This is a genomic window from Amycolatopsis sp. H20-H5, assembly GCF_035828755.1.
Taxonomy (GTDB): domain Bacteria; phylum Actinomycetota; class Actinomycetes; order Mycobacteriales; family Pseudonocardiaceae; genus Amycolatopsis.
Window position 1 is genome coordinate 38,697 of record NZ_JAYMZS010000025.1, and the last position, 53,068, is coordinate 91,764.

Genomic DNA, 53,068 nt, shown 5'->3' on the forward strand with positions numbered 1-53,068 from the left:
ACCCGCGCCCAGGGCGGGCGGCTCGTCTGCCGCCGCTCGGTGCTGCTGCGCCGGGTGGCCGGGCGGGGCGCCATGGCGATGGTGAACCTGCCGCCCGCCGAGGCCGAAGCCCGTCTCGGCGACAGCACGACCGTCGCGCTGGCCGTTGCCGCCTCGACCGGCTCTTCGGTGGTCTCCGGCGACGTTCCGGCGATCGAAGAGCTCTGCGAGCGTTGGCGCGCGGAAGGACTCGACGTCCGGCGCGTCGACACCGACGTCGCGTTCCACAGCCCGCAGATGGACCCGCTGCTCGGCGCACTGGCCGCCGCCGCGGCCGACCTGCCGCCGTGCGCGCCCACCATTCCCTTGTACAGCACGGCTTTGCCGGACCCGCGATCCGCAGCTGTCCGCGACGGTGGCTACTGGGCGGCCAACCTGCGCGGCCAGGTGCGGTTCGCGCAGGCCGTGACCGCGGCCGCCGAGGACGGCTACCGGCTGTTCGTCGAGATCTCCGCGCATCCGGTCGTGGAGCACTCGCTCGTCGAGACGCTCGACGAACTCGGCATCGAGGACGCGTTCGTCACGCATTCCCTGCGCCGCAACCGGCCCGAGCGCGAGACGCTGCTCTCGAACCTCGGCCTGCTGTACTGCCACGGCGCGACCGTCGACTGGGCCGGGCTGTGGCCGGAGGGCGGCCTCACCGACCTGCCGGTGACGGCGTGGCAGCACCGGCCGTACTGGTACGACGAGCCGCGCAGCCGCCCGGCGCTGACCGAACGGCACGATCCGGCGAGCCACACCCTGCTCGGCGGCCGTATCACCGTGCACGGCACGACGCCGGTGCAGGCCTGGGTGACCGACCTCGATCGCGAGTCGCGGCCGTACCCCGGCAGCCACCCCGTGCGCGAGGTCGAGATCATCCCGGCGGCGGTGCTGCTGAACAGTTTCCTCGCCGCCGCGCACGGGTATCTCACCGCCGCGAAGGCGAAGGTCCTTGGCACCTGGCCGGACCTGACCGACGTCGCGTTGCGGGTGCCGGTCAGCGTCACGAACCCGCGGCACGTCCAGATCGTGCTGCAGGACGGCACACTCCGGCTCTCGTCCCGTCTCGCGGGCGCCACCGCCGGGCCGGCGGACGACACTGGCTGGCTGACCCACACGACGGCGGCCCTCGCGCCGTACGCCGGGCTCGGCGAACCCACCGAGGTGGCCGCTCCCGAGCAGCTCCCGGCCGGGTACGTCGTCGATCGGCTCGCCACGCTCGGCGTCGCCGCGATGGGCTTTCCCTGGACTGTGGAGGAGATCAGCCGCGGTGAAGGCACCTTGTCGGCCACCATCCACACCGGACAGACGACCGGCTGGGCGCCCATCCTGGACGCCGCGCTGTCGGCCGCCTCGGTGGTGTTCGGCGGGCCGCCGATCCTGCGCATGCCCGCGCACATCCACCACGTGACGCTCGCCCCGCAGGCGCCAGCCCGTGCGCGGGTCACCGTCCGCACGCTCGGCGACGACGTGGTCGACGTCGAGATCATCGGCGACGACGGCGTCCTGGTCGGCAAACTGTCCCGGCTGCGCTACGGCGTGCTGGACGGGACCGCCGGGACGGTCACGAGCCCGCGCCGCCTGGTCCACCGGATCGGCTGGCAGCCGGTGCCCGCCCTCGGCCGCGAGACTGCCGTGGCGAAGGTGGTCCTCGTCGGGCCCGACACGGACCTGCTCGCGACGCTGGCCGAACGGTTTGAGGCCGAAGGCATCTGGAACCGGGTCGTCACCACCCCGGACGAGCTGCGCGAAAGCGAGCTCACCAGCGATCACACGGTACTGGTGGTGCCGTCACAAAGTCCCTTGTGGACACTGGATTCCCTCGACCGCCCAGGCGAACCCGCCGTGCGGTCGGCCTGGCTGCTGACCCGTGCCGCGCAGCGGATCGCCGGTGCCCGCCTGGCGAAACCCGCCCGGCTGTGGTGCGTCACGCAGAACGTGCGGGACGGCGAAGACGCGGGGTCGCTCGGGCAGGGCTCGCTCTGGGGACTGGGCCGGATCATCGGTGGCGAACACCCCGAGTTCTGGGGCGGCATCGTCGACATAGGACAGTCTACTGAGGACTTGTCGGCGCTGGTCGACGTCCTCAGGGGCGTCCGCGGCGAGGACGTCGTCGCGGTCCGCGAGGGCGAGGCCACGGTGCCGCGGCTGCACCGGATCGACGGCGAGCCCGTCCGGTCCCCGCTGACCTGTCGTCCGGACGGGACGTACCTGATCACCGGCGGGCTTGGCGTGCTCGGCCTCGAGGTCGCGCACTGGCTGGCCGACCGTGGTATGCGCCGGATCGTGCTCGCCGGGCGGCAGGCGCTGCCGCCGCGCGACACCTGGGACGAGCTCACCGACCCCGGCACGCTGGCGCGGATCGAGTCGATCCGTTCCCTCGAACGGCTCGGCGTCACCGTGGCCACCGTCGCGCTGGACATCGCCGACCCCGACGCCGCGACCAAGCTGCTTTCGCCAGCGGCGCTCGGGTTGCCGCCGATCCGGGGAATCGTGCACGCGGCCGGGATCGTCGACAACCGGACCCTCGGCTCGCTCGACGAGGACGCGCTGCGCACGGTCCTGCGGCCCAAAGTGGACGGTGCGCTGGTGCTGCACACCCTGTTCCCGCCGGGCAGTCTCGATTTCTTCGTGCTGTTCTCCTCCAGCGGCCAGCTGCTCAACCTGCCCGGCCAGGCGAGCTACGCCGCGGGCAACGCGTTCCTCGACACGCTCGCCGCGCACCGCCGGGCCGCCGGGGACACCGCGACGACCAGCTTCGGCTGGACCTCGTGGCGCGGGCTGGGGATGTCGACGTCCTCGGCGGCGATCGACGTCGAGCTGGCCGCGCGCGGCACGGCCGACATCAGCCTGACGGAGGCCTTCGGCTCCTGGGAGCTGGCCGAGCGGTACGACCTCGGCTACGCGGCCGTGCTGCGGACCATCCCCCTGGAGGCCGGGGACCGCAGGCCACCGCTGCTCTCGGAGCTGCCAGAGGACACGGCGGCCGGGGAGTCCGCGGCGGAGGCCCCGGCCGAGGGCTGGCGGGAGCTCACCGGTGCCGACCTGCGCGAGTTCGTCATCGGGGAGATCAGCGCGCAGGTCGTCACGGAGACGAAGCTCGCGGCCTCCGAGGTCGATCCGCGCCGGGCCCTGCTGGAGATGGGCCTCGACTCGGTGATGACCGTGCGGATCCGGCGCGCGCTGGAACGGCGGTTCGGGCTGCCGCTCCCGGCGACGTTGTTCTGGGACCACCCGACGATCGACGCGGTCACGGCCCTGCTCGCCGAGCGTCTCGAAGAGGATCAGGACCGGCCCGCCGCCGCATGAGGAGAACCGCGATGAACCGTGCAGGTGTGGTGCGCTGGCCCGAGGACGTGGCCGAGGCCTACCGGACGGCCGGGTGCTGGCTCGGTCGTCCGCTCGGCTCCTGGCTGTGGGAGTGGGCGGACCGCTGGGGTGACCGGACGGCGGTGGTCGACGGCGAACAGCGGCTGAACTACCGCGAACTCGCCGAGCGCGCCGACGGCCTCGCCGAAGGGCTGGCCGGGCTGGGGCTCGGGCACGGCGACACCGTGCTCGTCCAGCTCCCGAACTGCTGGGAGTTCGTCGCGGTCACCCTGGCCTGTTTCCGGCTCGGGGTGGCGCCGGTGATGATGCTGCCGCCGCACCGGGAGTACGAGCTGACCTCGATCGGCGCGCACGTCGACGCGAAGGCCGTGATCGTGCCCGGGGTGTGGAAGGGCTACGACCACCAGGAGCTCGCCCACCGGGTGGCCGCCGCGCTCCCGTCGCGCGCGCGGGTGCTGGTGGCGGGCGGGGAGGTGCAGCCGGACAGCGTCGACCTGCGCGACCTGATCAAGACCGGGGGCGCCGCGCTGCGCCGCCGCTGGCTCGACGAGCGGGCGCCGTCGGCGTCGGACGTCGCGCTGTTCCTGCTGTCCGGCGGGACGACCGGGGTGCCCAAGGTGATCAGCCGGACGCACGACGACTACGAGTACAACCTCCGCCGGGTCGCGCGGGCCTGCCGGTTCGACGAGGACACGGTGTACCTCACGGTGCTGCCCGCCGGGCACAATTTCCCGCTCGCCAACCCGGGGATCCTGGGCGCGCTGGCGTCGGGTGGCCGGGCCGTGCTGCTGCCCTCGCCCCGGCCGGAGGCGGTTTTCGAGGCGATCGAGGCCGAGGGGGTCACGGCCACTTCGGCGGTGCCCGCGGTGGTGCTGAAGTGGATGGAGGCGGCCGCGGCGAGCACGCGCGACCTGTCCAGCCTCCAGTACGTCCACGTCGGCGGCTCCGTCCTGTCCCCGGAGGTCGCCGCGCGGATCGGGCCGTCGCTGGGCTGCCGCCTGCAGCAGGTGTACGGGATGGCCGAGGGGCTCATCTGCTACACCCCCGCCGACGCGTCCGCGGAGATTTCCTTTGCCACGCAAGGATCTCCGGTGAGCCCGTTCGACGAGCTACTGGTCGTCGGCCCCGACGGGCTCGCGGTGCCGCCCGGCGAAGTCGGCGAGCTGCTGACTCGCGGCCCGTACACCCCGCGTGGCTATTTCGGTGTCCCCGAACAGAATCTTGTGTCGTTCACGCCTGACGGCTGGTTCCGCACCGGCGACCTCGTGCGCCTCACGCCCGAGGGGCACGTGGTGGTCTGCGGCCGCGTCAAGGACCTGATCAACCGGGCGGGGGAGAAGATCTCGGCGGGTGAGATCGAGACCCTCGTCCAGGAGTTGCCCCAGGTCGCCGAGGTGGCCGCCGTCCCTGCTCCCGACCTGGACGTCGGCGAGCGCGTCTGCCTGTTCGTCCGCCTCCACCCCGGCTGCCACCTCACCCTCACCGCGATAGCCGAGGCTTTCCGCACCCGCGGCGTCGCCGCCTTCAAAACCCCGGAACTCCTGTACATCCTGGACGAACTCCCGCACACCCCCGTCGGCAAACCAGACAAGAAAGCCCTCCGAACCCTCCTTCCCGCCGCCCACCCCTTCGCCGCCTGACCCTTTTCCCCCCACCCGCCCGGCGTTCCCCGCGCCGGGCATTTGTCATGCCCCTTCAACGCCGTGCGTAGAAAGCTGCCACCCGTGTCTGTGCGGACGTCACGCGTGATCAGAATGCCGTCACGCGTGTCTGGACTGCCGCCTCGCTTTGCTTGTCCTGCAAGGTTGTGAAGGCAGTGCGGACACGGGCTGGTTTATTCCGGGTTTTGGTTCTTTGATCGTGCGGCATTTTTCTTGATCGCTTTGTTGACAGGGTTAAGTCGTGAACCTTAACCTTGTGGAGTCGGAAAGATTGTTGGACAGTAACCGACTCTTTCCGATTTCACCCGGCCGCCGTTTCTCACGGCGGGTTCCGAAATTCCACTCCATTCACGTGAAGGGATCACTTATGTCCAAGATCATGCGCGGGGCACGTGTGGGCAAGGCTGTCGCGGCGCTGGCGGCGGGTGCCGGTCTGGTGCTGCTGACGGTTCCGTCCGCGGGTGCCGCGGAGGCCGCCGCTCCGGCGATCTCCGTGTCCCCGGCGAGCGGCCTGAGCAACGGGCAGGCCGTCACCGTGACCGGCACCGGGTTCCCGGCGGGCGCGCAGGTCGGCGCCTCGGAGTGCAGCAACGGGACCTGGCCGGACGTCCGCTGCGACTCGGCCGACGGCGTCTCCGCGACGGCCGACGCGAGCGGCGGCTTCAGTGTCACCTTGACGGTGCGCACCGCCTTCCAGGGCGCCGGCCAGCCCGCCGGGCCGGTCGACTGCCTGTCCGCACCCGGCTGCGCCGTCCGCGCGGGCGACACGACCGGAGCGGTCGTCGCCGCGCCGGTCGCCCTCGCCTTCAGCTGACCGGTGCCGTGCGTGGATCGCGGCCTGCCCGCGATCCACGCGCGTCAGCGAAAGGCGCTGGTCAGAGCGGTCACGGCGGCCTGCTCGGCCTCCCGGGCGATCGGGACCAGTTCGCCGAGGCCGAACGTCCCATGGAACAGGCCGTCCACCTGGTGCACCCGGGCGGGCACCCCGGCGTCGATCAGCCGGGCGCCGTACGCGGCACCCTCCTCGCGCAGCGGGTCGTGCTCGGCGGTGATCACCAGCGCGGGCGGGAGGCCGGAAAGGTCCTCCGCGAGCAGCGGTGAGGCGTACGGCTGCCGCCCGTCGGCCGGGTCCGCCAGGTACTGCTCGACGTACCAGCGCATGTGCGCGCTGGTCAGCAGGTAGCCCTCGGCGTTCTCGGCCCGCGGGGCGAAGCAGTCGGTCACCGGGTAGATCAGCAGTTGGAAGTCGAGCCGGGGGAAGCCTTCGTCCCTGGCCCGCAGGCAGGTCACCGCCGCGAGGTTCCCGCCAGCGCTGTCCCCGGCCACGGCGAGCCACGCCGGGTCGCCACCGAGTTCGGCCGCGTGCTCGGCGACCCAGCAGACGGCGTCATAGGCGTCGTCGGCCGCCGCCGGGTAGCGGTGTTCCGGGGCCCGCCGGTAGTCCACCGAGACGACGATGGCCGACGCGTCCTCGCACAGCAGGCGGCAGACGCCATCGTGGCTGTCGAGATCGCAGAGCACGAAACCGCCACCGTGGAAGTAGACGATCACCGGCGGCGCCGGGTTTTCCGTCCGGGGACGGTAAACGCGGGCCCGGATGCCGGGCGGGATCGCCACGTCCTCGACGGCCGCCACCTCGCGGCCGCGCGGGAAGCGCGCCTTCGCGTAGATGCGCCGGGCCTCCTGCGCGTCGGTCACCGTGCCACCGAGGTCGGGATAGGCCGCGGTCATCAGCCGCAGCATGGCCGCGGTATAGGCGTCCAGAGCCATGACGCACCTCCTGGCCCCACTATTCCCCGCCCGCGCCCCCCGCCCCAGTCCCGCACGGGCGGCCGAACGGCTATAGCCCAACGCGGGCTGACGAAATCCCCTCGCACCAAGGAAAATGGGCGACAGGACCTCGGGAAGGGACCAGTGCCGATGCCGCACGTCATGACGATCGACGGCCGCCCGGTCCAGGGCGCGCACCGCCTCCGGGTCGAGGATCCCGCGCTGGGCAAGGCTTTTGACGAAGCCCCGGACTGCTCGCCCGCCGAGCTGGACACCGCCGTCGCCGCCGCCGAGGTCGCGAGCAGGCAGTGGGCCGGGCTCTCCGAGGCCGCGCGGCGTCAGGCGTTGCTGGCCTGCGGAACGCTGCTTTCCCAGCACAGTAAGGAAATCGCCCTGCTGCTGACTCGTGAACAGGGCAAGCCGTACCGCGCCGCGGCGGCCGAAGTCGGCCTCGCCGCGGACTGGTTCCGCCAGACCGCCCAGCTGACCCTGGTCCCCGGTGAGGTGGTCGCGGCCGGTGAACGGTCCGAGGTCCGGATCGACCGGATCCCGCACGGGGTGGTCGCCGCGATCTCGCCGTCCAACTTCCCGATCATCCTCGCGGTCACCAAGCTCGCCCCCGCCCTGCTGGCCGGGAACACGGTGGTGCTCAAGCCTTCGCCACTCACCCCGCTCTCGACGCTGCGCATGGGCGAGATCCTGAGCGACGCGCTCCCGCCCGGCGTGCTCGACGTGATCTCCGGCGGCGGCGACCTCGGCAGGCGGCTGACCACCCACCCCGGCGTCCGGATGATCTCGTTCACCGGCTCGGTGGCCACCGGCCGCGCGATCGCGCGCGACGCGGCGGGGACGTTCAAGCGCGTCGTACTCGAACTCGGCGGCAACGACGCCGCGATCGTGCTGCCGGACCAGGACGTCGGCGAGATCGCCGAGGCGCTGTTCGGCCGCGCGATGGAGAACAGTGGCCAGTTCTGCGCGGCCGTCAAGCGTGTGTACGTCGCCAGGCACCAGCAGGACGAGCTGGCCGAGGCCCTCGCGAAGCTGGCGCGCGGTACCAGGCTCGGCAACGGCCTCGACCCCGAGACCGACCTCGGCCCGCTGGTCAGCGCCGAGCAGCTCGACTGGGTCTCGACCCTGGTCCGTGAGGCCGAGGAGGCGGGCGCGCGCGTTGTCGCCGGTGGTGCACCCGTTCCCGGCGTTGGCCACTTCTACCCGCCGACCATCGTCACCGGGCTCCCGGCCGGAACCCGGTTGGAGACCGAGGAGCAGTTCGGGCCGGTGCTGCCGGTGCTCGCCTACGACAGCGTCGACGAGGCGATCACCCGCGCGAACGCCACCGAGTTCGGCCTCGGCGGCTCGGTCTGGGGCGAGGAGTCCGCCGCGCGCAAGGTCGCCGCCGAGCTGGACTGCGGCACGAGCTGGGTCAACACGCACGGCGCCCTGCGCGGCGACGCCCCGTTCGGGGGCTACCGCACGTCGGGCGTCGGCGTGGAATACGGCTACTGGGGTCTGCTCGAATACACCCGGCTCAAGGTCCTCAACGTCGCCCGCTGAGCAGGCTCGTGTTCAGCGTGTCCGCGACCAGTAAAGCGTCCTCTGTGGACATACGAGCGTGCAGGGGCAGCGAGAGCAGTCGCTCGGCCAGGCTTTCGGTCACCGGCAAGGAGCGCCGGTCTGAGCCGTACCGCTCGCGATAGTAGGAGAACAGGTGCGAGGGCGGGTAGTGCACCGAAGTCTGGATGCCCGCCGCGGTCAGCGCGCCGCGCACCTCTTCGCGGTCGACTCCCTCGGGCAGCGTGACCATCATCAGGTGGTACGCGGTGTCGCCCGTCCACTCTGCGAACGGCACCCCCACCCCGTCCAGCCGCGATCGATACGCGGCCACCAGCTCGCTGCGCAGCACACGGTCCTCGGCCAGCTTCGCGAGCTGGATCCGGCCGAGCGCCGAGCCGATCTCGGTGGGCCGGTAGTTCAGGCCGAGGCCGTCGACGTCGTACCCGCTCTGCCCGGTGCGCAGCCGTCGCCAGGTCGACGACGTCAGGCTGTGGGCGCGTGTCCGGCGGATCCGGTCCAGCAGCTCGGGGTCCTTGGCGAGCACCATGCCACCCTCGCCGGTGGCGACGTTCTTGGTGGCGAAGAAGCTGAAACAGCCGATGTCGCCGAAGGTGCCGAGCGCCTGTTCCCGTTCGAACACCGCGGGTGCGTGGGCGGCGTCCTCGATCAGCCGCACCCCGTGCTCGCGCGCGATCTCCTGCAGCGCGACCAGGTCGGCGGGGTAGCCGCCGTAGTGCATACCGACGATCGCCCTGGTGCGCGGGGTGATCAGCGCGCACACGTCCGCCGGGTCGATCGTCAGGTCCACTTCGGACCTGACGTCGGCGAACACCGGGGTGGCGCCCTGCAACGCGGTGACCGCCGCCGAGGCGACGAAGCTGAGCGAGGGGACGATCACCTCGTCGCCGGGCCCGAGGCCCAGCGCCAGCACCGCGAGGTGCAGCGCCGCCGTCCCGCTGTTCACCGCGACCGCGTCCTCGACGCCGTGCGCGGCCGCGAACTCGCGCTCGAACTCCCTGGTCCGTGGACCCGCCGAAAGCCAGCGTGAGCGCAGGACTTCGGTGACGGCCTCGATCTCCGGCTCGCCGATGGTGTTGTCGGCGAAGGTGATCTTCCAGTCGGGTGCGGGGGAGCTCATGCGGTGTCCTGCCTCATCATCGTCGCGGTGATGGTCGCGTAGCCGTCCTCGACGGCCCCGGCGACCTTGGCCCAGCCGTGCTCGCGGCTCACTCTGTCCCGCCCGGCGCGGCCGAGCGCGTCCCTGGCATCGGTGTCGGTCAGCAGCCAGGTCAGCGCGGCGGCCAGCTCGGGCGGCCGCGGCCGCACCACCAGCCCGTCCACCCCGGCGCGCACGACGTGCTCGACGCCGGCGAAGTCGCCGCTCACCACCGGCTTCCCGCAGGCCCAGGCCTCCAGGAACACCAACGGGAAGACGTCGACGCTGGTGGGCAGGCAGAACACCGAACAGGCCGCGAGCGCGTCGTGCTTGGTCGGCTCGTCCACCACGCCGAGGTCGTGCACGCGGGGCCCGGCGTGCGCGCGGAACCGCTCCGCCGCGTCGGCGTCGCTGTTGGGCCCGGCGAAGACGAAGTCGGTGTCCGGCAAGGTCCGCCAGACCAGGCGGGTGGTCTCCAGCAGCGCGGCGTAGCCCTTGAACGCCGTGCGGCGGCCGACGAACAGCACACTCCGCTCACTCAGCCCGTGTTCCCGGCGGAACCGCTCCGGGCGCGGGCCGTCGCCGAGGTCGGCGGCGTGCGGGATGACCCTGATCCGCCGCGCGGGCGCACCGGCCGCCGCCAGATCGTCCACTTCGGACAGTGTCAGCGCGAACACCACGTCGGCGGCCCGGCAGGCGGCTGCGCACCGCTCGCGGTCCGGCCAGACCCCGGGCGCCGAACACGGGGTGAGCGCGAACGGCACCCCGTACCGGGCGGCCAGCCCGGCCGCGAAGTCCACGTGATCCGGCTTCGCCAGGTCGAACGCGTGCACGACGTCCGGTGCGGTGCGCCGGTAGTGATGGTCCACATCGGACGGTGTGGCGAACACCGGCCAGTACGGCGGCGCCATCCCGTCGGGCCGGGCGGAGTCCGTCAGCATCGCCACCCGGTGCCCGAGCGCGGCCAGCTGTTCGGTGGTGCGCCAGGCCATCCGCTCCGCACCCGCGAAGCCGGGGCGGTAACCGCCGAACACGACGAGCACGTCCATCCCGGTCACGCCGCCGGACCGTCGAGCCGCTGTTCCAGCAGCAGCGAGAGATCCGGGGCCGTCGCGTCGTCCTGCAGCGGGTCGGGTTCGAGGTGGACGCCGCCGGGCGCGGACCGGCGCCGGGGATCGAGGTACAGCTCCGGGTCCGCGAGGAACTCCGCCTTCGCCTGCCGGTAACGCGGATGCGTGCCGATGTCGTGCCAGGGCCCGGCGAAGCCGTAGCCGTTCACCGGCTCGTCGTGGTCGATCATCGCGTTGATCAGGTCCGGCATGTCGGCGGGCTCGTCCTCGGTGATGAACTTGCGCGCCAGCGGGTTCGCGACGTAGATGCCCGAGTTGACGTTCCAGTTGAAGCTCGGCTTCTCCCAGATCGCCCGCACCCGCTGGTCGATCACGTGCAGCATGCCGACGCTGGTCGGCAACCGGCGGCGGTGGAACGCGACGGTCAGCAGCGTTTCGCTGTCCGTGTGCTGGCGGTGCAGATCGGCGAAGTCCACAGTGGTCAGGATGTCGCCGTTCATCACCACCGCTGGCTCGTCCCATTCGGTGACGTTCAGCAGCGGAGCGGCGGTGCCCAGCGGCTCCGCGTCGAGCGAGTAGTCGATGGCGAGGCCCAGGCGCCGCCCGTCGCCGAACTCCTCACGGATCAGCTCCCCGAGATGCGAGATGCACAGCGTCACCCGCCGGAAACCGGCGCCGTGCAGCCGCCGCAGGGTGATCTCGAGGATCGAGTACGGCCCGAACCGGATGAGCGGCTTCGGGATGTTCCTGGTCAGGGGGGCGAGCCGGGTTCCCTTACCGCCCACCAGCAAGATCGCGTGCACGCCGGTCACCCGCCCAGACCGGTGCCGAGGTCGAGCAGGCCCCAGCGGCCTGCCAGCGCGATGGCTTCCTGCCGGTTGCGGGCGCCCATGCGCTGGTAGAGGTCCGCGAGCCGCCGGAAGACCTCGCGCTGCGAGTAGTTCTCCGAGCGCGCGAGCGCCACCACCGATTCACCCCAGGTGAGCCCGCGCAGCCAGCGGATCTCGGTTTCCGAGAGCGCGCAGGGCTGCCCCTGTTCCGCACGCGACCGCGCGATCGCCCGCGCCACCCCGGTGGGCAGGACGGTCTTCCCGGCCTGCGCGGCGCACAGCGCGTCGACGATTTCCGCCGGGCCCGCACACCAGCCGACGGCCGTGTGCGCGCCCGCCCGCAGCGCCCGCAGGTAGTCCTCCGGCTCGGTGGACAGCAGCACCGCCACCACCACCAGCTCGGGGAAGTCGTCGGTGAGCGTGCGCAGCTCGCGGACGTCCCCCGGTGATTCCACGGTGATCAGCGCGGTCCCGATCTCTTGGTGGCGAAGCGCTTCCGCCGGTTCGGTGCAGCGGTGCGCGGCGAACCCCGCACGCTCCACAATGGACGCCATCCCGGCGCAGAACGCCGGGATGCGGCCGGCGACGAGCACCGCGCCGCGGGCGGCGGCCATTTCCCCGGTGCTCGCGACGGGTTCGGCCTCGGACTGGTTCTCCGAACGCAGGTGCGTGACGGTCATACCGAACTCCCACCATGTCAGGTCACGACCAGTGTTCCGCGCCGGGACCGCCGCGTCCTCTCCCATTCTGCCCAAGGCACTCGCGCGCTCAGCCCGCTCGGGCTGCGGCCCCCCCCCCCCCCGAGTGTGGAACTCGCGCAACGCGCCGCGAGTCCCACACTCAGGGGCACGAGTCCCACGTAGTCGACACCCCGGACAACGCCCGGATGTCCACTGGCGGCACGGCGAGGCCTTGGTACCAGCTAGTGCACCGCGAGTCCGACGGAAGGCTTGGGCGCGGACGGGATGTGGAACAGGCTGGTGAACAGCTCCAGGTGCGCGGGGTCGCCCTCGATGGCGACCAGGCCGCTGCGCAGCGCCTGGTCGGCCGAGACCTCGCCGGTCAGCAGCGGGACCAGGGAAGCCTGCGAGCAGATCACCAGATCGGCCGCCGGGTAGGAGCCCTCGGCGACCTTGAGCGCGCCGCCGTCGACCAGCGCGTGCACGACCATGGGCCCGTAGCGCAGCTCGAAGCTGACGTGCGCGTTCCGCGCGGCTTCGGCACGGAACGTCGTGTACAGCGAGAGAATGGCGGAGTCGAGGGTGAACACGTCCTGCTGCCCGGGGACGCCGAGCGACCGCGCGCCCCACAGCCCGAGCTGCAGGAGGATCTGGTCGAGCTCGGCGCCATACTCGGTCAGCTCGTAGACGACCGCCGCGTCGAGCTGGGGCAGCACCCGCCGCCGCAGGACCCCGCTGGACTCCATGTCGTTGAGCCGCGAGGACAGGATGCTCGCCGGGATCCGGGGCAGGCCGGTCCTGAGGTCGGTGAAGCGTTTCGGGCCCAGCAGCAGGTCACGGATGATCAGCATCGACCAGCGTTCGCCGACGAGCTCGAGAGCGCGGGCGACGCCGCAGAACTGTCCGTAGGTGCGCACAGTCATCAGTGCATCCTCGTTTTCCGGGTCGTGGTGGTACTGCGGATCAGGCGGTCTTTTCACCTTCGGAGAGCAGTTCGTGGTGCAGCAGCTGCAGTTCGTCGCACGGCTCGACGCCGAGTTCCGCGTGCAGCCGGTTGCGCAGCTGCCGGAACGAGGCCATCGCGTCGGACCGTCGGCCGCTGCGGCCGAGGACCCGCATCAGCTGACCGTTGAGGCCCTCGTCCAGCGGGTTCGCCGCGACCAGCGAGCGCAGCTCGCCGATCAGCTCGCGGTGCATCCCGCCGGCGATCTCCGCCTCGATGCGCAGGTGCTGCGCGCTGCGCCGCTGCTCGATCAGGTCGACCACGCACGCCGACAGCATCGGTCCACATTGGACGTTCGCGAGCGGGGCGCCGGACCACAGGCCCATGGCCAGCTGGAAACACCGGGCCGCCTCGCTGTAGCGGCACTGCCGCAGCAGCTCGCGGCCCTGGTGGCAGTGCTGCTGGAAGGTGAACACGTCCACCTGCGCCGGGTCGATCCGGAGCAGGTAGCCCGGCGGTTTGGTCAGCAGCACGGTCTCGGAGTCGTTGGTCAGCCCGATTTCCCGGACGTAGCGGCGCAGGTGGTAGACGTAGGTGTGCATCGTCGGCCGGACGCTGCGGGGCGGATCACCGGCCCACAGCTCCTGGATGATCGAATCGATGTGCACGACCTTGCCAGGGTGCAGCACCAGCATGGCCAGCAGCTGCAACACTTTCGGCGTGGTCGGTGCGTGGTCCGTCCCGTCCTTCACGACTTCGAGCGGCCCGAGCACGGTGAAGCGCACCTGGTCCCCGCTCACGGCTTCCGGCACCCCCGGTGCCGGGTCGTCGGGCCGGTTCGCTACTTTCGTCTCGGCGTACATCGCAGCGCCTCCCAGTTGGTTCGTACTGTTCCCCCGTGCTGTGCGGCCCAGCTGAGCCCGGCCACCGTTTTGCCCGGTCCTGACAGTGACAGAGGCCACTGTCCCAAGCCAGTGAGCGGTCCACCGAAGCTCGCGTGCGTTCTTCAAGCCGCCGCGTGAAAAATGCACGGGATCCCGGCGCCTTCGCCACGAACGTCACCCACATGTACGCATCTGGGGCCGTTTTGTTTCCGGCCTCGATCGCTTCCTCTAGAGCGCTCCTAGCACCGCCGCCTTCTCTGTTTCACACGGACATCGACTTCTGAATCCGAGGGTGATCATGGAGCTACGCCACGACTTGACCGCGGTGCGCGGGGACTGCGCCGGGGAGCCGGAAATCTTTCCCGAAACCGAACCGCCCGTACTGGCGGTGCGCAAGGCGATCTCGTCGATGCGGGCCCGGTACTTCGATCCGATCACGCTCACCGAGCTCGCGTCGGAGGTGTTCGTGAGCCCGTTCCACTTCTCGCGGATCTTCGCCAAGGCGATCGGCGTGACCCCGGGCCGCTACCTCACCGCACTGCGGATGTTCGAGGCCAAACGACTCCTGCTGACCACCTCGCTGACCGTGTCGGACATCGTCTGCAGCGTCGGCTACAGCAGCGTCGGCACCTTCACTAGCCGGTTCACCCGCGCGGTCGGGATGACCCCGACCCAGTACCGCGAGCCGGAGGTCGGCGAGCTGCTCGTCGCCGTCGCGCCGCAGTTCCAGCACCTCCCGTCGCTCGGCATGCTGCGCGAGGTCAGCCGCGACTTCGACCAGGAGTCACCGGGCGGCGGCGTGGTGACCGGCCGCGTCGACCTGCCGCCGGGCGCCGGGCCCGCCACCGTGTTCGTCGGGCTGTTCGGCGAGGCCGTCCCGCAGCGCGGGCCGGTGGCGTTCACCGGGCTGGCGAGCGTGCGGTCCTCGGAGTTCGAGGTCCGCGGGGTCCCGGACGGGCGGTGGTCGGTCGTCGCGATCGCCCAGCACTCGGCACCGGGCGGCGAGCTCACGTACTCGGTCGGCCGTCCGCAGCGCGCGGTCCAGGTCGGCCCGCACAGCGCGCCGGACGTGCGGATCCCGCTGCGCGGCCCGCGTCAGACCGACCTGCCGATCGCGGTGACGCTGGCTTCGCGCCACTCGCTCGCCCGCAACCGCATGCTCGCCGACCAGCGGCCTTACCTGCGCGCCGTCGCCTGAAGGGACACGACCCATGCCGACGTTGCTTGGCGGACTCCGCCGCCGCCTGCTCGCGCCTTCCCTGACCTCGGTGAGTTTCGCCGGGCGAGGCTTCCCCATCACCCCCAGCGCCGCGACTTCGCGGCTGGAAACCGTGCCACAAGCGGTGGTCTGCGGGTTCGAATGGGGAATCGAGGCGCCCGCCCTGTGGGAGATCGAACGACGGCTCGACATGATCGAGCCGGAACAGCGCGGTTTCGCCTACGAGGGCGCGACCATGGCGGCCACCATTCTCGACGTCATGCCGGGACGACGGCGTGATCGCACCCGCGAGCTGCTTGAAGGCCCCGGCAAACCGCACATCTTCCTCGCCTACATCGGCATCGGCTTCGCGATGGCGCGGCTGCCGAGGCCGTTGTGGAAGAAAGTGCTGCCCGAGCTGACCGGGGTGCCGTACCACCCGGTGATGAGCTGGCTGGCCGTCGACGGTTACGGGTTCGACCGCGCGTACTTCGACACCCGGCGCTGGGTGGACGAGCAGTACGTGCCGAAGCCCTACCCGTGGGAGGACCGGCCCGACTACTTCCTCCGCGCGGTCGACCAGGGCGTCGGCCGGGCGCTGTGGTTCATCCACGGTGCGAACCCCGGCGACGTCGCCGACGCGGTGAACCGGTTCGCCGGGCACCGCCGCGCCGACCTGTGGAGCGGCGTCGGCCTGGCCTCGACGTTCGCGGGCGGCTGCGGCAGGCAGGGCCTGGCCCTGCTCCGCGACGCGGCGGGGGAGCACCAGGACGAACTGGCGCTGGGCATGGTGTTCGCGGTCAAGGCCCGCACCTACTCGGGGTTCGTCCCGCCGCACACCCGGCTGGCGGCCACCACCCTGGGCGGGCTCACCCTCGACGCCGCCCACGAACTGGGCGACCGCACCGAGGTCGCCGCGGACGCTCCGGGGCCGGAACCGGCCTACGAGCAGTGGCGTCAGCGGATTCGCGACCACTTCGCCGTGTCCGGGCAACGGCTGGCGAGCTGACCTTTTCCGCGATTCATTCCGCATTCGTGAAACAGCGCAGTAAAAGAGAATTCCCGGCGCAACCGGGGAGTGGTCCGTACGCCGCCCGCTGTGTGAATCTTTGGTGGAAACGTTGATGCTGAAATCCGAAATTCTACCCGATAGGGGGCGAGTGCGGTGGGCACTGGCTGGCGCGCGCTGAGGCGTCGAATCCTTACTCCGGACGTATCGGAGACCTCACTCGACAAGAGGGGTTTCCACAAGAAGAGCCCGGCCGCCCAGGAACTGCTGGAGACGGTCGGAACGCTGTTCCTCAAGGGCTACGCCGACGCCGTCGAATCGCGCACCCCGGAGGATTTGGCCCAGCGGCTCGAAGAGATCCCGGAACGGTTCCGGGGCTTCGCCTACGAAGGCGCCGGGATGGGCTACGGCGTGCTCGACGGCCTGCCCTTCGGTGGCAGCAAGAACGTCGACGCGCTGCTCGCCGGGCCCGGCGACCCGCACATCTATATGGTGTACGTGGGCGTCGGCTGGGCGATGGCGCGGATCCCGCGGTTCCGCTGGCCCGCCTTCGGCCACTTCGACCCGCTGCTGAGCTGGCTGGTTCTCGACGGCTACGGTTTCCACCAGGCGTACTTCCAGACCAAGAAGTACGTCCACGAGCAGTACCAGAACGAGAACTTCTCGTGGGGCGGCAAGCCCGCGTACGCCAACCGCTGCATCGACCAGGGCATCGGCCGCGCGCTGTGGTTCGTCGGTGGCACGGACGCCGAGCTGGTGACCTCGCTGCTCGGCCGTTTCCCGGCGGAGCGCCACGGTGACCTGTACGCGGGGGTCGGCCTCGCGGCGACCTACGCCGGCGGCGGTGACGAGGACGAGTTGCACCTGCTCGTCGAGCGCGCCGGTGAGTTCCGGGGCCAGCTCGCCCAGGGCAGCTCGTTCGCCGCCGAGGCCCGCGTCCGCGCCGGTCTCGTGGTGCCGCACAACAACGTCGCCACAAAAATCCTTTGTGGACTCCCGGTCGAGCGGGCCGCGCAGGCCAGCCTCGACGTCCGGCCCGGCGGGGACGAGTCCGCCACCGCCGGTGACCTTCCCGCGTTCGAACTCTGGCGGCAGCGGATCGCCCGTGAAGTGCTGTCCCTTGGAGGTGTGGGCAAATGACCACGACCGGACGCTGGCTGTACAAGAATCTGGCCGGCATCGTGGCGCTGGTACTGGTGGCAGGTCTGTTCCTGGTGGCGAGGCTGCCCACGGTCTCGGCCGCCGAGCAGGACACGATGGCGAGCAGGTTCGGGTTCACCCCGATGACCATCGCGCTGCCCGCGGCGGACAAGCACCAGTCGATCCGCACGGTGAACAAGGACTACCAGCACATCAACGCGTGGATCTCCTCGGTCGGCGCCGCGATCGCGATGAACGACCTCGACGGCGACGGGCTGTCCAACGACCTGTGCCTGGTCGACACCCGCACCGACCAGGTCGTCGTCACGCCGACCCCGGGCGCGGGCGGCAACCGGTACGCCCCGTTCGCCCTCAACGCCGCGCCGCTGGCGATGGGCGACTACATCGCCCCGATGGGCTGCGTCCCCGGCGACTTCAACGAGGACGGCCGGATGGACCTGCTGGTCTACTACTGGGGCCGCACCCCGGTCGTCTTCCTGGCCAAGCCCGGCGCGACGAAGCTGGACGCGAACGCGTACCAGCCCGTCGAACTGGTGCCGGGCGCGAACTCCCAGGGCGGCAAGTACACCGGCGCGAAGTGGAACACCAACGCCGCCACCATCGGCGACTTCGACGGCGACGGTCACCTGGACGTGTTCATCGGCAACTACTTCCCCGACGGCCCGGTGCTCGACCCGAACGTCAGCGGCGGCGTCACGATGAACCACTCGATGTCGCACGCCTTCAACAGCGGCGGCAAGTACGTCTTCCGCTTCACCGGCGCCACGACCGGCGCGAACCCGGACGTGCGCTACGACCGGATCGACACCGCCATCCCCGGCGACGGCAACAACGGCTGGTCGCTCGCGGCCAGTGCCACCGACATCGACGGCGACGGCCTGCCCGAGCTCTACATCGCCAACGACTTCGGCCCGGACCGCTTGCTGTACAACAAGTCCAAGCCGGGACATGTGGAGTTCGCCGAGGTCAAGGGCGTCAAGGGCGCGACCGACCCGAAGTCCAAAGTGGTCGGCAACGACTCCTTCAAGGGCATGGGCGTCGACTTCGGCGATCTGAACCACGACGGCCTCTACGACATGTTCGTCAGCAACATCACCACCTCGTGGGGCATCGAGGAGAGCAACTTCCAGTGGATGAACACCGCCAAGGACAAGCAGGAACTCGCCGCCGATCTCAAGGCGGGCACCGCCCCCTGGACGGACAAGAGTGCCGAGGCCGGGACAGCGTGGTCCGGCTGGGGCTGGGACGTCAAGATCGCGGACTACAACAACAGCGGTGAGTCCGTGATCACCCAGGCGACCGGGTTCGTCAAGGGCGAGATCAACCGCTGGCCGCAGTTGCAGGAACTGGCGACCTCGAACGACGCGCTGCTGCAGAACCCGTTCTTCTGGCCGAACGCGCAGGAGGGCGACGACATCGGCGGCAGCCAGACGTTGCACTTCTTCGCCAAGAGCCCGGACGGCCGGTACGTGGACCTCGCGTCGAAGCTCGGCCTCGCCGTCCCGGTGCCCACCCGCGCCGTCGCCACCGGTGACGCCAACGGTGACGGCAGGCTCGACTTCGCCGTCGCCCGCCAGTGGGACGCCCCGGTGTTCTACCAGAACACCAGCCCCAACCCCGGCGCGTTCATCGGGCTGCGCCTGTCCTACGACACCCCGACGGCCGCCGGTCCGCTGCCCGCGTCCGGCTCCCCGGCGGTCGGCGCCGAGGTCACCGTCACCACCGCGGACGGCCGCAAGTACATCGACCGCGTCGACGGCAGCAGCGGCCACTCCGGCCGCCGCAGCAATGAAGTCCACATCGGACTCGGGAACGTCAGCGGCCCGCAACAGGTGCACCTGCAATGGCGGGACCGTACCGGCAAGCTTCAGCAGCAGGACCTTCAGCTGAACCCCGGCTGGCTCGCTCTCCAGCTCGGCACGCAGGCCAAGGAGAAGTGACCCCATGACAGAGGAAAACGGCACCGTGCAGACGCCTGCCAAGAAGCCGCAGCAGCGGCACGATCCGAAGGTGATCACCGCCCTGCGCCGGTTCGCCATCTCGATCTCGATCTTCAACATCCTCGGTTACACGCTGCTCGGCTTCGAGCAGCCGTGGTCGTGGCCGTTCGTCGCGCTGGCGACGGCGTATGCCACCGAAATCCTGCTGGAGATCGTCGGCGCGCGGACCGAGGGGCGTGCCCCGCGGTTCCTCGGCGGCGGGTTCAAGGGCCTGGCCGAGTTCCTGCTGCCCGCGCACATCACCGGGCTGGCGCTCAACATGCTCACCTACGTCAACGACCAGATCCTGGTGATGATGTTCGGCGTGGTCGTGGCCGTCGGCGCCAAATGGGTGCTGCGGGCCCCGATGCGCGGCCGGATGCGCCACTACATGAACCCGTCGAACTTCGGCATCACGGTCATCCTGCTGATTTTCCCGTGGGCCAGCATCGCGCCGCCGTACCACTTCACCGAGCGCGTGGACACCTGGGTCGGCTGGCTGATCGTCGGCATCATCATGATCTCGGGCACCATCCTCAACGCGAAGCTGACCGGCCGGATGTGGCTGATCGGCGCGTGGCTCGGCACCTTCGCCCTGCAGGCGATCCTGCGTGGCCTGATCTTCGGCACCGCCATTCCCGGCGCGCTGGGCATCATGACCGGGGTCGCGTTCGTCCTGTTCACCAACTACATGGTGACCGACCCCGGCACCACCCCGTCGAAGCCCGCGTCGCAGATGGCGTTCGGCGCGGGGATCGCGATGATGTACGCGTTCTTCATCACCGTGCACGTCGCGTATGGACTGTTCCTCGCCACCGCGACCGTCTGTCTCATCCGCGGACTGTTCCTGTGGGCGCTGCACTTCTCGAACAAGTCCCGGCTGCAGTTCGAGGCGCGGCAGCGTGAGGCCGAGCTGGTCACCGCGAAGCCGGTCACGACCCTGGCGACGCGGCAGGTGACCGCGTCCGACGACGCGGCCGCGGCATGAGCGGGCACCCGGCCCGGGGGGCGCGTCTCGTGCCCCCCGGGCCGCCTCGCCGGCAGACCTTCGGGCTGCTGAAGAAGCTGTTCACCGATCGGCTCGCGTTGATGTCGGGCGCGGCGAAGTACGGCGACGTCGTCCGCGTCGCCATCGGGCCGAAGTCGCTGTACCTGGTGAACCATCCCGACCACGCCAAGCACGTGCTCGCCGACAACGCCGCGAACTACCACAAGGGTATCGGCCTGCAGGAGGCACGCAAGGCGCTCGGCGACGGGCTGCTGACCAGTGACGGCGACACGTGGAAGGCACAGCGGAAGACCATCCAGCCGGTCTTCCAGCCCAAGCGCATCGCGCGGCAGGCGACGATCGTGGCGTCCGAAGTGGACAGTCTGGTCCGCGGCCTCGCCGCACGGGGCCCGGACGAACCGGTCGAGATCCTGCACGAGATGACCGGGCTGACCCTCGCGGTGCTCGGCAAGACCTTGCTGGATTCGGAGCTCGGCGAGTACTCGTCGCTCGGACATTCGTTCGAGGCCGTGCAGGACCAGGCGATGTTCGAGGCGGTCACGCTCGGCATGGTCCCGTCGTGGCTGCCGCTGCCCAAACAGCTGCGGTTCCGGGAGTCCCGCGACGACCTGCGTCGCGTCGCCGACGAGCTCGTCTCGGCCCGGCTGGCGGCGCCGATCGAGGGCGGCGACGACGTGCTGACCCGGCTGATCGCGTCGCTCGACGGGCCGGCCGGACGGGAGCGGATCCGCGACGAGCTGATCACGCTGCTGCTGGCCGGGCACGAGACGACGGCGAGCACGCTGGGCTGGGCGTTCCACCTGATCGACGAACACCCCGAGGTCGCCGACCGGCTGCACGCCGAGGCCGTCGAGGTGCTCGGCGACCGGCTGCCGGTCTTCGAGGACCTGCACAAACTGACGTACACCGCGTCGGTGGTGGAAGAGGTCATGCGGCTCTACCCGCCGGTGTGGCTGCTGCCGCGCATCGCGCAGGAGGACGACGAGATCGCCGGATTCCACCTCCCGGCCGGTTCCGACGTCGTCGTCGTGCCGTACACGATGCACCGGCACCCCGAGTTCTGGGACGACCCCGAGCGCTTCGACCCCGGCCGGTTCGCGCAGGGCTCAGGGACGTCGAGGCCGCGCTACGCCTACATCCCGTTCGGCGCCGGTCCGCGCTTCTGCGTCGGCAACAGCCTCGGCATGATGGAGGCCGCTTTCGTCCTCGCCCAGGTGTCGCGCGACCTGCGGCTGCGCCGAACCCCCGGCTACCCGGTGGTCCCCGAGGCGATGCTCTCGCTCCGGGTCCGCGGCGGGCTGCCGATGACCGTGCACAAGCAGAAGGACTGACTGTCCTAGAGAGGAGGAGCCGTGCCCGAACCAGACGTCGGACCGACCATGACCCTGGAGGCGTTCGCGGACACGATCCTGCCCGGCGAAAAGCGCTTTCCCGAAGACCGCGCGATCGCCGGCGCCGCCCCAGGGCCGGGCGCGGTGGAGGCCGGGGCGCTCGAACTGCTGCACACCCCGGCGACCGGGGTGACCGCGGGGCTCGAGTACCTGGTGGTGGCGCTCAACAGCCACGCGACAGCCTACGCCAAGGAAAACGGCGTCGAACTCGACGACACGGTCCCTCCCTTCGTTGCACTGTCCTTTTCGGACCGTACGGCTCTGGTTGGCAGGCTCACCGCGCCGGGTCACCCGGAGAAGGACGGGTGGGTCGCGCTCGCGCTGTTCTGCAACATGGCCTACGACAGCGCCGCGCACCTGCACACCGCCGACGCCATCGCCGCCGGGCACCCCGGCCTGCTCGCCATGGGCTGGCGCGCGCCGGACGCGGACGGGCTCTGGCGTTTCCCGCGCTACGGCTACGGCCGCAAGCTCGCCGAAGTCCACCCGGACACCACGCCTTCAGGGAGCCCCGCATGACCGAGACCGTCGACAAGACCGATGTCCTCATCGTCGGCAGCGGGTTCGGGGGCGCGATCACCGCGTACCACCTCGCCGCGGGTGGCGCCAAGGTCACCATCCTCGAACGCGGGCCGTGGCTGCAGACCGACGAGTTCGAGCACGACTTCCTGCTCGGCTCGTCCTACACCCGCATCTTCGACTTCGTCGTCGGCGACGGGATGAGCATCCTCGGCGGCAACTGCGTGGGCGGCGGCAGCGTCGTCTACTTCGCCGCGATGCCCAGAGCGCCGAAGTTCATCTTCGAGCGTCAGGGCAACATCGGCCGCAGGCTGTGGCCAGCCGAGCTCACGCGTGACGCGCTGGAGCCGTGGTACGACCGCGTTTCCGAAGCGCTCCCGGTGTCCCAACAGGACTGGAGCGACGTCTCGTACGCCGGTGGCCTGTGGGCGGCGGCGTGCGACCACGCGGGCCGTACGGCCAACCCGGCACCGGTCGCGGTGGACAACAGCCGCTGCACCAACTGCAACTTCATGATGGCTGGCTGCCGGTTCGACGCGAAACGCTCGCTGCTGACGAACTACCTGCCCGCCGCGCTCGCGCACGGCGCGGAAATCCGCCCACTGCACGAGGTGCAGCAGCTGTCCCACACGGAGGACGGCGGCTACCGGGTACACTTCAACGTCGTCGACGACGTCGACTACCGCGTGCACACCGGCAGCGGCGTGATCGACGCGAAGGTCGTCATCCTGGCCGCGGGCGCCGGGGCCACCCCGGTGATCCTGCAGCGCTCGGAGGCGACACTCGGCAAGATGCCGCACGGCGTCGGCCGGTACTTCTCCGGCAACGGCGAACGGCTCAACACCGCGATCCTCAACGAGGACAAGGTACGTGAGGTGCTCGGACTGTCCCGTGAGGACGGTGTCGGCTACGAGGCCAACCAGATCGGCAAGGGCCCGACCGTCGCCAGCTGGGACAAGCTCGACGGCTCGCTGCCGGAGTACGAGCGATTCTCCTTGGAGCAGCTGTACTTCCCGCCCGGCCTCGGCACCATCCTCGCCCAGGTCCCCGGTGCGGAAACCGGCACCCCGGCCTGGTTCGGCGCGGAGAAGAAGGAACTGATCAAGAAGTGGAAGTCGTGGCTGACGATCTTCCTGATGACCGAGGACGACAACGAGGGCGTGTTCGGCACCCCGCCGCCGACGGGCAACTCGTACCGCATCTCGCAGCAGATGCTCGGCCGCGGCCCGCTGAGCTACGACCCGACGCCGAACACCCGCCACGGCTGGGCGCTGGCCGACGCGGAGTGCAAGGAGATCATGGAGAAGGACGGGCTCGCGACGATCGCGCCGTGGACCAACGACGTCGTCGGCGCGTACACCGTCCACCCGCTCTCGTCCTGCCGGATCGGGGACGACGCGGCCACGTCCGCGCTGCACCCGAATCACGAGCTGCGTGAGCACCCCGGCATCTTCGTGACCGACGGTTCGTCGGTGCCCAGCGCACTGACGGTGAACCCGGCGATGACCATCGCCGCGCTCGCCGAGCGGGCCGTCCCGGGGATCGTGCGCGCGTTGCAGGCGCGCGGCGTCGACGTCACCTACGGCGCCCCCGCACCCGACGGCGGCACCAGCGGCCGTCGCGGGGTCACCAACCTGTCGATCGTCTCGGCAGGCCAGTAGCGATGACACCCACGGTGGTCAGGCTCGCGCTGCGCCGGACGCTGCGCGACGTCAAATACGTCCGCCCCGTCCGGCCACGCCGGGCCACCGGCCTGGTCCGCTCGGTCTACACCCAGTTGGAGCGCGACTTCGGCCTGCTCGCACCCCCGATCGGCCTGCACTCGCCGTCCCCGGGCGTCCTGGCCGCGAGCTGGGCGATGCTCCGCGAGTCGCTCGTCGCGGCCGGAGTGGCGAGCCGGGCGGACAAGGAGGTCGTCGCGGCCGCGGTCTCCCAGGCCAACGCGTGCCCGTACTGCGTCGAGGTGCACGGAATGGCACTGGCGTCGGCGGGCCGAGCCGAAGCCGCGGCGGCCATCGCGGACGACCGGGCCGCCGACATCGGCGACCCGGCGACCCGGCGGCTGGCAAGGTGGGCGGCCGGTGGTGACGTCGAGCCTGAGGTCGGCCCGGCGGCGTTGTCGGAGTTGATCGCGGTCGCGGTGAGTTTCCAGTACCTCAACCGGATGGTCGAGGTCTTCCTCGGCCGGTCACCACTGCCCGACGCCGTCCCGGAATCCGCGCGCGCCACCACCCGTGCGGTGCTCGGCCGTTTCCTGCGTCCAGGGGAGGCACCGGCGGCGGGCTCAGCCGTCGACTTGCTGCCCGCCGCTGGTACGCCTGCCGACTTCGGCTGGGCGGCGGGAAATCCCGTGGTGGCCGAAGCGTTCGCGAGAGCGGCCGCGGCGATCGAGGCGGCGGCCGAGCGGGTAACGTCCCCGGCGGTCCGCGCGGTCGTGCTGCGCGAACTCGCGTCGTGGGACGGCCGCCCGCCCGGAATCAGTCGCGTGTGGACGGAACCCGCCCTCGTGGATCTCCCGGAGGACGAACGCCCGCTCGCCAGACTGGCCCTGTTGACGGCATTGTGTCCGTCCCAAGTGGACGATCAGGTGATCGAGGACTTCAGGCGCGTCCGAAGCGACGACGCCGCACTGGTGGAGCTCGCCGCCTGGGCGAGTCTCAGCGCCGCCAGAACCCTCGGCGCCCGGATGCCCGGCGCCGTCGCCACCACCGCCTGAACCAGGACGTTTGCGTTGATCAGCACTTGACGTTGTCGAGGAGCGCGTCCCAGGCAGCGGACGAGAGACCGATCGACCCGCCCAGGCGGTCCTTGGTGTCCCGTACCTCGACGACCCGGCCCAGCCTGACTTCCACGCAGTCAGCTTTGTCCGGACTCCTGCTGGACTTGAACCAGGTTCCCGGTTCACGCGATGTGGTCATCTTCACTCTCCAATTCGGTGATCACATTCGCGATGAGCGGCGTCCGGGCCACGAAGGACCGCGACGGTAGCCAGTTGACCGTCACCGCTCCGCGTGGCCCGCGCTGGTCGGCTCGCTGAAGCAAGCTGACCATGGCCGCCGCGTGCCCTTTTTACCTGGTCAACCCGGTTAGTGAGTCATGATCGCCGGGTTCGCCGTGGCCTGGCCGCGCTCGTCCGCCCAGAAGTCTCTGAAGGCCACCATGAGGGACTTAGACGCCCTCATGGTGGCCTTCAGAGACTTCTGCAATCGGGCAAATTGGGTGACCCTCCGCTTAGTTTCAGGGCGGTGCACTCGTACGGTGCCCGGGCGTCCTGAGCTCAGCTTTGCCCGCGTCGCGGACCCACGCGCCGGCTAGGAGTCGCGCCGCTTCAACCGGCCCGCCCGGCGCGAACCTGGCCAAGGTGCCAGCGAGATCCACCGGCCGAACCCCGCCCACCGCCTGTTGCGAAGCCTGCGGTGCTCCTTCGATCGCATCCAGTACAACCTGGTACCCACAGCGCATCGCTCCCCGTCCCCCGCCTCACCACACTATGACGCACAGCGCGCGAATTCGCTCCTACATTGACGAAGAGTGTGTGCCGGGGTGCGGATGGCCTAGCGGTCGCGCGGCACCCGGCGCCGAAGTGCCTCGGATCGGAGAAGACACCGCGGTGCACGGCCGAATACCTTGGTCTGTGTCCCGAATGCGGGGAATTGCGGTCAGTGCAGGACAGGGTGCCGCGAAGAGCTATGGGAGTGCGGTGGCATGAGCGTTGAGCGGATTTCGATTGTCGGTATCGGCCTGAGGTACCCCGACGCCGGATCACCGGCGGAGCTGTGGGAGAACGTGCTCGCCGGCCGACGAGCGTTCCGACGGCTGCCCAACGAGCGGATGAACTCCGACGACTACTTCTCGGCGGATCCCCATGCGCCGGACAAGTTCTACGCGCGGCAGGCCGCCGTGCTGCGCGACTTCGAGTTCGACCGGGTGAAGTACAAGGTCGCGGGCAGCACCTTCCGCTCGACCGACACCACCCACTGGCTCGCGCTCGACGTCGCGAACCGGGCGCTCGCCGACGCCGGTTTCCCCGAGGGGGAGGGCCTGCCGACCGAGAGCACCGGCGTCATCATCGGCAACAGTCTGACCGGGGAGTTCGCCCGTGCCAACATGATGCGGCTGCGCTGGCCGTACGTCCGCCGGACCGTCGCCGCGGCGCTGACCGAGCGCGGCTGGGCCGGCGAGGAGACCGCGGAGTTCCTGCGGGACCTCGAAGTCCAGTACAAGGCGCCGTTCCCGGCCATCGACGAGGACACCCTCGCGGGCGGGCTGGCCAACACCATCGCCGGGCGCATCTGCAACTACTTCGACTTCGGTGGCGGCGGCTTCACCGTCGACGGCGCCTGCTCCTCCTCGCTGCTTTCTGTTGTCACCGCGGCGAATTCGCTGGCCGAGGGCTCGCTCGACGTCGCGATTGCCGGTGGCGTCGACTTGTCGATCGACCCGTTCGAGGTGATCGGTTTCGCCAAGACCGGGGCGCTCGCGACCGGCGAGATGAAGGTCTATGACCGTGACTCCAACGGGTTCTGGCCCGGTGAGGGCTCCGGGATGCTGGTGCTGATGCGGGAGCGCGACGCCGTCGAGCGCGGGCTGCGGATCTACGCCTCGGTCAGCGGCTGGGGCGTTTCCTCCGACGGCAAGGGCGGCATCACGCGGCCGGAGGCTGCCGGGCACCGGCTCGCGCTGACCCGCGCTTACGGCCGCGCCGGGTACGGCGTCGAGACCGTCTCGTACTTCGAAGGCCACGGCACCGGCACCGCGCTCGGCGACGAGACCGAGATCGAAGCGCTGTCGTCCGCCCGCCGCATCGCCGACCCGCTCGCCGCGCCCGCCGCGCTGAGCACCATCAAGGGCAACATCGGGCACACCAAAGCCGCGGCGGGGGTCGCTGGTCTCATCAAGGCGGCCCTCGCCGTGTTCCACCAGGTCATCCCGCCGGGTACCGGCCATTTCGACCCGCACCCGTCGCTGACCGGCGACTCCGCGCGGCTGTACGTGCCGGGCGGCGCCGAGCTGTGGCCGCCTGACCAGCACATCCGCGCCGGGGTTTCGGCGATGGGCTTCGGCGGGATCAACTCCCACGTCGCGCTGGCCGAGGCGCCGAACGCGCACCGCCGCGCCGAGCTCGACGAGCGGACCAAGACGCTGGTCGGCAGCCGCCAGGACGCCGAGTTGCTGCTGCTCGACGCCGACGACACCACCGGGCTGCGCGAGCGGATCACCGAGCTGCTCCCCGTCGTCGCGAAGCTGTCGCTCGCCGAGCTGACCGACCTGGCCGGCGCGCTCACCGCCGACCTGTCGGGCAAGCCGGTCCGCGCGGCGGTCGTGGCGACCAGTCCCGAGGACGCCGTGCGCCGGTTCACCCGGCTGCTGGAGCTGCTGGAGGACGACGCGACCACCGTGTTCTCCGCCACCGATAGTGTCTTCGCGAGCGACCGGTCGAACCCGCCGAAGATCGGGTTCCTGTTCCCCGGCCAGGGTTCCGGGCGGGGCGCGGTGGGCGCGCTGCGCCGCCGATTCACCGCCGCCGAGGACATCTTCCGCGCCGCCAACCTGCCCACCAGCGGTGACCAGGTCGCGACCGAGGTCGCCCAGCCGCGCATCGTCACCGGCTCGCTCGCCGCGTTGCGGGTGCTGCGACACCTCGGCATCGAGGCGACGACCGTGGCCGGGCACAGCCTCGGCGAGCTGACCGCCCTGCACTGGGGCGGCGCGCTCGACGAGCAGCAGGTGCTGCGTCTCGCCGCGGTGCGCGGCAAGGTGATGGCCGCCGCGAGCGCCGGGGACGGTGCCATGGCGGGCATCGCGGCCTCGCCGGGACGCACGGAAGAGCTCACGCGCGGCGAGGACGTTGTCATCGCGGGCTACAACGCCCCCGAGCAGACGGTGATTTCCGGCCCGGCTCCGGCCGTGGAGCGCGTGTGCGCCCGCGCTCGCGCCGAAGGTGTCATCGCCACCCGGATCTCCGTTTCGCACGCCTTCCACTCGCCTTCGGTCGAGCCCGCCGCGGCCGCGATGACCGAGAAACTCGCCGGGATCGCCTTCGACCGGCTCGACCGGCCGGTGGTGTCCACGGTGACCGGTGACGTGCTGCACGGCGCTGAGGACCTGCGCGAGCTGCTGCGGGACCAGGTCGTGCTGCCGGTCCGCTTCCGTGAGGCGGCCGCCAAGGTCGCCGACCGGTGCGACCTGGTGCTCGAGGTCGGTCCCGGCCGGGTGCTCGGCGGCCTGTTCGAGGAGATCGCGCCCGGCACACCCGTGCTGTCCGTGGACACCGACAACGCCTCGCTGACCTCGCTGCTGCGCGTGGCAGGCGCCGCGTTCGCCCTTGGCGCGCCGCTGGAGACCTCGGCGCTGCTCGACGGCCGGGTCGTGCGGCCGCTGCCGCTCGACGGTGAGATGTCGTTCCTCGCCAGCCCGTGTGAGACCGCGCCCGCGATCGACGCCGAGCTGACTAGGACCAGTGCGTCCACAAAGGACGAAGCCGCCGGTGCGACCGCGGCGGCCGACGGCGGCCCCAACGCCACGCTCGAACTGCTGCGCAAGCTCGCCGCCGAGCGCGTCGAGCTGCCGCTGGAGACGGTCACCGCCGACACACATCCGCTCGACGACCTGCACCTGAGCTCGATCACGGTGGGCCAGCTGGTCAACGACGTCACCCGCGCGCTGGGCAGGCCCGCGCTCGAGGCGATGCCGAACTTCGCCACGGTCTGCCTCGCGGAGCTCGCCGAGCTCATCGACGAGCTGGCCGACACCGCGGGCACCGAGGAACCCGCCGCGCACGGCGAGGTCCCTGGCGTCGGCCCGTGGGTCCGCCCGTTCGGCGTCGACTACGTTCCGGCACCCCGGCCGCCGACCGACGACACGGTGGGCTTCTCCGCCGCGGACTGGACGGTCTACTCGTCCGGCGAACACCCGCTCGCCGAACCGCTGCGGACCGCGCTGGCGGGAGCGGGCGTCGGCGACGGCGTGCTCCTCTGCCTGCCCGCGGACTGCGACGAGCGGCACCTCGGGCTGTTCCTCGACGCCGGTCGCGCGACCATGGCCGCGGCGAACGGCACCCGGTTCGTCTTGGTGCAGCACGGGTTCGGCGCGTCCGGGCTGGCCAAGACCCTGCGGCTGGAGGACCCGACCGCGCGCACCACGATCGTCGACCTCGCCGACGTCACCCCGTCGGCCCCCGCGGCGATCGCCGAGGCGGTGTCCCTTGTGGTCAGTGAGGTCGCGGCGACCAGCGACTTCAGCGAGGTTCGGTACACAGTGGACGGTGTCCGCACGGTGCCGGTGCTCGGCCCGCTGCCGCCCGCCCCGAGCGTTCCCGGCCCGAGCCCACTCGGCGTCGACGACGTCCTGCTGGTGACCGGCGGCGGCAAGGGCATCACCGCGGAGAGCGCGCTCGCGCTGGCCAAGGACTCCGGCGCGAAGCTCGCGCTGCTCGGCCGGAGCGACCCGGCGGACGACAGCGAGCTGGCCGCCAATCTGTCCAGAATGGACGACGCCGGTATCCGGTTTGCCTACGAGCGCGCCGACGTCACCTCGGCCGCGCAGGTGGCCGACGCGATCGGCAGACTCCAAAGTGGACTCGGCCCGGTCACCGCGATCCTGCACGGCGCGGGCCGCAACGAGCCCGCCGCGTTGTTCAGCCTGACCGAGGACGCCTTCCGCAAGACGGTCGCCCCCAAGATCGGCGGCCTGCGCGCGGTGCTCGGCGCCGTCGACCAGGACCGGATCAAGCTGCTGGTGACCTTCGGCAGCATCATCGGCCGGGCCGGGCTGCGGGGCGAGGCGCACTACGCCACCGCCAACGACTGGATGACCGAGCTGACCCTTCGTTTCGGCCGGGAACACCCGGCGGCGCGGGCGATCGCGCTCGAATGGTCGGTCTGGTCGGGCACCGGCATGGGCGAGAAGCTCGGCGTGGTCAGCGCCCTGATGCGCGACGGCATCACGCCGATCCCCACCGAGAACGGCATCGCCGTGCTGCGCCAGGTGCTCGGTGACCCGCTGTCGCCGTCGGTGCTGGTGGTCTGCGGCCGGACCGCGGGCCTCCCGACGCTGCCGATCCAGCGTCAGGAGCTGCCGCTGAACCGGTTCGTCGACCGGGCCCTCGTGCAGTACCCGGGCATCGAGCTGATCACCGAGGCCGACCTGTCCGCGGGCAGCGACCCGTATCTTTCCGACCACCTGCTCGACGGCGATCTGCTCTTCCCCGCCGTGCTGGGCATGGAGGCGATGACCCAGGTCGCGTCCGCGGTGCTCGGCACCACGGGCGTCCCGCTGCTGACCGACGTCGAGTTCCTGCGCCCGATCATCGTCGCGCCCGCCGGCTCGACCACGATCCGGCTGGCCGCGCTGGCCAGGGACGCCGAGACCGTCGACGTCGTCCTGCGCAGCGGCGAGACCGGCTTCAGCGCCGATCACTTCCGCGCCCGGCTGCACTTCCCTCGGCCGGACGTCCCGGGGGTGGCGGCGCCCGGCGCGGCCACCCTGCCGATGGTGCCGGTCGACCCGATCGCCGAGCTCTACGGCGACGTTTTGTTCCAGGGCAAGCGGTTCCAGCGTGTCATCGGCTACCGCCGGGCGAGCGCGCGGCAGGCGGTGGCGGAGATCGCCACCAGCGCGGACGTCTCGTGGTTCGCGCCGTTCCTGCCGCAGGACCGGCTGCTGGCCGACCCCGGCACGCGGGACGCGATGATGCACGCGATCCAGTGCTGCGTCCCCGACGCGACGTTGCTGCCGCAGGGCATCGAGCGGCTCTACCTGGCCGAACCGTCCGATCAGGACACCGAGTACGTGGTGCTCGACGCCCGCGAGCGGCTGCAGGACGGCGACACCTACCTCTACGACCTCGACGTCCGCGACCCGGACGGCCGTCTGGTGGAACGCTGGGAGGGCCTGAGCCTGCGCGCGGTCCGCAAGCGTGACGGCGCGGGTCCGTGGGTCCCGTCGATGCTCGGTTCGTATCTGGAGCGGGCGTGCGAGCGGATGCTCGGCGGCAGCCGCGCCGTCGTGGTCGAGCCCGACCCGGTCGACGCCCGCGTCGCGACGACGCCGGAACGCCGCGCGCAGACCGAGCTCGCGGTGAGCCGGGCGCTGGGACGGCAGGCGAACCTGCACTACCGCCCGGACGGCAAGCCCGAAGCCGACGGGGCCGACGTGTCCGCTTCGCACAGCGCGTCGCTGACACTGACGATCGCCGGGACGGGCACGCTCGCCTGCGACGTCGAGACGGCCGTGCACCGGGAAGAGCAGGACTGGACCGGGCTGCTCGGCCAAGACCTGCTCGCGGTCGGTTCGCTGCTGGCCACCGACACCGGCGACACCCCCGACGTCGCGAACACGCGCGTCTGGACCGCGCTGGAGTGCGTGCGCAAGACCGGCGAGCTGACCCAGGCGATCACCGTCCGCCGCGTCGACCCGGACGGGTGGGCCCTGCTGGCCTGCGGTGACGCGCTGATCGCCAGCTGGGTCACCACTGTCAACGACCGGCCGGACCCGGTGGTGTTCGCCGTGCTCCAGACCCGAGAGGAGAGCTGACATGCCTGGCTACTTCGAGATTCGCCACATCGTCGGGTTCGAGGAGACCAACCTGGTCGGCAACGTCTACTACGTGAACTACCTGCGCTGGCAGGGGCGATGCCGCGAAATGTTCCTCAAGGACGAGGCGCCCGCCGTGCTGGAGGAGGTGCGCAAGGACCTCAAACTGTTCACCCTCAAGGTGGAGTGCGAGTTCTTCGCGGAGATCACCGCCTTCGACGAGCTGTCGGTCCGGATGCGGCTCGAGGAGCTCACCCAGACGCAGATCGAGTTCGCCTTCGACTACGTCCACCTGCACCCGGACGGCGAAAAGCTGGTCGCCAGGGGGCGTCAGCGGATCGCCTGCATGCGCGGGCCGAACACGGCGACGGTGCCCTCGCGGGTGCCCGAGGAGCTGCGCGCGGCGCTGATGCCGTACTCCGAAGGCGCCAAGACCACCCGGTCGCAGAGTTCGCCGAGTTCGCCGAGTTCGCAGGGGGAGCCGGTGCCCACCACGGTCAAGGGGGCATGACGTGACCTTCGGCGGCGAACCCTCCGAACGGCCCGTGGTGACCCGGCTCAACCCGCCGCCGCCCCGGCGGACCCGGCTGTCCGAACAAGCCGGGCTGCGCGAGGTCATGGCGCGGTTCGCGACCGGCATCACGGTGCTCACCGCGGGTGGCGAACACGGGCACGGGATGACTGCCAACGCGTTCAGCTCGGTGTCGCTGGAGCCACCGATGGTGCTCTGCTGCGTGTCCCGCGCGGCCAGGATGCACGCGGCGATCGAGGCGGCGGGTTCGTTCGCGGTCTCGATCCTCGCCACTGACCAGCGCGAGCTGGCGCGGTACTTCGCCGACTGGCGGCGGCCCGCCGGACTCGCGCAGTTCGACCCGGTCGACTGGGAGCCGGGGCCGCGCACCGGCGCGCCGTTGCTGGGCGGGTCGCTGGCGTGGCTCGAGTGCGAGCTGTCCCGGTCGTACGAGGCCGGGGACCACTCGATCTTCCTCGGCGAGGTCGTCAGCTCCAGCTGCGGTGTCGCCCAGGACGCGCTGGTGTTCTACGGCGGCGGTTACTACCACTTCGACAAACAAGCACGGGCGACGGCGTGAGCACCGTCGGCCGTCCCTCTCGGAAAGGTCTGACGATGACCGGCAACGAGCCACTCCCCGCCCCCGTCCGCGTGCTCCGGCCCCCGGCCGCCGAGTCTGACCCGCCGATCGCGACGTTCCCGCGCCTTGGCCACGGCATCCGCTGGAGCGACGTCACCGCCGACATCGAGGCCGACCACCGCGCGCGCCTGGCCCAGAGCGACGACCAGGCGGCGTAAGGAATCCCGCGTACCCGTTGTCCGCACACTCGCAACTCGTCGACACGTTGTGGTCGTTGCGTACGCGGGATACCCGCGTACGCGCAATGCCCGCGCCCGCGAAAGTGGGCCGGTCAGGCCGCGTCGGCGAGTGGCGGCGTCTCCGGGCCCGCGCGGGGCACGAGCCGGCGGACGGGCCGCGGCGGGTAGGTGCTGTGGCCCGGAAGGACGGCCAGGTAGCGGATGGCGTCGTCGATGAACGGCTCGACCTCGGTGCGCTGGCCGTCACGGAAGGGCGTGCCGCAGCAGGCGCAGGTCCGCTGGCGCTTGGCCGCGCTCATCGCGGGCCGCACTCGTCGGCGGGGACGGTCCCGTAGGACTTCCGCAGGGTCATCTCCGTTACCTCCGGCCAGTTCTCGGGGCGCGCGACGTCCCAGTCGTCTTCGGCGAAGAGTTCGTATGGGTCAAGGTGCTCGGTCATCATTGCTCCCGCAGCGTTGCCGCTCAAGGGTTTTCCCCGGCTCCAGCACACCTCGCGGGGCCCGGCCGGGGCAACTCATCCGTTGCGACTCGATGGGCCGTGACCTCCTTCCAGCGCAAGGAAAAGCCCGTCCTTCACCGGCAAAACCCCTTGTCACCAGGGCGAATAGCAAGACCGAAGAAGACTCCGGCCGTGGATCGGGCACATACTGATTGAGCAACATCAGAGTGATTCACGAAGCCTGGGAGGAGGCCGCGGGGTGAGCGACGGCATCCGGCTCGTTTCCGGTCTGCAGGTCCTCGACCACTGGTCGGGTTCCGCCTGCCAAGCCGACAAGAACGTGGTCTACAAAGCGCTCTTCTCGGTGGTCGACGGATCCGTTTTCCTCACTTATGACATTTTGGAAGAAGACGAGCTTCCCCAGCAATTCCTGGTGCTGGTGAAATCTGATCTTGTCACCCAGATAAGCCTGCATCACGCGGATTCGTTCGGCATAGCCTATATCGGGCCGATCGACGGTGCAATGCCTGGTCAGATGCCACTTTCGTAGCCTGGACGGATGCTTGACACCGCCGTGCCCGTGTGAAATTCTCTGGTCGCGAGTAAACTGGGAGGCTTTGCCGGGCAGGTGAGGAGAACACAGTCATGTCATCTCCGGAATTTCCTGGATTGGATGTTTCCAGCCGAGTAAGGGCACGCGACATTCAAATGGCCGGAGTGGCCGATGTTCGACGCAGAGTGCTGATGATCTCCGGCGCCATCGACACCACCGACCACGACGTCTCGGTCTGCGTCAACCTGCCGGAGCCCGGCCGCTGGCAGATCATCAAGTCCGAGACCAACCTGACCGACCAGACCTGGGTCGCGATGCAGGTGGTCACGGACGAGGACTCCACCTTCGTCAACGACGAAGAGACTCTCGTGCTGTCGCGGCAGTTCTCGAAGTCGTTCATGACCCCGGACCAGCGGCGCCTCACGTTCTACGACGGTGAGGTCCGCCCCGGTGAAGCGGTGCTGAAGGTGTACACCCTGGAGACCACCGGCCGCCGCCCGACATACGCCTATTCGCGCTACAGCCCGATCGCGACGGACACGGCCGAGCAGTCCGCGCAGACGCTGGAGCAGCTGATCAGCGACGGGATGCGGCAACGGCCGGTCGTCGAACTGATCGTCCCGGTCACCGTCATCGGCTGACGGCGGCCCCGGTGATCACCTTCGTGCCCGAACCGCACTTGCTGGACTCGCCACGAGGGCGGCACTGGCCGCACCTGCCCGTCCCCGGCGTGGGCACCGCGCCCGTTCCCGCCGCGGTGGACGCCGTGATCGTCGGCGGCGGGCCCGCGGGGCTCGCCGTGGCCTCGGCGCTGTGGCACCACGGCGTCGAGGACGTCCTGGTGCTCGACAGCGCCGATCAGCCGTGTGGCCGGTTCTTCGCCCGGATAGACCTGCTGCGACAACGGATCCTGCGCTCGCCCTACGAACACCACCCCGGTGTCGAGGGGTATCGCGACTGCGAGCTGCTCGATTTCGCCCGCCTGCACTGGTCGTTGCTCACTCCGGTGGAACGCCGTGAGGTCCGGATGGCCCAGGCCGGGCACCGTTCGGTGGTCCCGGTCGACGTGTTCGAGGCCTACTGCCGGCACATCATCGCCGGGCACCACGTCGACGAGCGATACCGGCGCGCGACCGTACGAGAGGTCCGCCCGGCCGCCGACGCTGTCACCGTCCGTACCGACACTTTCGCCGTGGACGCCCGTTTCGTCGTGCTGTGCACCGGCGAAGAGCGCCGCCTCGCGCCGCGCGAGTGGTGGGGAGGCGGCGCACCGCCACCCCGCGTCGGGTACTGGGACGAGCCTGCGGCCGCGGGCGCGGGGCAGCTGGTGGTCGTCGGCGCCGGGCTCACCGCGGCCCATCTGGTGACGAACGCGCTCGCCGAGGGCACGCGGGTGCACTGGGTGGTCCGCGAAGACGTCGAGCGCTACCAATGCGCCGACGTCAATTCCTCTTTCTTCCGGCCAGAGGGCCGGGCCCGGTTCGGCAGGGTGAAATGGGACGACCGGCTCGAGCTGATGAACCGGTTCCGCCGCGCGTCGGTGATGTTCGAATTCCGGCCACGGTTCCAGCAGGCCGAGGCGGCAGGCCGCCTGGTCGTGCACCGCGGCCGCACCGTCGAGCGGGTGCACGACGTCCCGGGTGACAGCGCGGTGGTCCGACTGGGTGACGGCGAACAGGTGATCGGCGACCGGGTCGCGCTGGCCATCGGGACCGCCCCGTCGATCGGCGAAGGACTCCTGCCCGAAGCCGCCGTCGCCGCCCGTGACGGCTGGCCAGACCTCGACGACCGCACCCTGGCCTACCGCCGGGCGCCCCGCGTGTTCGCGGTCGGCGCGGCGGCCGGAATGGCACTGGGCCCGGCGGCCCGCAACATCGACGGCCACCGCGTCGCGACGGCGAGAGTCGCCGCGGCCGTCGCAGCGGGCCTGCGAGACGGCTGCGCCGCCCCGATCCCCGGCCTCCCCGACCAGGTGGCCGCGCATGTCTAGCCCGCACGACACCCGCTTCTCGCTGCCCGCGATCGACGACGACCCGGCCACCGAGCAGGGCGTGATCCTCCTGGGCCAGGACGCCGGGCGACTGCTGGCCGGCCTCGGCCTGGCCTCACTCGCCGACGACCCGGCCCTGGTCACCCTGGCCGTGGACCGCATCCGCCACGGCTCCCTTGACCACCTGAAGCCCCCCGGCCTGGTCGAACTGGGCGTCACCCGATGGCTCTCCGTCCGCGGCTCCCTCCCCGGCCCGGAGGTGGCCGACGGCGGCGCGCTGCGAAAGGTCTGGGAGCGGGCGATGCGCATTGTGAGCCGCTCGGTGGACCACACCGGCCCCGCCTCACTCAGCTACCTGGCGGCCTGCTGGCTCCGCCGCGACGACGTCGACAAGCTCGTCTCCGGAAGGGAACCCCGCGATGTCCTACCTGAAGTCGCTCCCGGCTGAAACCACGCTCCTGCAAGTGTTCCAGGCCTACCCGGACACCGCAGGCCCGCTACTGGACTACCACGAACTGGTGATGCGAGCCCCCTCCCCGTTCACCGCGGGAGAGCGCGAACTGATCGCCGCGTACGTATCCGGCACCAACGCCTGCGACTACTGCCACGGCATCCACACCCACACCGCGGAAGCCTTCGGCGTCCCGGAGGGCCTCCTCACCGAGGCCCTGACCGACCTCGACGCCTCCCCGGTCGACGACCGCCTGAAACCAGTCCTCCGCTACGTGGCCAAACTGACCCGCACCCCAGCCAAAATGACCCAGGCAGACGCCGACGCGGTCTTCGAAGCGGGCTGGGACGAAGCGGCCCTGCACAGCGCGGTCCTGGTCTGCGCCCTGTTCAACTCATGAACCGCATGGTCGAGGGCCTGGGCATCCACTACAACAAGGCCTACGCAGCCGAATCCGGCCGCCGCCTCCACAAAATCGGCTACACCGCCCTATCCGCCCACCTCTAACCCCCCAACCCCCCCAACCCCCCCAACCCCCACAAGCGCCAAGTCCCTGAAGGCCACTTGACGGACTCTAACGCCCTCATGGTGGCCTTCAGGGACAGTCAAACCCCACCCACCTACCCAGCCCGCCCCAACACCAACAACAAAAACCCAGCCCCAGCCGTTCGCCCCAGCCACAGCGTCTCCGCGAGCCCTGCGAGGGGAGACTTCACCGCCGCGCGCCCTCTTTCGCGGCCGCCAGGCCGCCCCAACTCGCGACGGTAGGTCGCCCCCCTTAAAGCAAAACCCGCACTTACGCTGGAAGTTGGGGCGACCTGGCGGCGCGAGTTTGTGAGCGCGCTGGCCAAAAAACACAGGCTTCTAACCGCACCTCAGGACGCAACCACCAACCCGCACCGCCGCCGAGCGCCAGCAACAACCCACACCACAGGACCCAACCACAGCCCTCAACCAGCCAAGAGCCGAGCCGAACCACCCCGCGGGTCCGGAAGCGCCAGCAACACGGGGGGATCAAAAGCCCGCACCGGCCGCAGCCCGATGTCCACCAGCCGCGCCACCACGCTGGGCTGAACCACCAGTGGCCCCTCACAGCCCACATACCGGGGGTGGTCCCACCCGCCCCCGAGCCCGGCGGCGTCAGTGTTCGCGCAGTGCGCGAGCAGATGCCAGCTACCCTCGGGAACATCCGGCAACACATAAGCCCCAGGCGCCTCAAGCACCGTGTACCGCACAGGCCGCCCTTCGGGGATCCGGCTCGGGAAGAGCCCGACGAACACAGGCCCGACATCGCCGTCCGGGGCGTGCACCCGTCCTCGCACCACGGTCGAAAGTGTGCTCCTGGATTGTGGCGAGCTCGTCGAGATCCCGGGCACCAGGCCCCTGAACTGGCGGTAAGCTGTGGGCGAAACGCCGACGCGGCTGCTGAAGCGGGTGCTGAACGTGCCGACGCTGTTGTAGCCGACGCGGTGGCTGATGTCGGCGACGCTGATCTTGGTCGACAGCAGGAGGCGCTTGGCCTCCGCCAGTCGCATCGCGGAAAGGAAGCGTCCTGGTGACACGCCGGTGGCGTGCTGGAAAACCCGGGAGAAATGGAACTTACTGAACATCGCCGAGCGTGCCATGTCGTCGATGGTGAGCTGTTCTCCGAGTTTCTCCGTCATGGTCCAGATGGCCCGCTCGACGGCGCGCCGGACGATCTCATCCATTGTGCCGCCCTTTCGAAGGAGGGATAGGAATTCGGCATCGCCGATGTCGTACACAGTAGTGTCCGGGGTCACTTCTTCTGAAGTGCTTGGTGCACCGGTATCTATGGATATCTGTGCGTCGATTTATGAAAAATTCATGTGCGGAATAGTGATTAATTCCCGTGTCTTTGCGATGGCCTCGCGGTATCGCGCGCACGGGTTCCTTTTTCCCTGTTTCGGCTGGCGTAACCGGTCGTCACCGACGGTGGCTGTCGGTCCGCTGTCGGCCGGTCGCGCCAGGTCAGCGGCCGACGTCGACTAGGGGGATAGGTGACATGCCGTCTCTGTAAAAAGGTGCCCCGATAGGTCCGAAAGGAGTATGCGAAAGCCATATCGGTGAAGTGCGGGGGGCACTGGTGAACGAGGCCCGCCAAGCGGAAAATTGCTTTCGACAGCACGATTTACCGCTACGCTGGGGAGCGTTCACATGACCGTATCTGACAACTCCGCCGCTTTCCTTGCCAAGATCGGCTTTTCCGCCGATCTGCTCGAATCCCGCGTCGACCTGGTGATCGATCGATTCGACCAGGGTGCGTCCGCACAGGCGTACCCGACCGCGACCTTCTGCCGGGTGGCCCCGGTCGCCGAAGCCGCATAGCGAAGCAGGCCCGGCCTGATATCGGCGTTTTTCCGGATGTACTGATTCGGAAGAAACCCCGTCGTCGATTCTCCGGCCGTGCTCCCGCGGTGTGAAGAATACTTTTCCCGCGGCACCGAAGAAACCGGCCGTCCCCGCGCCCCCTCGCGGTGGACGGCCGGTTTCTGTTGTCACTCGATCGGGTATTCCCGAATGGCGTATCCGGGTTCGGCACGAGGTCCGGGCGAGGGCCGGCGGCCACGGTCTGGGACTGACTGCCCTCGCCCCATCCCGGAGTGATAGACATGCCCCGGGGGAGTTGTGGCCAGCGGGAGGGCGTCTCACAATGATCAAGGTCCTGGTGGCCGAGGACATGCACATCGTCCGCGGTGCCCTGGTCGCGCTGCTCCGGCTCGAGGCGGACATCGAGGTGGTCGCGGAGGTCGCCGACGGCGACCAAATCCTCGCCGCCGCGCGGGCGGCCGCACCCGACGTGGCCGTCATCGACGTCGACATGCCCCACAAGGACGGCCTGACCGCCGCCGCCGAACTGCACGAACTGCTCCCCGAGTGCCGCACGCTGATCCTCACCAGCCTGGGCACGCCCGGCACCTTGCGGCGCGCGCTGGCCGCGAAGGTCGGCGGGTTCCTGCTCAAGGACGCCCCGGCAGGCGAGCTGGCCGGGGCGGTGCGCGAGGTCGCGGCCGGCCGCCGCGTGCTCGACGGCAACCTGGCGATGAGCGCGTGGGAGAGCGTCGACTGCCCGCTGACCAAGCACGAGCTCGAGGTCCTGCGGCTGGTCGCCACCGGCGCCGGGCCCGAGGACATCGCCGGGCAGCTGCACCTCTCCGCCGGGACCGTGCGGAACTACCTCACGACGATCGTGTCGAAGTCCAAGGCGCGCAACCGGGTGGACGCCATCAGGATCGCCCGCGAGTCCGGCTGGCTCTGACGCCCGGTGCTACGCCGGGACGACGGCCCGCAGCCGGAAGCGGCCGTCGGCTTCCCGTTCCGCGGTGAGCTCGCCGCCGAGGGTGGCCACCCGGTCGGACAGGTTGCGGATCCCGTTGCCGCCCTCGGCGGAGCGGGGACGCCGTTCGATGTGGTCGTCGCCGACGCCGTCATTGACGATCTCCAGCGACACCCAATCCGCCGTCTGGTGGACCGCGATCTCGCACAGTTCGACCTTGCTGTGCCGCAGCACGTTCGTGACCCCTTCACGCAGGACGACGGCGAGCACCGTGCGCACCTGCGTCGGCAGCTCGCCGTACCGCAGTTCCATCTGCACCTGCACGTCGGCGGCGATGAGCGCGGCCTCCGCGGACTCCGACTCCTTGTCCAGCGAAAGCTCGCGATAGCCGGTGGCGACGGACCGCACGTCGGCGAGCGCGTGCCGGGACAGCACGAGGATCTCCTCGAGCTCCGTGGTCGCGCGGACGGGGTCGGCGAGCAGGATCCGGTCAGCCAGCTCGGTCTTCAGCACGATCGCCGAAAGGCTCAGCCCCAGCAGGTCGTGCAGGTCGCGGGCGAAGCGCAGCCGCTCCTCGGCCACCGCCACCTCGGCCAGCCGCAGCCGGGTCGCGTCGAGCTCGGTGGTCAGCCGGGTCAGCCAGCTGAGGCCGAACACCAGCAGGGTGGTGTTCATCGTGGCCAGCACGTTGAACGGGATGTCGCCGGGCGCCGCGGTGAAGCCGCCGCGGATCCAGACGTTGCTGACGATCGTCGCGACGACCACCGTCCAGCCCAGCGACGGGCGCAGGACGAGCAGCGCGCTGCCCGCCAGCAGGCCGGGCAGGCTCACCCACTGCGCGCCGACCTCGAACAGCGGCAGGTAGATCAGGCACCCCTGGACCACCAGGAGCCCGTAGCTCAGCGGGGAGTTCAGCCGTGCTGTCGGACGGCTGAAGTAGCAGAGCTGCAGCACCAGCGTGGCGGTGAGGGAGCCGACGCTCAGCATCAGGTGCGACGGGGTTTCGGTGAAGTACAGCAGGTGCAGCACGGCGGCCAGGGCAAAACCGCACAGCACCAGGTTGAGCAACGTCTTGGCCATCCGGCCCGACAGGTCGACTGGCGGGTTTTCCGCCTTCGGCGCGTCCTCGGTGTGCGTGTCCTCCGGGACCGGGAGGACGAGGTCGAGACGGAACCGGCCGCCCGGCGCGGGGCCGGCGGTGACCGTGCCGCCCAGCGCGGCGACCTTGGTGGTCAGGCCGCGCAGCCCACCGGCGCTGCCCGGTTCCGGGACGGCGTCACCCGGCCCGGCCCCGTCGTTGACCATCTCCAGCGTGACGGTGTTCCCCGACCGGTGGAGCGAGACCTCGCAGTGTTCGACCGTGCTGTGGCGCAGCATGTTCGACACACCTTCGTGCAGTGCTGTCGCCAGCACGGCCCGGATCTGCACGGGCAGGTCGGTCTGGTCGAGGTCGAACCGGGCCTCGACGTCGGAAGCCGCGAGCACCGACCGCGCGGCCCGCGACTCCTGCTCCAGCGACCGTTTCCGGTAACCGTGGGCGACCGATCGCGCGTTGGCCAGCGCACGCCGGGCGATCTCGGTGATCTCGACCAGCTCCGAGCGCGCCCGGTCGGGGTCTTTACGGACCAGCCGGTGGATCACCTCGCCCTTGAACGTGATCGACGAGAGACTCTGGCCGAGCAGGTCGTGCAGGTCGCGGGCGAACCGCAGCCGCTCTTCGGCCACCGCGCCCCTGGCGAGCTCGGTGCGCGCGCTGTAGAGCTCGGTCACCAGCCGGGCGAGTCTGGTCAGCAGGAACACGGAGAGGCCGGAGAGCGCGGCCGCCACCACGGTGTACCAGCTGTCCAGCGCGCTGGCGGTCACCGCCATCTGCACGGCGCCCATGCTGACGACCACCAGGCCGTAGCCCGTCCAGCTCAGCGGACTGGGCAGCACCAGCAGCATGCTCCCGGCCAGGAACCCTGCCAGCGGGATCCACGCCTGGCCGAACGGCAGCAGTGGCAGGTAGACGAGGCAGGCCTGGATCGCCAGCAGCGCGTAACCGCGCGGGGAGCGCAGCTCGACCGTCGGCCGGGTGAAGTACAGGAGCTGGATCCCGAGCAGGGCGCCCGCGGCCAGCAGGCCGACAATGACCCCCCAGAAGGAGGAACCGGCTGCCGCCACATGCAGCACGCCGATCACGCAGAAGCTGCAGAAGACCAGGGTGACGATCGCTCGCGCCAGGTAGCGCGCTCGCCGGGGCCGCTGGTCCACACCAGCCACGCCGCGTGGTTCGGCCGTCACGAACACCTGACCCTCCTCTGGCTCAAGTCAGTGTTGCCGTGGACGTCACACCCAGTCTCGCCGTGCGGGGAGTCTAGCCAACGCCAGGCAAAAAGCGGGCTTACCTGGCCAGGTTGCGGCAGGGTCCGAGGAGATGGTCGGCAGGGACCGGCGGAATGTTACTGGCCAACTGCCAGTAGTCCCGCTGTCCGGGACGCCGGACGATCTTCGCCGCGTATGTCCCTTGTGGACAGCCGGGTCGGTCCGATCAGGACCGGCGGGCGCCGAGCGGACGTTCCTCCGGCAGCGCCGCCGGGTCCTGGCCGGGCCGCAGTGGGACGAACGAGGTGAAGCCCCAGCCCTCGAGGCGGGTCAGCTGAGCGGGGAGCTTGCCGCTGCGCCGGACCGCCGAGACGACCACACCGCGCTCCCGCAGCCGCCGCGCCGTGGCGAGCGCCTGCGCGACCGGGACGTCGGCCTCGAAGAGCACGGCGACCCGCTCGGGGGCGGGCACCGCGGTGACGAGGTCGACGATGCGCTCGAAACCGATCGAGAAACCGCAGGCCGGGACCTCGGTGCCGAGCGAACGGCCGATCAGCTCGTCGTAGCGGCCACCGCCGGCGATGGACCCGGCGGAGTCCGGGTGGGTGATCTCGAAGATCTGCCCGGTGTAGTAGCCCATCCCGCGTACGAGCGTCGGGTCGAAGGCCCAGTTCACCTCGGCGGGCAGCGCCGAAAGGCAGCCCGCGGTGGTGGCGAGGTCCGCGGCGACCGCCTCGGGCAGGCCGGGGATCACCTCGGCGAGCACCTCGGCCACCTTCGCCGCGGGGACGTCGGTCAGCGCCTCGATCTTGTCCCTGGCCGAGGTGACGACCTCGGCGGGCAGGCCGCGGTCGCCGGTCAGCTCGGCGGTCACCCCGGCCCAGCCGATCTTGTCCAGCTTGTCCACGGTCACGAAGAAGCCGGGCTGCGCTTCCGCGGGCACCCCGGCCTCGGTGGCCAGCGCGGCCAGGAACCGGCGGTCGGACAGGCGGACGGTCGCGCCGGTCAGCCCGACGGCGGCCAGCGCCTCGGTGGTGGCCTCGATCAGCTCGGCCTCGGCGAGCACGCTCGCTTCACCGACCAGGTCGATGTCGCACTGGTAGAACTGCCGGTACCGGCCCTTCTGCGGCCGTTCGGCCCGCCAGACCGGCCCGAACTGGAACGACCGGAACGGCTGCGGCAGCTCGGCGCGGTACTGGCTGTAGAACCGGGTGAGCGGCACGGTCAGGTCGTAGCGCAGGCCCATGTCGACCAGCCCGCCGAGCTCGGTCCCGGCCTCGACCTGCTCGTCGAGGCCGCGGCGGAGGATACGGAAGAGCAGCTTCTCGTTCTCGCCGCCCTGTCCGCCGGTCAGGCGCTCGATGCGTTCGAGCGCGGGGGTTTCGATGCGCTGGTAGCCGAAGCGGCGGTAGACGCCTTCGATGAGGCCGAGCACGTGGTCGCGCGTCGCCACCGTCGCGGGCAGGAGGTCTCGGGTGCCACGGGCGGGGCTGTTGTCGGTCTTCACGGGGAGGTCCTCGAATCGGGGCTGGCGGAATCCGCCCCCGATCCTAGATGCGGCCACCCGTCACTGCCCCTGAAGGCCACCTTCACGGCGTAATACGCTGTGAAGGTGGCCTTCAGGGACCTTCGGTCAGACGCCCGCGACCTGCTTGATCCAGCTGCGGTAGACGGTGATGTTCGTGTACGCGGTGTTGTTCGAGCGGTCGCTCGTCGAGGCGACGCCGACCTGGCGGCCGGAGGCGAACATCGGGCCGCCCGAGTCGCCGCCCGCGGTGATGCCGTCGATGCGGTTGGCACACACCGCGACGCCGCCGGTGTAGTCGCTGCAGTTGACCGAGTTGACCCGCACGTTGGCGTACTTGAGGTACCGCGACTGGCAGTTGATCTCCGAGCCGCACTGGCTCGTCGCGCCCCAGCCGTAGACCTGCGCGGTCTGCCCGACGGCGACGTTGCCGCTGGTGCCGAGCGGTGAGTAGGTGGCGTTGACCGAGCTGGTGAGCCGGACGATCGCCAGGTCGGCGGCGCCGGGGTAGCGGGTGATGGTCGAGCCGGTGGCCGTGGTGCCGCCGCTCGACTGGTCCAGGCTGCCGATCCGGAACGTGTACGTGCCGCTGCCGCTCACGCAGTGCTTCGCGGTGAGGATGTACTGCGGCGCGATGATCGTGGCGGTGCAGTTCTGCTGCCCGTTGACGAACAGCCTGGCCGCCCACGGCCCGCTGGACGCGTTCTGCCCGCCGATGATCGCGGGCTGCGCCTGAGCCGGTTCGGCGGCGAACGCGGCCGGCCCGGTCGTGCCGAGCAGGGCCGTGACGGCCCCGCCGATGAGCAGGGCGAGAGTACGTATACGCATGGGGGTGCACTCATTTCTGCGGCCGGATAAGCCGCGGAGAACGGTGGGGAGGCCCCAATTCTGTGTTCGCGCACCCGGTCGAAGTAACCGACTAAAGTCTTTTTTGTCCGGTCTTCCCCCGTTCAGCGCAAAATACTCAGTCATACCTATTCAATGGCCGCGCCCCCCTGTCTTTGGCGTAAAGCCTTGCGCGGCAACACTTTCTCCGAGCGGATTCAACCCTGGGGTGGAGAGCCGGAAGCGCCGGGTGGAGACCGTTCCAACCGGGGATGGACGCGTTCCGCGCCTGCCCTGGTTAGCGTCGTTTCCCGTCGGGGGACACGGTGAACGGGACGGGAGTGGCATGACGGCGGTAACGACGACGGCGGTGGGGAGCGACCGGAAGGTCGTGCGATGGGAGCCGATCGCGCTCGGGGGCGTCATGCTGCTCTCGGCCCTCTTGTGGGGCTGGGGGCTGGGGGACCGATCGCTGCAGCCGTACTACGCGGCGGCCGTGCATTCGATGTCGCGCGACTGGTCGGTGTTCCTGTTCTCAGGTTACGACCCGGCCGGGGTGGTGGCCGTCGACAAGACGCCGCTGGGGTTCTGGGTCCAGGCCCTCGGGGTGAGGGTCTTCGGGTTCCACCTGTGGGCGATCGAGTTGGTCCAGGTCGCCGAGGGGGTCGCCGCGGTGTTCGTGCTGCACCGGGTGGTGCGGCGCTGGGCCGGTGAGCGCACCGCGTTGCTCGCGGCGCTGCTGTTCGCGCTGACGCCGATCACGGCCGCGATCAACCGGGACAACGTCGCCGACACGCTGCTGGTGCTGCTTCTGCTGCTCGCCGCGTACTTCGTCACCCGGGCGGTGGAGACGGGCGGGGCGAAGTGGCTCGTCTGGGCCGCGGTGTTCGTCGGGCTGGGTTTCCTCGCCAAGATGCTCGCGGCTTGGATCGTGCTGCCGGGCCTCGCCCTCGCGTACTTCGCCGGAGCGCCCGGTGCTCGCGGCAAGAAGCTGCTCCACCTGGTGCTTGCCGGGGTGGTCGCGCTCGCGGTTTCCCTTTCGTGGCCCGCATTGGTGAGTCTGTGGCCCGGCTCGAAACCGTACGTCGGGAGCAGTGCGGACGGTTCGATCTGGCAGCTGATCTTCGGCTACAACGGGGTCTCACGGCTGTTCGGCGGCTCGGACGGCGCGATGGGCACGTTCGGCACCTCGATCGGCACCGGCCTCGGCGGCGCCCCTGGTCCGCTGCGGCTGTTCGACACCGAGATCGGCGGCCAGATCGCCTGGCTGCTCCCACTGGCGCTCGGCGCCTTGGTGGTCGCCGCGTTCCGTGCTCGCGGCGCGGCCGCCCGCACTCGCGCGGGCTGGCTGCTGTGGGGCGGCTGGCTGCTCGCCGGTGCGGCCGTCTTTTCCTTCACCGGCGGCATTTTCCACGCCTACTACACCGCTGAACTCGCTCCGGCGATCGCCGCGCTCGCCGCCGCCGGGCTGCTGACCGGCTGGCGCTGGTACCGCGAAGGCGGCCGGGCCAGGATGGTGCTCCCACTGGCCGTGGCGGGGACGGCGGTGTTCGCGTTCGTGCTACTGGACCGCACTCCGACCTGGCTCCCGTGGTTGCGTTACGGCGTTCTCGGGATCGCGCTCGTCGCGGTCGTCGCCGCGCTGACGAGGTCCGGTGTCGTCCTGGCTGGCGCGGGCCTGCTGGCCGTGATCGCGGGACCGGCGGCGTTCGTGGTCCAGACCGCGGCGGGCCGTCCGACCGTGCTCGACGCCGCCGACCCCACCGCGGGTCCGGCGGGGTCCGGCGCCCTGACCGGGATCCTGGCGGCGTTGCTGCGGTCGGCGTCGGGCGCGGGAGACAGGGAGTCGTCCTATCTGAGGTACAAGATGGCCGCGAACACGCTGACGCCCGGCCAGGCGCAGGTGCTCGCGTACGCCCAGGCGCAGGCCCCGGCCGCGCGGATCGCACTGGCCGTCGAGGGCGGCAGCTTCGGCAGCGACCCGTTCCTGCTCAACACCGACGCCAGGGTCGCGCCGTTCGGTGGCTACCTGGGCTTCGACGCGACGCCGTCGCTCCCGCAGCTGGGCCACTGGACCGCCGACGGCTCGCTGCGGTTCGTGCTGCTGCCGCGGGTGTTCGTCGAGCTCGGCCAGTCCGCCAAACCGCCCGGCGACGGCGCGAGCTCCGAGGGAGCGGCCATCGGCGAGCGCATCGGCTGGGCGGCCAAGCACTGCGTGCCGGTCCCGCCCGCCCGCATCGGCCCCGCGGCGGCGGACGCCGGGGTCCTCTTCGACTGCGCCCCCACCCGCTGACCCCCACCCGTCGAACTGCCCCTGAAGGCCACCATCACGGCGTTAAACGCCGTGATGGTGGCCTTCAGGGGCAATCAGAAGGAGTGGTGGGGGCGTCAGGGTGCGGGGGTGTGGCCGGTGAGGTGCGGCGCAGCCAGTAGAGGCCGACGAGGGGGAGGACCAGGGGGATGAAGAGGTAGCCCTCGCCGTAGACCGACCAGACCGTCGCGTGTGGGAAGGCCGAGCTGTCGATGACGCTCAGGGTGCCGATCGTCAGGACGCCGAGCAGTTCGACGCTGCACGAGACCAGCGCGACGCGCCACCAGCGCAGGCCGCCACGGGCCAGCGCGATCGTGGCCAGCACGTACACGAGCGCCGCGAACGCCGAAAGGGTGTACGCGAGCGGGGCCTCGTGGAACTTGGTGCCGATCTGCACGCCCGCCCTGGACGTGGCCGCGAGCGCGAAGATCGCGTACACCGCCACCAGTATCCGGCCGGGCCCGGTGGCCGTCCTACGCGCTTGCTCCACTCCACACCTCGTTCAGTCGCAGCACCATCACCGGGATGGCCAGGCTGGCGATACCCAGCACGGCCGTGCTGGAGCGGCTCCGTTCGGCCAGCGCCCAGAACGCGCCGACCGGCAGTACCACCAGGCACCCGATCAGGTAGGCCAGGTACGTGGCCATACTGCCCGGCCGCTCGCCGCCGGCCAGCAGCACCACGCCGACCACGAGCTGGGCGACCAGCAGGACCTCGACCGCGGCGAGCGCGATCAGCAGGGGGGCGTCGGGCAGCTTGTTCCGCGCGGACTGCGTGAAGCTCCACAGCGCGACGGCCAGCGCGCACAGCGCGACCGCCAGCGCGAATCCCGAGACCACCGGTTCCCTCCCTTTGCCACTTTCGAGTCAAACGTACTACCAGCCGGGGCGGCCGGATCGCGCCGAGGTGTGCAGCGTGGTCCGGACCACTTTGACAGTCCTTTGTGGACCAGAACGTTCACGCAGGTGCGCGTGCACGTGAAAATAGATCACCAAGTGACTTTAATGGCATTCCGCCAATACTCGGCTCGTTTTCGAATGCACCGGACGGACCAGCGATGATGTAAGGAGCTCGTACCGTTACACCCCGACCGGGTGGTTACCATTTCGTCAGAACTCACGCTGGGTCTCCTTACTTCGCGGTAGGTGACACTTTTGTCTACCCTGATTAGACCAGTTGAACCCCCGGGATGGCGGATTGGCCCAACCCTGTCCGCCGTGCGGGAATATTCCTCGTCCCTGAAGAGTGCGCTCAGGTCAGCGGACCGGGTTCGACAGGAGAATGACCGAGGAGGTTTTGCGCAATGGACGTCCGGTATGAAGCGTTCTGCTTCGCCGATCCGCTGTTCTTCGACGAACAACGGGATGCCGGAGTGTCCGAGGACGATTTCGCCGCCGGCCTGCCGGAACCCGCCTCGGGATGGACCTCCGGGATGCGCGGTGTGTGGCGGATGTTGCGTCCAGTTGCTCGAAACTTGCCTGCACAGGGCTGGAAAATCCATGTTTCCGCAGGTTTGGACAACGCTGAGCGGGTGCTCGGGAAGGTGCACGTGTACTGTGTCGAGCAGCAGGTGGCCTACAAGCACCTGCGGTCGGCCTCCGTGCTCCTGATGCGGAATTCCAAATACGCCCCGCGCGACGGGAGCGGTAAGCTCGTCACTCTTTATCCGCGTGACGACAAGGAGTTCGAGCGGGTTCTCGCGGACCTGTCCGCCGAGCTGGAAGGCGAGCACGGCGCCTATATCCTCAGTGATCTTCGTTATGGTGCGGGACCGCTGTATGTGCGCTACGGCGGATTCGCCGAGCAGTGGGTCGAGTGGGACGGTTCGCGGGTGCTGGCCGTGCGCAAACCGGACGGCACATTGGTCCCCGACAAGCGGGAACCTACGTTCTCCACACCCGATTGGGTGACTATTCCGAACTGCCTGAAGCCGCATCTCGCCGCTCGTAAGAGCGGCAGCTCGGAGGCATTCCCGTATCGCGTGACCAGTTCGTTACATTTCTCCAACGGCGGCGGCGTCTATCTCGCCGAACGCGAATCCGACGGCCGCCAGGTCGTGCTCAAGGAGGCCCGGCCGCACGCCGGGCTCGACATCGACCACGTCGACGCCGTCGAGCGGTTGCGGCGCGAGCACGCGATCCTCGAGCGGCTGGCGGGCATTCCCGGCATCCCCGAGGTGTACGACCGGTTCACCGTCTGGGAGCACCACTTCCTCGCCATGGAGTACCTGCCCGGCGTCTCGCTCGGCTCCTGGCTGGCCCGCAACTACCCGCTGACCCGCCAGAACAGCAACGAAGCCGAGCTCGCCGCGTACACCAAGCGGGCGCTTTCCCTGGTGGATCGCGTCGAGCAGCTGATCAGGGCCGTGCACGAGCGGGGGATCGTGTTCGGCGACCTCCACGGCCAGAACATCCTGGTCGATCTCGACGACGACTCCCTCGCGCTGATCGACTTCGAGCTGGCCGCCGACGTCTCCGAAGGTGTCCGGCCCGCCCTCGGCGCCCCGGGTTTCCGGGCCCCGAAGGACCGGTCCGGCTTCGAGATCGACGAACACGCACTGGCCGCGCTGCGGCTCTGGATCCTCCTCCCGCTCACCACGATGCTGGAGCTCGCTCCGGCGAAGCTGCGCGGTCTGGCCGACTTCGTGCAGCGAAGGTTCGACGTCCCCGAGGGGTACGCCGACTCCATCGTCGCCGGGCTCGCTCCGCGCACCGAGCCGGCGGGCCCGGCGATCACCAGCACCGAGCTCGACGCCGACAAACCCGACTGGGCGCTGGTCCGCAAGCAGATCGCCGAGGCCATCCTCGCCAGCGCGACCCCCGAGCGCACCGACCGGCTGTTCCCCGGCGACATCGACCAGTTCCGCGTCGGCGGGGCGTGCTTCGGCTTCGGCGCCGCCGGCGTGCTGCACGCGCTGGACGTCGCGGGCGCCGGGCGGTTCCCCGAGTACGAAAGCTGGCTGCTGGAGTCCGTCCGCCGCGATCCGCCGGGCCGCCCCGGGTTCTACGACGGCACGCACGGGATCGCGTACGTGCTGGAGAACCTCGGCCACAGCAAGGCCGCGACCCGGCTGCTGTCCTCGTCGGCCGCGCTGGTCGAGCAGACCACCGACCACTCGCTCGAAGCCGGGCTTTCCGGGATCGGGCTGACCCAGCTGCACTTCGCGGTGAGCCGCGGTGACAACGAGTTCGGCAGGCAGGCGCTCGCCACGGCCGTCCGGCTGGCCGAGTCGCTGGAGACAGCGGACCCGCCAGGCAAGTTCGGCCGGGCCGGGCTGCTCAGCGGCTGGTCCGGGCCCGCGCTGCTGTTCATCCGGCTGTTCGAGCGCACCCGCGAGCGCGGCTGGCTGGCCTTCGCCGACCAGGCGTTGCAGCGCGACCTCGAGGAATGCGTGCTCGCCGACGACGCGTCGCTGCAGGTCCGCGACGGTGAGACGCGGACGCTGCCGTACGCGGGACTCGGCAGCGCCGGGATCCTGATGGTCGCCGAACAGCTCGCCCGCCACGCTCCCGAAGCGGAGTCGGTCAAGAGCCTTCCCGGGCTGCGCGAAGCGTGCCGCGGCGAGTTCGTCATCCATCCGGGGCTGCTGTTCGGCCGCGCCGGCCTGCTGACCGCGTTGTCACTGGGCGGCGAACCCGAGCAGTACGTCCGGGACACCATCGACCTGCACCTTTCCCGCCTCGCCTGGCACGCCGTGCCGTACAAGGGCGGGCTCGCGTTCCCCGGCAACCAGCTGCTGCGGTTGTCGATGGACGTCACCACCGGCAGCGCGGGCGTCCTGCTCGCGCTCGCCGCCACCCTGGACGGCCACGAAGTGCTGCCTTTCCTCGGCAGCACGCCGTCCCCCCACACCTCCGGTCGCTGACGGCCGGGCGGAATAAGTTCAAAGAAAGGGAACACCATTATGGAACTCGTACTGGAGCTGCAGTCGCTTGAGGCCCTCGAAGGTAACGGCGGCGGTCACGGCGGCGGTGGCGGCAGCCAGTCCAACCTGAGCCTGCTCGCCGCTTGCTCGAACAGCACGCTCAGCCTCGTGAGCTGCTAGTAGCCAAGTGATGGGGACGCGGGAGCGGCACAGGCCAAGTGCGCCGCTCCCGCGTCCTCATTCTGCGCCCGGCGCCGCCCCGGCGGCACCCCGTTCGAAGGAGTGAGATGGCGGGTCCCGCCGATCGGCTGCTGATCTCGGTGGCCCGCCTCGATCGCGCCCGTCTGCTCGCCATCGTCTTCACCGCCCTCGTCGCGACCGCCGCGGCCCTGCTACTGCCCGGCGCGCTCGCCGCCGCCGTCGACGCCGCGATCGCCGGGCGTCGCAGCTGGCCAGAAGTCCTCTGGCTGCTCGTGCTCGGCACGGCCGAGATCGCCGCCGACATCGCGGGCGGCATCCTCGCGGCCCGCGTGACCAGCCAGGCCACCGCCTGGCTGCGCCGCAAACTCGCCGACCGGCTCTTCGCGCTGGGCACCCGTTCGGAGTTCGCCGATGGCGACTCGATCAGCAGGCTGATCGGCGACTGCGTCCGCGCGGGCGCCATCACCTCGATCGTCGTCCAGTTCGGCGCGGCGCTGCTCATCTCGACCGGCGCCATCGTGGCACTCGCGCTGCTCGACTGGCGGCTCGCGCTGGTCTTCCTCGGCAGCATCCCGTTCGCGCTGCTGCTCGCGCGCACCCACCTCAAGCGAACCGCCGACGACGTCCTGACCTATCAGCGCGTGTCCGGCGAACTCGGCGCCCGCCTGCTCGACGCCGTCGCGGGCCTGCGCACGATCGCCGCCTCGGGCACCGCCGACCGCGAAGCCGAACGCGTGCTCCGGCCGTTGCCGCGACTCAGCCTGGCCGGGCGCGGGATGTGGCGCACGCAGGCCCGCATGGTGTGGCGGGCCGCGCTGCTGCTCCCGGCCGTCGAACTGGCCGTGCTGGCGGCCGCCGGGTTCGGCGTGCTGGCCGGGCGGCTCAGTGTCGGCGACGTGCTCGCCGCGCTCGGTTACGTCGCACTCGGGATGGGCCTGGTCACGCAGATCCCGCTGCTCACGACGCTGGCCAGGGCCCGGTCGTGCGCGGAGCGGCTACTGGAGGTCATCGACCAGCCGGTGCCCGAGCCCGGCAAGCTCGGCCTGCTGCCCGGCAGGGGCACCCTCGAACTCCGCCGTGTCACTCTTGGGAAGGCCACCCTTGGGACAGCCACTCTCGGGAAAGCACTGCGCGACGTGGACCTGACGATCACCGGCGGCACGTTCCTGGCCGTGGTCGGGCGGTCCGGGGCCGGGAAGTCCGCGCTGGCGGGCGTGCTCGGCGGCCTGACCGCCCCGGACCACGGCCAGGTCCTGCTCGACGGCCGTGGGCTGCACAAACTGCGGCCCGAGGAGCTGCGCGCGGTGGTCGGGTACGCCTTCGAGCGGCCCGCGCTGCTGGGCGCCACGGTCGCCGATGCCGTCGGCTACGGCTCCTGGGCGGGCGACACCGCCGTGCGCCGCGCGTGCCAGGCGGCCCAGGTGCACGACGTCGTCGTCCGGCTGCCCGGCGGTTACGCCACCCCGCTGGCCGAGACGCCGTTGTCCGGCGGCGAGGCACAACGGCTGGGGCTCGCGCGGGCCCTCGTGCACAGCCCGCGGGTGCTGATCCTCGACGACGCCACGGCCAGCCTCGACACGGTCACCGAAGCGGCCGTCGAGCGCGCGATCGAGAGCGCGCTGCCGGGCAGGACCCGGATCGTGGTGACCCGACGCACGACCACGGCCGCCCGCGCCGATCTGGTCCTGTGGCTGGAGGAAGGCCAGGTCAGGGCGGTCGCCTCGCATGCCGCGCTGTGGCGCGAGGCCGCCTACCGGGCCGTGTTCACCGACAGCGAGCCCGGCGTGCGAGCGGGTTCCCGAACGGATTCCGGGGACGAACGGTGAGTGTGCGGCAGCTGTACTGGGGGGCGCTCGCGGGGCAGTGGCGGGGCGGTCTCGTCCTGCTCGGCTGTTCCGTGCTCGAAGGCGTCCCGGCGTTCCTGTCCGGGCGGCTGGTGGAGCTCGCGGTGGACGAGGGGTTCGCCGCGAGCCACCCCCAGGCCGGGCTGGGCTGGCTGGGGGTGTTCGGCGTGGTCGCGCTGTTCGGCGCGCTGGGTTCCCGGCTGGTCTGGCACCAGCTGGGCAAGGTCGTCGAGCCGATGCGGGACGCGCTGGTGACGGCCGTGGTCCGCGGGGTCCTGCACGACGGTTCGCCGCCGCGCAACACCCCCGACGCCAGCGGGGTGGCCAGGATCACCCAGCACGTCGAGGTCGTCCGCGACGCCACCGGCGGCCTGCTGGTGCAGGCCAGGGCCATGCTGGTGACGACCATCGCGGCGCTGGCGGGCCTGTTCACCGT

The 53,068-nt window shown here is 70.5% G+C and carries 44 protein-coding genes and 1 pseudogene; 29 read left to right on the forward strand and 16 right to left on the reverse strand.

What is annotated here, in order from left to right; genetic code table 11:
- From QMK34_RS16685 to QMK34_RS16695, 3 genes are all read left to right on the forward strand, one after another.
- Nucleotides 1–3,330, forward strand: a 3,330-nt coding sequence (locus QMK34_RS16685; protein ID WP_326414914.1) for a KR domain-containing protein, incomplete at its 5' end; no start/stop codon positions are given.
- 11 nt (nt 3,331–3,341) lie between these two features.
- Nucleotides 3,342–4,991 carry a (2,3-dihydroxybenzoyl)adenylate synthase gene (locus QMK34_RS16690; protein WP_326414915.1) on the forward strand — a complete coding sequence of 550 codons (1,650 nt, stop codon included), beginning with the start codon at nt 3,342–3,344 and terminating at the stop codon, nt 4,989–4,991.
- A gap of 400 nt (nt 4,992–5,391) precedes the next feature.
- On the forward strand, nt 5,392–5,826 hold the full coding sequence (locus QMK34_RS16695; RefSeq protein ID WP_326414916.1) for an enediyne antibiotic chromoprotein: 435 nt from the start codon (nt 5,392–5,394) through the stop codon (nt 5,824–5,826).
- Between the two features lie 44 nt (nt 5,827–5,870).
- On the opposite strand, the gene QMK34_RS16700 is transcribed toward QMK34_RS16695, so the two are convergent.
- Complete coding sequence (locus QMK34_RS16700) at nt 5,871–6,782, reverse strand: alpha/beta hydrolase (RefSeq protein WP_326414917.1); 912 nt, start codon at nt 6,780–6,782, stop codon at nt 5,871–5,873.
- Between the two features lie 150 nt (nt 6,783–6,932).
- Here QMK34_RS16700 and QMK34_RS16705 point away from each other — a divergent pair, with 150 nt between their 5' ends.
- The gene (locus QMK34_RS16705) at nt 6,933–8,336 is read left to right on the forward strand and encodes an aldehyde dehydrogenase family protein (RefSeq protein WP_326414918.1); all 1,404 of its coding nucleotides are present in this window, start codon (nt 6,933–6,935) and stop codon (nt 8,334–8,336) included.
- Here QMK34_RS16705 and QMK34_RS16710 read toward each other — a convergent pair.
- The 6 genes from QMK34_RS16710 to QMK34_RS16735 form a co-directional block, all read right to left on the reverse strand.
- The gene (locus QMK34_RS16710; RefSeq protein WP_326414919.1) at nt 8,320–9,474 is read right to left on the reverse strand and encodes a DegT/DnrJ/EryC1/StrS family aminotransferase; all 1,155 of its coding nucleotides are present in this window, start codon (nt 9,472–9,474) and stop codon (nt 8,320–8,322) included. The two genes, QMK34_RS16705 and QMK34_RS16710, sit on opposite strands and share 17 nt — an antisense overlap.
- A complete protein-coding gene (locus QMK34_RS16715; protein WP_326414956.1) occupies nt 9,471–10,541 on the reverse strand; it encodes a glycosyltransferase family 4 protein in 1,071 nt (356 codons plus the stop codon). The genes QMK34_RS16710 and QMK34_RS16715 overlap by 4 nt, the downstream gene beginning before the upstream one ends.
- A 5-nt stretch (nt 10,542–10,546) precedes the next feature.
- Nucleotides 10,547–11,365 (reverse strand): nucleotidyltransferase family protein, encoded by an 819-nt coding sequence (locus QMK34_RS16720; protein ID WP_326414920.1) that lies wholly within the window; start codon nt 11,363–11,365, stop codon nt 10,547–10,549.
- 5 nt (nt 11,366–11,370) lie between these two features.
- Nucleotides 11,371–12,072 carry a LuxR C-terminal-related transcriptional regulator gene (locus tag QMK34_RS16725; protein WP_326414921.1) on the reverse strand — a complete coding sequence of 234 codons (702 nt, stop codon included), beginning with the start codon at nt 12,070–12,072 and terminating at the stop codon, nt 11,371–11,373.
- Nucleotides 12,073–12,314: 242 nt separating this feature from the next.
- Nucleotides 12,315–12,995, reverse strand: coding sequence for a winged helix-turn-helix transcriptional regulator (locus QMK34_RS16730; protein WP_326414922.1), 681 nt, complete (start codon nt 12,993–12,995; stop codon nt 12,315–12,317).
- A gap of 40 nt (nt 12,996–13,035) precedes the next feature.
- On the reverse strand, nt 13,036–13,878 hold the full coding sequence (locus tag QMK34_RS16735) for an AfsR/SARP family transcriptional regulator (protein ID WP_326414923.1): 843 nt from the start codon (nt 13,876–13,878) through the stop codon (nt 13,036–13,038).
- 319 nt (nt 13,879–14,197) lie between these two features.
- Here QMK34_RS16735 and QMK34_RS16740 point away from each other — a divergent pair, with 319 nt between their 5' ends.
- The 9 genes from QMK34_RS16740 (at nt 14,198) to QMK34_RS16780 (ending at nt 24,881) form a co-directional block, all read left to right on the forward strand.
- Nucleotides 14,198–15,097: a helix-turn-helix domain-containing protein gene (locus QMK34_RS16740; protein WP_326414924.1), complete on the forward strand. Its 900-nt coding sequence runs from the start codon at nt 14,198–14,200 to the stop codon at nt 15,095–15,097.
- 13 nt (nt 15,098–15,110) lie between these two features.
- Nucleotides 15,111–16,106 (forward strand): DUF1702 family protein, encoded by a 996-nt coding sequence (locus tag QMK34_RS16745; RefSeq protein ID WP_326414925.1) that lies wholly within the window; start codon nt 15,111–15,113, stop codon nt 16,104–16,106.
- Nucleotides 16,107–16,262: 156 nt separating this feature from the next.
- Nucleotides 16,263–17,246 carry a DUF1702 family protein gene (locus tag QMK34_RS16750; RefSeq protein ID WP_326414926.1) on the forward strand — a complete coding sequence of 328 codons (984 nt, stop codon included), beginning with the start codon at nt 16,263–16,265 and terminating at the stop codon, nt 17,244–17,246.
- A complete protein-coding gene (locus QMK34_RS16755; protein ID WP_326414927.1) occupies nt 17,243–19,207 on the forward strand; it encodes a CRTAC1 family protein in 1,965 nt (654 codons plus the stop codon). Before QMK34_RS16750 ends, QMK34_RS16755 begins: the two co-directional genes overlap by 4 nt.
- A 4-nt stretch (nt 19,208–19,211) precedes the next feature.
- Nucleotides 19,212–20,234 carry an enediyne biosynthesis protein gene (locus QMK34_RS16760; RefSeq protein ID WP_326414928.1) on the forward strand — a complete coding sequence of 341 codons (1,023 nt, stop codon included), beginning with the start codon at nt 19,212–19,214 and terminating at the stop codon, nt 20,232–20,234.
- Nucleotides 20,231–21,586, forward strand: coding sequence for a cytochrome P450 (locus QMK34_RS16765; protein ID WP_326414929.1), 1,356 nt, complete (start codon nt 20,231–20,233; stop codon nt 21,584–21,586). The genes QMK34_RS16760 and QMK34_RS16765 overlap by 4 nt, the downstream gene beginning before the upstream one ends.
- A 48-nt stretch (nt 21,587–21,634) precedes the next feature.
- The gene (locus QMK34_RS16770) at nt 21,635–22,165 is read left to right on the forward strand and encodes a DUF5987 family protein (protein ID WP_326414957.1); all 531 of its coding nucleotides are present in this window, start codon (nt 21,635–21,637) and stop codon (nt 22,163–22,165) included.
- The gene (locus QMK34_RS16775; protein WP_326414930.1) at nt 22,162–23,826 is read left to right on the forward strand and encodes a GMC family oxidoreductase; all 1,665 of its coding nucleotides are present in this window, start codon (nt 22,162–22,164) and stop codon (nt 23,824–23,826) included. The genes QMK34_RS16770 and QMK34_RS16775 overlap by 4 nt, the downstream gene beginning before the upstream one ends.
- Nucleotides 23,827–23,828: 2 nt before the next feature.
- Nucleotides 23,829–24,881 carry a carboxymuconolactone decarboxylase family protein gene (locus QMK34_RS16780; protein WP_326414931.1) on the forward strand — a complete coding sequence of 351 codons (1,053 nt, stop codon included), beginning with the start codon at nt 23,829–23,831 and terminating at the stop codon, nt 24,879–24,881.
- Nucleotides 24,882–24,900: 19 nt separating this feature from the next.
- Here QMK34_RS16780 and QMK34_RS16785 read toward each other — a convergent pair whose 3' ends face one another.
- Complete coding sequence (locus QMK34_RS16785; protein WP_326414932.1) at nt 24,901–25,083, reverse strand: DUF397 domain-containing protein; 183 nt, start codon at nt 25,081–25,083, stop codon at nt 24,901–24,903.
- A gap of 787 nt (nt 25,084–25,870) precedes the next feature.
- Between QMK34_RS16785 and QMK34_RS16790 the strand changes: the two genes are divergently transcribed.
- The 4 genes from QMK34_RS16790 to QMK34_RS16805 are packed head-to-tail and all read left to right on the forward strand — an operon-like array spanning nt 25,871 to nt 33,008.
- Nucleotides 25,871–31,699: a type I polyketide synthase gene (locus QMK34_RS16790; RefSeq protein WP_326414933.1), complete on the forward strand. Its 5,829-nt coding sequence runs from the start codon at nt 25,871–25,873 to the stop codon at nt 31,697–31,699.
- Between the two features lies 1 nt (nt 31,700).
- Complete coding sequence (locus tag QMK34_RS16795) at nt 31,701–32,210, forward strand: acyl-CoA thioesterase (RefSeq protein WP_326414934.1); 510 nt, start codon at nt 31,701–31,703, stop codon at nt 32,208–32,210.
- A gap of 1 nt (nt 32,211) precedes the next feature.
- Entirely contained in the window at nt 32,212–32,790 is a 579-nt protein-coding gene (locus QMK34_RS16800) for a flavin reductase family protein (protein ID WP_326414936.1), read from the forward strand.
- A gap of 35 nt (nt 32,791–32,825) precedes the next feature.
- Nucleotides 32,826–33,008: a DUF6222 family protein gene (locus QMK34_RS16805; RefSeq protein WP_326414937.1), complete on the forward strand. Its 183-nt coding sequence runs from the start codon at nt 32,826–32,828 to the stop codon at nt 33,006–33,008.
- A gap of 113 nt (nt 33,009–33,121) precedes the next feature.
- Here QMK34_RS16805 and QMK34_RS16810 read toward each other — a convergent pair whose 3' ends face one another.
- Nucleotides 33,122–33,328: a hypothetical protein gene (locus QMK34_RS16810; RefSeq protein ID WP_326414938.1), complete on the reverse strand. Its 207-nt coding sequence runs from the start codon at nt 33,326–33,328 to the stop codon at nt 33,122–33,124.
- The gene (locus QMK34_RS16815; RefSeq protein WP_326414939.1) at nt 33,325–33,468 is read right to left on the reverse strand and encodes a hypothetical protein; all 144 of its coding nucleotides are present in this window, start codon (nt 33,466–33,468) and stop codon (nt 33,325–33,327) included. The genes QMK34_RS16810 and QMK34_RS16815 overlap by 4 nt, the downstream gene beginning before the upstream one ends.
- Nucleotides 33,469–33,727: 259 nt before the next feature.
- Here QMK34_RS16815 and QMK34_RS16820 point away from each other — a divergent pair, with 259 nt between their 5' ends.
- From QMK34_RS16820 to QMK34_RS16840, 5 genes are all read left to right on the forward strand, one after another.
- Nucleotides 33,728–34,018, forward strand: a complete 291-nt coding sequence (locus QMK34_RS16820) for a DUF6235 family protein (protein WP_326414940.1) — start codon at nt 33,728–33,730, stop codon at nt 34,016–34,018.
- 158 nt (nt 34,019–34,176) lie between these two features.
- Nucleotides 34,177–34,662, forward strand: a complete 486-nt coding sequence (locus QMK34_RS16825; protein ID WP_326414941.1) for a DUF6423 family protein — start codon at nt 34,177–34,179, stop codon at nt 34,660–34,662.
- 11 nt (nt 34,663–34,673) lie between these two features.
- A complete protein-coding gene (locus QMK34_RS16830; protein ID WP_326414942.1) occupies nt 34,674–36,011 on the forward strand; it encodes an FAD/NAD(P)-binding protein in 1,338 nt (445 codons plus the stop codon).
- Nucleotides 36,004–36,459: a DUF6187 family protein gene (locus tag QMK34_RS16835; protein ID WP_326414943.1), complete on the forward strand. Its 456-nt coding sequence runs from the start codon at nt 36,004–36,006 to the stop codon at nt 36,457–36,459. The genes QMK34_RS16830 and QMK34_RS16835 overlap by 8 nt, the downstream gene beginning before the upstream one ends.
- A complete protein-coding gene (locus QMK34_RS16840) occupies nt 36,431–36,862 on the forward strand; it encodes a carboxymuconolactone decarboxylase family protein (RefSeq protein ID WP_326414944.1) in 432 nt (143 codons plus the stop codon). Before QMK34_RS16835 ends, QMK34_RS16840 begins: the two co-directional genes overlap by 29 nt.
- 550 nt (nt 36,863–37,412) lie before the next feature.
- Here QMK34_RS16840 and QMK34_RS16845 read toward each other — a convergent pair.
- Nucleotides 37,413–38,171: an AraC family transcriptional regulator gene (locus tag QMK34_RS16845; protein ID WP_326414958.1), complete on the reverse strand. Its 759-nt coding sequence runs from the start codon at nt 38,169–38,171 to the stop codon at nt 37,413–37,415.
- A gap of 466 nt (nt 38,172–38,637) precedes the next feature.
- On the opposite strand from QMK34_RS16845, the gene QMK34_RS16850 reads away from it, so the two are divergent.
- Nucleotides 38,638–38,808: a hypothetical protein gene (locus tag QMK34_RS16850; protein ID WP_326414945.1), complete on the forward strand. Its 171-nt coding sequence runs from the start codon at nt 38,638–38,640 to the stop codon at nt 38,806–38,808.
- A 325-nt stretch (nt 38,809–39,133) separates the two neighbouring features.
- Entirely contained in the window at nt 39,134–39,739 is a 606-nt protein-coding gene (locus QMK34_RS16855) for a response regulator transcription factor (RefSeq protein WP_326414946.1), read from the forward strand.
- A 9-nt stretch (nt 39,740–39,748) separates the two neighbouring features.
- Here QMK34_RS16855 and QMK34_RS16860 read toward each other — a convergent pair whose 3' ends face one another.
- From QMK34_RS16860 to QMK34_RS16870, 3 genes are all read right to left on the reverse strand, one after another.
- Complete coding sequence (locus QMK34_RS16860; RefSeq protein WP_326414947.1) at nt 39,749–42,040, reverse strand: sensor histidine kinase; 2,292 nt, start codon at nt 42,038–42,040, stop codon at nt 39,749–39,751.
- Nucleotides 42,041–42,287: 247 nt separating this feature from the next.
- A complete protein-coding gene (hisS, locus tag QMK34_RS16865) occupies nt 42,288–43,568 on the reverse strand; it encodes a histidine--tRNA ligase (protein ID WP_326414948.1) in 1,281 nt (426 codons plus the stop codon).
- Between the two features lie 126 nt (nt 43,569–43,694).
- Nucleotides 43,695–44,414 carry a S1 family peptidase gene (locus tag QMK34_RS16870; protein ID WP_326414950.1) on the reverse strand — a complete coding sequence of 240 codons (720 nt, stop codon included), beginning with the start codon at nt 44,412–44,414 and terminating at the stop codon, nt 43,695–43,697.
- Nucleotides 44,415–44,757: 343 nt separating this feature from the next.
- Between QMK34_RS16870 and QMK34_RS16875 the strand changes: the two genes are divergently transcribed.
- Nucleotides 44,758–46,704, forward strand: coding sequence for an ArnT family glycosyltransferase (locus QMK34_RS16875; RefSeq protein ID WP_326414951.1), 1,947 nt, complete (start codon nt 44,758–44,760; stop codon nt 46,702–46,704).
- Between the two features lie 64 nt (nt 46,705–46,768).
- Here the strand turns inward: QMK34_RS16875 and QMK34_RS16880 are convergent, their stop codons facing one another.
- Nucleotides 46,769–47,173, reverse strand: coding sequence for a hypothetical protein (locus QMK34_RS16880; protein WP_326414959.1), 405 nt, complete (start codon nt 47,171–47,173; stop codon nt 46,769–46,771).
- 22 nt (nt 47,174–47,195) lie between these two features.
- Entirely contained in the window at nt 47,196–47,561 is a 366-nt protein-coding gene (locus QMK34_RS16885; RefSeq protein ID WP_326414952.1) for a hypothetical protein, read from the reverse strand.
- 464 nt (nt 47,562–48,025) lie between these two features.
- On the opposite strand from QMK34_RS16885, the gene lanKC reads away from it, so the two are divergent.
- The 4 genes and pseudogenes from lanKC to QMK34_RS16905 all read left to right on the forward strand — a co-directional run.
- A complete protein-coding gene (lanKC, locus tag QMK34_RS16890) occupies nt 48,026–50,587 on the forward strand; it encodes a class III lanthionine synthetase LanKC (RefSeq protein WP_326414953.1) in 2,562 nt (853 codons plus the stop codon).
- Between the two features lie 39 nt (nt 50,588–50,626).
- Nucleotides 50,627–50,767 (forward strand): SapB/AmfS family lanthipeptide, encoded by a 141-nt coding sequence (locus QMK34_RS16895; RefSeq protein WP_326414954.1) that lies wholly within the window; start codon nt 50,627–50,629, stop codon nt 50,765–50,767.
- A gap of 107 nt (nt 50,768–50,874) precedes the next feature.
- Entirely contained in the window at nt 50,875–52,614 is a 1,740-nt protein-coding gene (locus tag QMK34_RS16900) for an ABC transporter ATP-binding protein (protein ID WP_326414955.1), read from the forward strand.
- Nucleotides 52,611–53,068: pseudogene (locus QMK34_RS16905) on the forward strand (ABC transporter ATP-binding protein); the annotation flags it as partial. The gene QMK34_RS16900 and the pseudogene QMK34_RS16905, both read left to right, overlap by 4 nt.

Excerpts from the sequence above, each read along its gene's own strand:
- lanKC (WP_326414953.1), top strand. The coding sequence starts at position 48,026 with ATGGACGTCCGGTATGAAGCGTTCTGCTTCGCCGATCCGCTGTTCTTC.
- QMK34_RS16835 (WP_326414943.1), top strand. The coding sequence starts at position 36,004 with ATGTCTAGCCCGCACGACACCCGCTTCTCGCTGCCCGCGATCGACGAC.
- QMK34_RS16785 (WP_326414932.1), bottom strand. The coding sequence starts at position 25,083 with ATGACCACATCGCGTGAACCGGGAACCTGGTTCAAGTCCAGCAGGAGT.
- QMK34_RS16900 (WP_326414955.1), top strand. The coding sequence starts at position 50,875 with ATGGCGGGTCCCGCCGATCGGCTGCTGATCTCGGTGGCCCGCCTCGAT.
- QMK34_RS16760 (WP_326414928.1), top strand. The coding sequence starts at position 19,212 with ATGACAGAGGAAAACGGCACCGTGCAGACGCCTGCCAAGAAGCCGCAG.
- QMK34_RS16895 (WP_326414954.1), top strand. The coding sequence starts at position 50,627 with ATGGAACTCGTACTGGAGCTGCAGTCGCTTGAGGCCCTCGAAGGTAAC.
- QMK34_RS16695 (WP_326414916.1), top strand. The coding sequence starts at position 5,392 with ATGCGCGGGGCACGTGTGGGCAAGGCTGTCGCGGCGCTGGCGGCGGGT.
- QMK34_RS16710 (WP_326414919.1), bottom strand. The coding sequence starts at position 9,474 with ATGAGCTCCCCCGCACCCGACTGGAAGATCACCTTCGCCGACAACACC.
- QMK34_RS16765 (WP_326414929.1), top strand. The coding sequence starts at position 20,231 with ATGAGCGGGCACCCGGCCCGGGGGGCGCGTCTCGTGCCCCCCGGGCCG.
- QMK34_RS16700 (WP_326414917.1), bottom strand. The coding sequence starts at position 6,782 with ATGGCTCTGGACGCCTATACCGCGGCCATGCTGCGGCTGATGACCGCG.
- QMK34_RS16795 (WP_326414934.1), top strand. The coding sequence starts at position 31,701 with ATGCCTGGCTACTTCGAGATTCGCCACATCGTCGGGTTCGAGGAGACC.
- QMK34_RS16840 (WP_326414944.1), top strand. The coding sequence starts at position 36,431 with ATGTCCTACCTGAAGTCGCTCCCGGCTGAAACCACGCTCCTGCAAGTG.
- QMK34_RS16870 (WP_326414950.1), bottom strand. The coding sequence starts at position 44,414 with ATGCGTATACGTACTCTCGCCCTGCTCATCGGCGGGGCCGTCACGGCC.
- QMK34_RS16780 (WP_326414931.1), top strand. The coding sequence starts at position 23,829 with ATGACACCCACGGTGGTCAGGCTCGCGCTGCGCCGGACGCTGCGCGAC.
- QMK34_RS16735 (WP_326414923.1), bottom strand. The coding sequence starts at position 13,878 with ATGTACGCCGAGACGAAAGTAGCGAACCGGCCCGACGACCCGGCACCG.
- QMK34_RS16770 (WP_326414957.1), top strand. The coding sequence starts at position 21,635 with ATGACCCTGGAGGCGTTCGCGGACACGATCCTGCCCGGCGAAAAGCGC.
- QMK34_RS16810 (WP_326414938.1), bottom strand. The coding sequence starts at position 33,328 with ATGAGCGCGGCCAAGCGCCAGCGGACCTGCGCCTGCTGCGGCACGCCC.
- QMK34_RS16715 (WP_326414956.1), bottom strand. The coding sequence starts at position 10,541 with ATGGACGTGCTCGTCGTGTTCGGCGGTTACCGCCCCGGCTTCGCGGGT.
- QMK34_RS16815 (WP_326414939.1), bottom strand. The coding sequence starts at position 33,468 with ATGACCGAGCACCTTGACCCATACGAACTCTTCGCCGAAGACGACTGG.
- QMK34_RS16790 (WP_326414933.1), top strand. The coding sequence starts at position 25,871 with ATGAGCGTTGAGCGGATTTCGATTGTCGGTATCGGCCTGAGGTACCCC.
- QMK34_RS16855 (WP_326414946.1), top strand. The coding sequence starts at position 39,134 with ATGATCAAGGTCCTGGTGGCCGAGGACATGCACATCGTCCGCGGTGCC.
- QMK34_RS16845 (WP_326414958.1), bottom strand. The coding sequence starts at position 38,171 with ATGGATGAGATCGTCCGGCGCGCCGTCGAGCGGGCCATCTGGACCATG.
- QMK34_RS16850 (WP_326414945.1), top strand. The coding sequence starts at position 38,638 with ATGACCGTATCTGACAACTCCGCCGCTTTCCTTGCCAAGATCGGCTTT.
- QMK34_RS16825 (WP_326414941.1), top strand. The coding sequence starts at position 34,177 with ATGGCCGGAGTGGCCGATGTTCGACGCAGAGTGCTGATGATCTCCGGC.
- QMK34_RS16755 (WP_326414927.1), top strand. The coding sequence starts at position 17,243 with ATGACCACGACCGGACGCTGGCTGTACAAGAATCTGGCCGGCATCGTG.
- QMK34_RS16690 (WP_326414915.1), top strand. The coding sequence starts at position 3,342 with ATGAACCGTGCAGGTGTGGTGCGCTGGCCCGAGGACGTGGCCGAGGCC.
- QMK34_RS16875 (WP_326414951.1), top strand. The coding sequence starts at position 44,758 with ATGACGGCGGTAACGACGACGGCGGTGGGGAGCGACCGGAAGGTCGTG.
- QMK34_RS16740 (WP_326414924.1), top strand. The coding sequence starts at position 14,198 with ATGGAGCTACGCCACGACTTGACCGCGGTGCGCGGGGACTGCGCCGGG.
- QMK34_RS16730 (WP_326414922.1), bottom strand. The coding sequence starts at position 12,995 with ATGACTGTGCGCACCTACGGACAGTTCTGCGGCGTCGCCCGCGCTCTC.
- QMK34_RS16705 (WP_326414918.1), top strand. The coding sequence starts at position 6,933 with ATGCCGCACGTCATGACGATCGACGGCCGCCCGGTCCAGGGCGCGCAC.
- QMK34_RS16745 (WP_326414925.1), top strand. The coding sequence starts at position 15,111 with ATGCCGACGTTGCTTGGCGGACTCCGCCGCCGCCTGCTCGCGCCTTCC.
- QMK34_RS16805 (WP_326414937.1), top strand. The coding sequence starts at position 32,826 with ATGACCGGCAACGAGCCACTCCCCGCCCCCGTCCGCGTGCTCCGGCCC.
- QMK34_RS16725 (WP_326414921.1), bottom strand. The coding sequence starts at position 12,072 with ATGACCGTCACGCACCTGCGTTCGGAGAACCAGTCCGAGGCCGAACCC.
- QMK34_RS16775 (WP_326414930.1), top strand. The coding sequence starts at position 22,162 with ATGACCGAGACCGTCGACAAGACCGATGTCCTCATCGTCGGCAGCGGG.